Origin of the sequence: Bacteroides sp. AF32-8BH (assembly GCF_003435205.1) — a bacterium.
In the GTDB taxonomy this organism is placed as follows: Bacteria; Bacteroidota; Bacteroidia; order Bacteroidales; family Bacteroidaceae; genus Bacteroides; species Bacteroides ovatus.
Map to the genome: position 1 here is coordinate 1 of NZ_QVLZ01000038.1, position 57,671 is coordinate 57,671.

The 57,671-nt window shown below is 39.0% G+C and carries 33 protein-coding genes and 2 pseudogenes (1 of these 35 running past the window's edge); 13 read left to right on the top strand and 22 right to left on the bottom strand.

Annotation, left to right across the window (positions count from 1 at the left end):
* Positions 1–320: 320 nt before the first annotated feature.
* The 6 genes and pseudogenes from DWZ47_RS22500 to DWZ47_RS22525 all read left to right on the top strand — a co-directional run.
* A pseudogene (locus DWZ47_RS22500) lies at positions 321–827 on the top strand (DUF1837 domain-containing protein); the annotation flags it as partial.
* A complete protein-coding gene (locus tag DWZ47_RS22505; RefSeq protein WP_004296101.1) occupies positions 824–3,028 on the top strand; it encodes a DEAD/DEAH box helicase in 2,205 nt (734 codons plus the stop codon). The pseudogene DWZ47_RS22500 and the gene DWZ47_RS22505, both read left to right, overlap by 4 nt.
* A 241-nt stretch (positions 3,029–3,269) precedes the next feature.
* Positions 3,270–4,559 carry a hypothetical protein gene (locus DWZ47_RS22510; RefSeq protein WP_004296102.1) on the top strand — a complete coding sequence of 430 codons (1,290 nt, stop codon included), beginning with the start codon at positions 3,270–3,272 and terminating at the stop codon, positions 4,557–4,559.
* 126 nt (positions 4,560–4,685) lie between these two features.
* Entirely contained in the window at positions 4,686–5,597 is a 912-nt protein-coding gene (locus tag DWZ47_RS22515; protein ID WP_115484756.1) for a DUF5655 domain-containing protein, read from the top strand.
* Between the two features lie 170 nt (positions 5,598–5,767).
* Positions 5,768–6,352, top strand: coding sequence for a hypothetical protein (locus tag DWZ47_RS22520; protein WP_229065727.1), 585 nt, complete (start codon positions 5,768–5,770; stop codon positions 6,350–6,352).
* The gene (locus tag DWZ47_RS22525; protein ID WP_004306205.1) at positions 6,349–6,657 is read left to right on the top strand and encodes a nucleotidyl transferase AbiEii/AbiGii toxin family protein; all 309 of its coding nucleotides are present in this window, start codon (positions 6,349–6,351) and stop codon (positions 6,655–6,657) included. Before DWZ47_RS22520 ends, DWZ47_RS22525 begins: the two co-directional genes overlap by 4 nt.
* 8 nt (positions 6,658–6,665) lie before the next feature.
* On the opposite strand, the gene DWZ47_RS22530 is transcribed toward DWZ47_RS22525, so the two are convergent.
* A complete protein-coding gene (locus DWZ47_RS22530; protein ID WP_117514778.1) occupies positions 6,666–7,607 on the bottom strand; it encodes a hypothetical protein in 942 nt (313 codons plus the stop codon).
* Positions 7,608–7,788: 181 nt separating this feature from the next.
* Here DWZ47_RS22530 and DWZ47_RS22535 point away from each other — a divergent pair, with 181 nt between their 5' ends.
* Complete coding sequence (locus DWZ47_RS22535; protein ID WP_117514755.1) at positions 7,789–8,778, top strand: DNA-methyltransferase; 990 nt, start codon at positions 7,789–7,791, stop codon at positions 8,776–8,778.
* Positions 8,759–11,542, top strand: coding sequence for an N-6 DNA methylase (locus DWZ47_RS22540; RefSeq protein WP_004326016.1), 2,784 nt, complete (start codon positions 8,759–8,761; stop codon positions 11,540–11,542). Before DWZ47_RS22535 ends, DWZ47_RS22540 begins: the two co-directional genes overlap by 20 nt.
* Before the next feature lie 50 nt (positions 11,543–11,592).
* Here DWZ47_RS22540 and DWZ47_RS22545 read toward each other — a convergent pair whose 3' ends face one another.
* The 5 genes and pseudogenes from DWZ47_RS22545 to DWZ47_RS22565 form a co-directional block, all read right to left on the bottom strand.
* A complete protein-coding gene (locus DWZ47_RS22545; protein ID WP_117514758.1) occupies positions 11,593–13,356 on the bottom strand; it encodes a helix-turn-helix domain-containing protein in 1,764 nt (587 codons plus the stop codon).
* Between the two features lie 385 nt (positions 13,357–13,741).
* Positions 13,742–14,356, bottom strand: coding sequence for a DNA polymerase ligase N-terminal domain-containing protein (locus DWZ47_RS22550; RefSeq protein ID WP_004327293.1), 615 nt, complete (start codon positions 14,354–14,356; stop codon positions 13,742–13,744).
* Positions 14,357–14,618: 262 nt separating this feature from the next.
* Positions 14,619–15,410 carry a head GIN domain-containing protein gene (locus tag DWZ47_RS22555; protein WP_004327291.1) on the bottom strand — a complete coding sequence of 264 codons (792 nt, stop codon included), beginning with the start codon at positions 15,408–15,410 and terminating at the stop codon, positions 14,619–14,621.
* A gap of 70 nt (positions 15,411–15,480) precedes the next feature.
* Entirely contained in the window at positions 15,481–16,275 is a 795-nt protein-coding gene (locus tag DWZ47_RS22560; protein ID WP_117514760.1) for an alpha/beta hydrolase, read from the bottom strand.
* Positions 16,272–17,203: pseudogene (locus DWZ47_RS22565) on the bottom strand (quinone-dependent dihydroorotate dehydrogenase). Before DWZ47_RS22565 ends, DWZ47_RS22560 begins: the two are co-directional and overlap by 4 nt.
* A gap of 326 nt (positions 17,204–17,529) precedes the next feature.
* On the opposite strand from DWZ47_RS22565, the gene DWZ47_RS22570 reads away from it, so the two are divergent.
* The 5 genes from DWZ47_RS22570 to DWZ47_RS22590 all read left to right on the top strand — a co-directional run bounded on the left by DWZ47_RS22570 (position 17,530) and on the right by DWZ47_RS22590 (position 27,593).
* Complete coding sequence (locus DWZ47_RS22570; protein ID WP_117514762.1) at positions 17,530–19,998, top strand: glycosyl hydrolase family 95 catalytic domain-containing protein; 2,469 nt, start codon at positions 17,530–17,532, stop codon at positions 19,996–19,998.
* A gap of 13 nt (positions 19,999–20,011) precedes the next feature.
* Positions 20,012–21,214, top strand: coding sequence for a glycoside hydrolase family 105 protein (locus DWZ47_RS22575; protein WP_004327285.1), 1,203 nt, complete (start codon positions 20,012–20,014; stop codon positions 21,212–21,214).
* Between the two features lie 20 nt (positions 21,215–21,234).
* Positions 21,235–22,701, top strand: coding sequence for a glycoside hydrolase family 140 protein (locus DWZ47_RS22580; RefSeq protein WP_004306218.1), 1,467 nt, complete (start codon positions 21,235–21,237; stop codon positions 22,699–22,701).
* Positions 22,702–22,732: 31 nt separating this feature from the next.
* On the top strand, positions 22,733–26,593 hold the full coding sequence (locus DWZ47_RS22585; RefSeq protein ID WP_117514764.1) for a family 78 glycoside hydrolase catalytic domain: 3,861 nt from the start codon (positions 22,733–22,735) through the stop codon (positions 26,591–26,593).
* A gap of 112 nt (positions 26,594–26,705) precedes the next feature.
* On the top strand, positions 26,706–27,593 hold the full coding sequence (locus DWZ47_RS22590; RefSeq protein WP_004327283.1) for an SDR family NAD(P)-dependent oxidoreductase: 888 nt from the start codon (positions 26,706–26,708) through the stop codon (positions 27,591–27,593).
* 79 nt (positions 27,594–27,672) lie between these two features.
* Here the strand turns inward: DWZ47_RS22590 and DWZ47_RS22595 are convergent, their stop codons facing one another.
* The 16 genes from DWZ47_RS22595 to DWZ47_RS22670 all read right to left on the bottom strand — a co-directional run.
* The gene (locus DWZ47_RS22595; protein ID WP_004327282.1) at positions 27,673–28,464 is read right to left on the bottom strand and encodes a patatin-like phospholipase family protein; all 792 of its coding nucleotides are present in this window, start codon (positions 28,462–28,464) and stop codon (positions 27,673–27,675) included.
* A gap of 202 nt (positions 28,465–28,666) precedes the next feature.
* Positions 28,667–30,631, bottom strand: coding sequence for a DUF3826 domain-containing protein (locus DWZ47_RS22600; protein WP_004327281.1), 1,965 nt, complete (start codon positions 30,629–30,631; stop codon positions 28,667–28,669).
* 6 nt (positions 30,632–30,637) lie between these two features.
* Entirely contained in the window at positions 30,638–31,978 is a 1,341-nt protein-coding gene (locus DWZ47_RS22605; RefSeq protein ID WP_004327280.1) for a glycoside hydrolase family 28 protein, read from the bottom strand.
* A gap of 200 nt (positions 31,979–32,178) precedes the next feature.
* On the bottom strand, positions 32,179–35,013 hold the full coding sequence (locus tag DWZ47_RS22610; protein WP_158570396.1) for a glycoside hydrolase family 78 protein: 2,835 nt from the start codon (positions 35,011–35,013) through the stop codon (positions 32,179–32,181).
* Between the two features lie 153 nt (positions 35,014–35,166).
* Positions 35,167–38,487 (bottom strand): MGH1-like glycoside hydrolase domain-containing protein, encoded by a 3,321-nt coding sequence (locus DWZ47_RS22615; protein ID WP_117514766.1) that lies wholly within the window; start codon positions 38,485–38,487, stop codon positions 35,167–35,169.
* Between the two features lie 31 nt (positions 38,488–38,518).
* Positions 38,519–39,442, bottom strand: a complete 924-nt coding sequence (locus DWZ47_RS22620) for a glycoside hydrolase family 43 protein (protein WP_199488162.1) — start codon at positions 39,440–39,442, stop codon at positions 38,519–38,521.
* Between the two features lie 205 nt (positions 39,443–39,647).
* Positions 39,648–40,316 (bottom strand): DUF3826 domain-containing protein, encoded by a 669-nt coding sequence (locus tag DWZ47_RS22625; RefSeq protein ID WP_070782972.1) that lies wholly within the window; start codon positions 40,314–40,316, stop codon positions 39,648–39,650.
* Between the two features lie 2 nt (positions 40,317–40,318).
* Complete coding sequence (locus DWZ47_RS22630; RefSeq protein ID WP_070782974.1) at positions 40,319–42,058, bottom strand: thrombospondin type 3 repeat-containing protein; 1,740 nt, start codon at positions 42,056–42,058, stop codon at positions 40,319–40,321.
* A gap of 206 nt (positions 42,059–42,264) precedes the next feature.
* Positions 42,265–44,478, bottom strand: a complete 2,214-nt coding sequence (locus DWZ47_RS22635; RefSeq protein WP_117514768.1) for a RagB/SusD family nutrient uptake outer membrane protein — start codon at positions 44,476–44,478, stop codon at positions 42,265–42,267.
* A 12-nt stretch (positions 44,479–44,490) separates the two neighbouring features.
* On the bottom strand, positions 44,491–47,877 hold the full coding sequence (locus DWZ47_RS22640; protein ID WP_117514769.1) for a SusC/RagA family TonB-linked outer membrane protein: 3,387 nt from the start codon (positions 47,875–47,877) through the stop codon (positions 44,491–44,493).
* 30 nt (positions 47,878–47,907) lie between these two features.
* Positions 47,908–49,431, bottom strand: coding sequence for a DUF4992 family lipoprotein (locus DWZ47_RS22645; protein WP_004300477.1), 1,524 nt, complete (start codon positions 49,429–49,431; stop codon positions 47,908–47,910).
* A gap of 171 nt (positions 49,432–49,602) precedes the next feature.
* Complete coding sequence (locus tag DWZ47_RS22650) at positions 49,603–50,496, bottom strand: sugar phosphate isomerase/epimerase family protein (RefSeq protein WP_004300476.1); 894 nt, start codon at positions 50,494–50,496, stop codon at positions 49,603–49,605.
* A 301-nt stretch (positions 50,497–50,797) separates the two neighbouring features.
* Entirely contained in the window at positions 50,798–53,068 is a 2,271-nt protein-coding gene (locus DWZ47_RS22655) for a GH92 family glycosyl hydrolase (protein ID WP_117514771.1), read from the bottom strand.
* A 7-nt stretch (positions 53,069–53,075) separates the two neighbouring features.
* Complete coding sequence (locus DWZ47_RS22660) at positions 53,076–54,044, bottom strand: 1,4-beta-mannosyl-N-acetylglucosamine phosphorylase (RefSeq protein ID WP_004318517.1); 969 nt, start codon at positions 54,042–54,044, stop codon at positions 53,076–53,078.
* Between the two features lie 16 nt (positions 54,045–54,060).
* Positions 54,061–55,389: an MFS transporter gene (locus DWZ47_RS22665; RefSeq protein WP_004306233.1), complete on the bottom strand. Its 1,329-nt coding sequence runs from the start codon at positions 55,387–55,389 to the stop codon at positions 54,061–54,063.
* Between the two features lie 98 nt (positions 55,390–55,487).
* Positions 55,488–57,671: the 3' portion of a DUF4838 domain-containing protein gene (locus tag DWZ47_RS22670; RefSeq protein WP_117514773.1), read on the bottom strand. Its footprint extends 18 nt past the window's final position; only the last 2,184 of its 2,202 coding nucleotides appear in the window; its start codon lies off the right edge, out of view — the gene reads right to left on this strand; it ends in the stop codon at positions 55,488–55,490.

Consider the following 57,671-nt stretch of genomic DNA (forward strand, 5'->3'; position numbering starts at 1 on the left):
CAGAACTGTAAAATATAAAAGAGGTTGTGCCAACGTTTTGACACAACCTCGTTGCACACCGAGGAACACCTCGTTGGTTTTAAAGCAACGAGGAGCTCCTTAAAATCAAGAGATAAAACTATAGTAAATCTCTCAAAAAATTGAAATAGAGGAATAATCTAATCATTTTCAATGTAAAGAAATTGTATCGCTATGTGTTTGAGTGTTTTTATCTGTATAAAGAAATATACCGAGTGTCATATATGAAGAATTTTCAGATAGTAGCTATTTAACATAGTTTAAACGAGACTCTTTTATAATTCTGATTTTATTTTAAAGATTCACACAATGTACCTGCTCATGGTTTTGATGGTGTACAGGTAACTATCACTGGAGACAAGAAAAAATTATGGCTTGGTGAATCTAAATTATACAAAACAGGAGATGCTGGAGTCCGAGATTTGGCTGAAGATATAAAAAAGCATGTTAATGCAGATTATTTACGAAGAGAGTTTAGCTTAATATCTAAGAAACTCCCAGAAAGCATTCCAGAGATAGAATATTGGCGAAGTCTTATGGATGAGCATCAAAAACTAGATGTAATTTTTTCCAATATAGTAATTCCAATGGTGTGTACTTATAATAGTGATCTATTTAAAAATCATTGCGAAGAAAGTAATAAATATTTTGAGGATTTCATATCGGAATGTACAGCTCTTTGTAAGACCTTTGATAAATTGAAAGGGAATGTTTCAACAGAAGTCATATTAATGCTTCTACCTGTACAAAATAAAGATATGTTAAATACCGAATTAGATAAACGATTAAAATTAATGCAGCAAATATGACACCACAGAAAGTTCAAGATGCTATCATATATATAACAGAAACAAAAAACATTGATTATGAGCATAGTTTTTCGCTTTCGCAATTGTGTTCATCTTTATTACGTTCTAGAGAAAATAATAAATATGGTAGAGATATAATCATTAGAATACTAGATGCATGGAAGAAAGTAGATAAAAACACCTATTCCATTTGGAATGACTTAACTGCCGCTGCAGGTTTATATCCTTATGTTGATCCAAAGCAACTTTCTCAAAGCTCCCTTTTATGTTATGAATATCACAAATCCCCTCACTTAGATAATATTTATCTACATGAAGAGCAACAACATTTATCTATAGAATTACAGAGTAAACGTTCTTTGGTTGTAAGTGCACCAACAAGCTTTGGAAAGAGTTTACTTATTGAAGAAGTTATTGCCAGCAAACTATATGAACAGATAGTAATTATTCAACCAACTCTAGCTTTACTTGATGAAACCCGAAAGAAACTTTTGAAATATAAAAACTGGTACAAGATAATTGTTTCTACTAGTCAAGAGCCAACTAAAGAAAAAGGAAATATTTTTTTATTTACAGGAGAACGTGTGGTTGAATATAACCAATTTCCTGAAATAGAGTTTTTTGTCATAGATGAGTTCTATAAATTAAGTTTAGATAGAGATGATGATAGAGCTATAGCTTTGAATCAAGCATTTGCCAAACTATTGAAATTTACTAGTAAATTCTATCTATTAGGACCTATGATTAAAGATATACCTTTAAATTTCAAAAATAAATATGACTTAATTTGGTATCCTACTGAATTTGCAACAGTAGCAGTCAATGAGACTAATGTCAATATTCAAGGTAAAGCTAAAGAGAAAAAAGAATTAAAAAAGCTAGAACTCTTCAAATTACTTTCATCAACAAAAGAACAAACGATTATTTACTGTTCCTCTCCCAATAAGGCCACTAATCTAGCATTAGACTATGCTTCATATTTAAAAAATGAAAATAAATTAATGCTAGTTCCGTATGTTCAAAGAAATAAAGAAATAGGTGAATGGATTAAAGACAATATTAATTCCAAGTGGTCTTTAATAGATGCTTTGAATTGTGGTATAGGTTTTCATCATGGCGCTTTACCCCGTCATTTAGGCGGTTCAATTGTTGATTGTTTTAATGAAGGATCAATCAGGTGGCTATTTTGTACATCAACATTGATAGAGGGGGTAAACACATCTGCTAAAAATGTTATTTTATTTGATAAAGATAAAGGAGGACAACCTATAGACTTTTTTGATTATAAAAATATTGCAGGTCGATCTGGTCGTATGAGGAAACATTATATTGGTAATGTAATTAGATTTGAAAATCAGCCTGAACAAATGGAACTATTTGTTGATATACCTATTTTTAATCAAGAACAAGCCCCATTAGAAGTTTTAATTTCTATGGATGAAAAAGACATTGAAGAGAAAGCAAAAATAAGACTTGCGAAGTTTGACAATATGTCTCCCGAAATAAAAGAAGTAATTAGATCCAACAACGGTATTTCAATAGAAGGTCAATTAGCCATTATAAATAAAATTGAGTCTAACCTCCAATATTATAACTCCCAGCTAAATTGGACATCTACTCCCAAAACTTTCGACAATTTAAGTGTAGCTATCGAATTATGCTGGGATACGTTAAGTGGTGCAGGTGACAAAACATATATTGAGGGTATTGGACGTTTATCTGCTCGGTGGTTGGCTAGTTTCGCTTTTTCATATATTAACATGAAGTCTATAAATGCTGTTATTTCATATTATGTAAATGACAACTTTTGGTCTAGCAAAATTCCTAATAAACAAAAGCGGATTGATGTTGCTTCTTATGCCATTTTACATATTAGCCGACATTGGTTTGATTATAAACTACCCAAATGGTTAAATGTCATCTCCAACTTGCAGGAGTATGTATTTAAAAAATCAAATATGAAGTATGGTAATTATAGCTTTATTGCAAGTAATCTTGAAAATGGTTTTTTACATCCCAATATCGCAGCATTAATGGAATACGGTATTCCAATATCAGCAATTAGAAAATTAACAGAATATATAAACATAAATGAATCACCAGAAAATAATATACTAAAACTAAATAAGTTAGCAACAACGACATTGACAAATCTTGGTCTAATACAATATGAAATTGACAAATTGAGGAACTCTTATTAGTATTATAATCGGATAACCAAAAGAAAGGAGCACATCGTATCATTCAGGCAAAACATGATAATCGTAAATTTGAGTAAGTAACTGAATGGGGAGAATATATAATTTCTCTGACTGTTTATCTTTGTTACCAACATTAAATATTAATCAAAGTTTTATTTAATACTTCAAAAAGTAAATCCCTATATTAATACTCAATTTTATAATAAATAAACTACATTTGCTAATATCTAAGTGGCATATTATGAAAAAAAATGAATTATTAAATCTGTTATATGTAGAAAGACAAAGGCTATCAGAACAAAATAGTCATATTGGGTGGTCTATTTGGATATTAATTGGGTGTATTATAACATTATCATGGATGTTACTTGAACATTATGAAACTTCATCAATGAAATCAGACCAATTTTGCTGGTCGCAAATAGTTACTTTAATGGGAGATTTTATTACTGTTGCTTTCGCTTTATTACTTATAAAGAACTATTATAATGATAAAAAAAATAGTTTTCATTTTGATAGATTTGATAAGTCAAAACTTCCAATTTTTATCATTTTAGATACGGTTATAGCAATATTATTGTATATTTATCATAAAGTTTTCAGCAATGATAGTATCGGAATTATTCTTACGAATACAATTATATTTTATTGTGGGGTAAAGTGCTCTGAACTGTATCAAAGTTTAAAATGTAAGCAGCAAATACCATTATTATATAAACAACTTGTATATGCTTTCGCTTCTATTATAATTTTAATCGCTGCTGGATGCAAAATTGGTACACATTACAATTATTATATTATAAACACCAAATATGCGTTATTGGCTTCTGGAATAATTATTGTTCTATATATTCTATTATGGCATATATGGAATCCAATAAAAAAAAGTATTATTGCTATTGACAAGTTGATAAATGAAATGATAATAAATGAAGGTACTGATACAAAAGAGATTTACAATAATCTTATAGCAATAAAAATAGGATACAAATATAGTCAACTATACGAAAATAAGCTTCAAAAAATAGGCAGCTTACTTAAAAAACAAAATGGCTATATAACTTTAATCGAGAGAAATATAAAAAAATTGGAAATAGATCAAAATATAGAAACAGAAGAATTGAACAAAAACAGCAAGCTCTTCAATCTTATAAAAAAAAACAATGAAACAAGTTTTCACCTTATAGACAAAATCTTATCTAATATCCAGAAAGACTTAAACCATATACTAGTTAATGAAGAAAATGAAAAAGAAATCAATAAGTTACTTAGTATTATAAATAATAATCTTTCTATCTCTAAAAAGAAAAGAGAATTAATAGAGACGTTATTAAATAAATATGAAACACTACTAAACAAACAGGTTGATAAATATCAAAAAATGATTGACGAACAGAGTAAATGTCAATATTATTGTCGTTTCGCAAATAACAAATTTCTATGTTACACACATAGATGCTTATATTTTTTTACAAAGAAGTGGAATAGCATAAAAGTTTTCGTAGAACATTATAAATGGCGGCGGGGCTAGTGGGAAAAGAAAGTTTAATAAGAGTATTTCAAAAATAAAAAAATGGTGAAGGAGAATTCGGGGAAAGAAATAGTAATATCAAAAGAATCCTTACCTTTACGGCAATAAACGATTCAAAATAAAATTATGGCACTTTACAAATATAATACTTCAGGCGTCTTTTCTGAAATAAAGGAAAAGCCTTTTAAATTGGAAAGAGATATTCAACGCATGTTTGAAACCAATATGTCCGAAATCATGGGACTTGAAATGATAAAGTCCGAATTTACGATCAAAGACCGCCGTATTGATACGCTTGCCTTTGATCCTCAATCGAAGGCTTTTGTTATCATTGAATATAAGAGGGAAAGAAACTCCAGTGTCATAGATCAAGGGTTTACTTACCTAAGCCTAATGCTGCAAAATCAGGCTGATTTTATTCTGGAATATAATGAAACACAAGCAGGAAATTTGAAACGAAATGAGGTGGACTGGTCGCAGACAAAAGTCGTTTTTGTTTCACAAGGATTCACGCCTAACCAACGAGAGGCTGTCAATTTCAAAGATTTATCCATTGAGTTATGGGAAGTGAAGCGCTATGAGAATGATAGTGTATCCATCACTCCTATTCGCAAAAGTCACGCATCGGCAAGCATTAAAACAGTGATGCAAAATAGTCCGGAATTTAAAGAAGTGACAGAGAAGATTAAAGAATATTCCGAGGAAAATTTGTTAAAAGGAAAATCTGACGATGTTGTAGAATTATATGAGAGTTATAAGAATGCAATTCTTAATTTGAATACAGAAATTGAAGTTAAACCACAAAAGTGGTATATTTCATTCAAAAAGGCCAACAGCCATATTTGTGCACTTGAAATCCAGAAAAATGGAATAAAGCTTACTATAAATGTAGCTAAAGGACATTTAGAAGATAGTAAGCAATTAACAAGGGATATTTCAACTGTCGGACATTTTGGTAATGGAGATTATGAACTCAAAATCTCGGATACTAAATATTTAGAATATATCATGAGTCTTGTGAAGCAAGCGATTAAATAAATATGGCTAATTATTGTAACATAGTAAACCCCGATAATCCACTTCTGTAGATTGCTACAAAGAGCCGTTTTCTTCAAGAAAAGAGCAAAAATATATTTAAAAGAAAATATGTACAAATATACGGCACTTAGAAATAAATGCCGTATATTTGTACATATAAAAAGAATAGTATGGATGACAAATTGAAACATCTGATAGAACAGAATAAGGGATATATAACCCGCAAGCAGATCATCGGTAACCGTTATCTGTATTACCAGTTATTAGAATCGGTAAAATTGGGTGAGATTATCCGCCTGAAGCCGGGTGTGTACTGTATAGATGATGCAATGGCAGAAACTATGATTGACCTTGATAAAATAGTACCGGAAGGGGTATTGTGCCTCTACTCCTCATGGGCACACTATGGACTCACGACACAGATACCCCAAGGCTTTTATGTGGCCATACCAAGAAAAAAGAAAGTTATTTTACCTGACTATCCCCCTATCATCCTTAATTATTGGGACAATTCCATCTATACCATTGGAATTAAGCGTGAACGAATAGGCGGAATCGAGGTATCTATCTATGATATGGAAAAATCAGTCTGTGACGCCCTTCGTAACCGTAACAAAATCGGTATCGATGTCAGTTCCGAGATTTTGAGGAATTACCTGTCACGTAAAGAACGTAATATCACCCAATTAACGAGTTATGCCAAGTCCATGCGGATAGCTGGAATACTTAATAACTATCTGGAAATTCAACTATGACAAAAGAAAACAAAGACTACGGTAAATCCATAAAAGCGAAACTTCTGAATCTATCGAAAGCGGAAGGGCTTTCTTACCAGCCATTACTGATACACTACATGCAGGAACGCCTTTTATACCGACTTGCACAGAGTAAGTACAAGCACTGTTTTTACCTAAAAGGTGGCGCATTACTTTATGCCCATGAACAATTCAAGGCACGCCCGACATTGGATATAGATTTTCTGGGGAACAGTATTGCTAATGACAAAAAGATAATAGAAGAAGATTACTTAAATAATATAAGGGCCAACATTTATCAGTAAATATCTGTCTAACTGCGAGCAGCAATTACCTGAGATATTTTTTCAATAACCTTTTTGTATTCATTATCTGATTTATCGGCAGGTAATTCAAAGATAAAACTATCAGTTGCTCGCAAACTAAAGGCATTACCTTCTATTACCTCCAATTTCCATTGTTGCTCAATATATGTTTGAGTTGGGTAATAAAGAACAAAAAATAAAATACGACTATTGGATTTAGAAGCCAAATAATCTCTTAATAAGGCCAAGCGTTTATACTTGCGCCCGTCAGGACGTGGATAATAGTTTGTGAAACATTGCTCCGAGATAGGACTGGATAATGTGTGTTTCTTAAATTCAAGAATGCAAACCGCTTTATTATCTTCATTCAAAAGTAGAAGGTCTGCATCACCCGGATATAAACTATCTGTCTTAGACAAACTGCATTCTAACCTTGAGGTACCATAGATAAGTCCTTTGGAACCTATTGAAACAGGACCTCCGGAATGAGACTTTATCAGCTCTTTAAATTCTGACAAGCTATATTTTTGAGGAGAAAAGCTATAATGCCCTTCCTTGAAGAATAAAGAGACAATTAGCAACTCATTTCTGTCGTTGGACCAATCCAAATCATCATGAAACACAATAAATTGAATTTGCATATCATATTCTGTTGCGAACCGTCCTAGTCTGCATAGATAATCTTTACCAAATTCTTTTTCCATTTCAAAGTCCAACTTACCGATAAATTCATCATAAGTATAGTTAGGCAATAGTATTCTTTTAATCCAGACATAAGGAGAAATTCGATTAATCGCCCAATCAACGAAGAAATCGAAAGTCAAACCAAACGTATTAGACTTGGATAATATATCATTAGACAGCCAAGCCTCCGGTGAGCCACTCATTATATTTGTTTTAGCTAGACAAGCCCTATTGTCGCAACGTGCTAAAAATGTTTTCTGTAACATAAGCGTAGTTATCTTTATATTCAAAGTTTCAAAAATCAGACAAAGATAATCAAATCGAATATATACTCTTCGAAATATGAAATGAAAAAGATTCATTCATACCATTATTTCATATAATAAATTTGGGAGATAATCCTATTATTTCTACTTTTGACAGAAAATGACAATTTAAATATTTAATATGCAAACCATGGGTTCTACATCCAAAGATATAAAAGAGAAAGATAAACGATTGTTAGAAGGAGTCATACAAAAAAAGAAAAAACAGCAGAAAGGCATTAAACCTTTTGTAAACAAAGTCATTCAGGGCGACTGTCTGAACATATTGCCATCCATTCCTGATAAATCCATAGATATGATACTTTGTGATTTACCGTATGGTACCACACAAAATAAATGGGATTCCGTGATTGATTTGCAGGCTCTTTGGGCTGAATACGAACGTATTATTAAAGATAATGGGGCAATCGTTTTAACTGCACAAGGTATTTTTACAGCCAAATTGATTTTAAGCAGGGAGAAATTATTCAAATACAAGATTACCTGGATCAAATCAAAACCGACCAACTTTTTAAATGCCAAAAAACAACCGCTTCGTAAGCACGAAGATATTTGTATTTTCTATAAAAAACAGCCGGTGTACAATCCGCAAATGACTAAAGGGGAAGCGTATGATAAGGGGGTCAGAAAAGATCAATATACAGGAAGTTATGGGGAGTTCAAGCCACAGCATGTAAAAAGCGATGGCGAACGTTATCCCAATGATGTGGTATTCTTTGAGGAGGATCATGACGACTTTGTATATGTGAAAACGGCCGAATCGGAAGGCGAAGTTTATCATCCGACACAAAAGCCTGTTGAATTGGGTAGATATCTAATCAGAACATTCTCTAACCCGGGGGATATCATTCTGGATAATGCTTGCGGAAGCGGCAGTTTCCTGCTGTCGGCCATTCTGGAAAACAGAAAATTTATCGGAATAGAAAAGAATGAAGATGTATTATTGCACAGGATACAGCCTACTGACTATATCAAGATTTGTATGGATAGGATTTCAGAAACACTAAAAAGAGAAGAAGTGACTCCATCGACTCGCAAACTTTTCAAAAAACCAATCACAAAATATCACACCTTAAACTATTTAGAAACGGATGCCACAAATCAACTATAATGAAAGAAGTTGGGCCATTGATGTCATTAGCGAAATCAATCTTTACCTGGCTAACAAAAGTTGGCATGTAAAAAGTGCCGGAGGAGAGAATACAATCAGAAATGAAAAATCGAGTTTATTTCCGGATGTGCTTATCTTCAAAGACTCTGCTAAAAAGATAATTTTGCAGGGATGGGAACTCAAAATGCCTGATACCCCTATAACCGACACGGAATTAATAAATAACGCCAAGATAAAATCAGAGATACTGCACAATAATAGTTTTATTCTTTGGAATGTGACAAGCGCAGTTTTGTATGTTAAGAAAGGGAATACATATTCTATCTTGAAATCATGGAATAGTATCGACCTTCATTCGCGTTCAGAGGTGAAAGAAAATGAGAATCTTTGGAAAGATCTTCTACATACCATTCTGGAAGATTTAAATGATTATTTCGAGCATGGAGAAATAACTGAAAGTGGATCTTCCGAGATATTGGCAATTGATAAAATAATCGATATCGTTCTCGAAAATATAGATTCGACAGCAGAAAACATAAAAGAGAATATAAAAAGTAGTGCAGTACTCGATGCGCAAATAGATAATTGGTGGCTCTCTTCTGCAGCAGAATATGGATTTAGCTCGCAAGCCCCAAAAGACGCTAAGCATAAACTGCCCACTCTATCAAAGGTTATATTGACCGACTGGTTTTTCAAGATTATTTTTGGCAACATTATCAAACGGCATTTCAATGAGGCAAAGATTATTGAAACAATTACTTTCGATACAACTGTCAGTGAAGCCCTACAAATAATAGCCAACATCTCGGAGCACTGTAATTTTTGGAATATTTTTGGGAATAATATCGCTAATGAATTAGTATCTGATAATGCATGGAAGCAGCTAGTTCAATTAAATGTATTTCTTTCAAACCTTAATATTGAAGGGGTTGATATTCAAATCTTGCAAAACTTACTGCAATCGTCCATCGCCTATGCCAAAAGAAAAGTGGCCGGACAATTTGCGACTCCTCCTCAACTAGCCGATTTATTAACAAGGCTAACGATAGATAAAAAAGATGGAATTACCCTCGACCCTTGTTGTGGAACGGGAACTATTATTAAGCAGGCTTATTCTCTTAAAGAAGAATATGAAATTGGTCAAGAGCAAATTATTGAGAGTATCTGGGCTTCGGACAAACATTCATTTCCTATCCAGCTATCAACACTGACCTTATCCAATCCCGGCAATATTGGAAAAGTTCTGCATATCTTCAGGTCGGATGTAATTGAGTTGCACGCAGGACAAACTATTGTATTTAAAGATCCCAATAATGGAAATCAAGTAGAAAAGCAACTGCCTAAGGTAGATTATATCATATCTAATCTTCCTTTTATAAGAGAGAAAGAGATCAAAAAGCTCAATCCGAATATAAAGGAAATCAATAAATTAATCAAGGAACAGACTAAAGCGAAAAAGACACTAAGTAAAAAGAGTGATATATTTGCATATATTCCTTTCTACTTGTACGACATTATCTCAGACAATGGAAAAATTGGATTAATACTTTCTAATGCATGGCTTGGAACAGACTATGGAGAAATATTCTTAGAGTTAATTCAAAAATATTTCAATATTGACTGTGTTGTTATTTCCGGGAAAGGACGATGGTTCAATAATGCAAAGGTTGTCACCACATTATTAATAGCAACCAAGAGGGAGATTTCTGATCCGGTAAATTTAGACAGGAGAATTTCTTTCTGTACATTAAAAGAGAAACTTGAGAACATAGCAGATATTAAGAAATTAAGTAGTGAAATCATTCTTAATAAAGAGTCTGATTGGGTCAATATTCAATCTTATTCAATAAATGAAATCAAACAATTGGAAAATATCGGAATCCCATGGTCCGGATATTTTGCTAATTTGAATTGGTTGCCTACGATAGCCGAGAAGCTTATTGACTCTAAAAAGTTTTTCGATTTTATACGTGGAGAAAGAAGAGGTTGTAATCGTATGTTTTATCCTGCAAAAGGACACGGAATAGAAGATGAATATATTGAGCCTGTTCTAAAAAACTTAAAGAAAGCATCTTCATTCATTGCAACTAGTCAGACGCAGGCTTTCTGTTGTTCAAAAAGTATCGAAGAACTCGAAACTTTAAATCATACCGGGACTCTGAATTGGATAAGATCTTTTGAAAACCAAATGGATAAAACAAATAAGAAGCTATTACCTATAGCTTTACGTAAACCAAATATGTTTTGGTATGAAATGAGCACAAAAAACATGGCAGATTTTGTCGTTAATATTAATTTCGACAAAAGTTTATTTATAGCCATGCTTGATAAACGTTCTTTCTTCGATCAACGGATGATTGGCTTTTCAATAAAGGAACAGTACAAAGATGAAAACAAGATTTTCCTACTTGCATTACTGAATAATATTTTGAGTATGTTTTTCATTGAGAGTTTCGGATTTGGCAGGGGACTGGGAGCACTTGACCTTAGAGAAACTAAATTCAAGAAGGATTTCAAGATACTCAATCCGGAGTTACTGTCTGATGCGCAAAAGAAAGAAATCATAAAAGCATTTCAACCTATTTTCAATAGAGACAGATTACCTCTTGAAAAGGAATTACAACAAAAGGATAGAATCGACTTTGAGCTGATGTTATTAAAGATCTATGGATTGGACAAGTACTATGATACAATAAAGCAGACTTTATTACATCTGTATAAAACAAGATTTGCAGTCAAAGAGAAAAAACGTAAAAAGGCATAAAGAAACGAGGGTGCACTTCACTTTTGGACACCCTCGTTTTCTATACTCTTTTATCCAACAATGCTCTTTATATAATCGGACGGACATACATGATAAAAGTCTTTGAACTTCTTTCCAAAATATTTAGCATCGCAATAGCCCAGTATACTTGCAATATCCGAAATACGATACTGCTGGGAAGCCAGCAATTTAAGTGCTTTGTCCATTTTGAATGAATTGATATACTCTTCAGGAGGGTTTCCCGTAATCTCTTTTATCTTATTATAAAAAGCAGTACGGCTCATTCCTATATCAAGACTTAATTTATCTATTGTATATTTATCAGTAGAGAGATTTTTTTCCAGGATTTTATTGACTTTATCCATAAAATTCCGGTCGGCATTTTCTGTTTCTATTTCGGCTTTTGAGGGTATCATCGGAGAAATGGCATCTGACAGAAACAGCCTGATCCGTTCGCGCAAGACCATGCGGTTTTCGACAAGCATACGTATGTCTGCCCTAAGTTTACAAATACTTTCCGTACGTAATTCCAGACGGTCTGCCCCACTCTCTAAATGAGATAAATAGCTTTCGCTGTCAAAGGTTCTTAATAGAAGAATGATTGGTATGTAGCCCATCATTTTATTTTCTTTAATTTGAGTACTAAGTGTATCTCCGCTTATTCCATTCACATTGTCGTCAATAATGATCGCATCAGGATTTTGACTGATAGCTGTATTGATTAGCAGCTCCGGATTATCAAGGACTGAAATCTGAAAATAGCGTGATAAAGTTTTCTTCAAATAATCACTGAATAACTTATCTGCCATCACTAATAGGATATGAGAAGTTTCTCTCGCTTTAGTGTTTTGTTTATCGCTCTTAGGACTCTCGCAGGAATCATCTATTTGGGTCTTCGTTTTTGCAGAAGAATGTTTCAATACCGGGCATGACTGATTCTGGCAATGGCAGTCTGTCGGAATAACGATTTGGAAAGTAGCAGCTTTACCATGTCTGCATCCGGTTATTTTTCCGCCATGCAGACGGATGATTTTTCTTACCGTCCATAAATCACTATATCCATACACGGGAAATATAATAGGAATAAAGGGAAACATTTTCCCTGCTCTTTTCCCTGCTATTTCGTTATTGCTAATCTGCAACTGCCAGGAATTCATTGTGTGGGTTACGTTGATCGATATGCAACAGCCTGACTCGGAAATCAAAATCATCTTGTTGATAAGATGTTGAAGTGCTGCAGTCATTATGTTTTCGTTTATCCTGCAACTGACACAATCCGAACATTCACCAACAGTCAGCCGTATCTGGCGGGAATTGGCATGAGCCCGGCATTGATTGACAATGGAAGTAACATAAGTGGAAAGTTCCAAATTTACCGTTGACGTTTTAGGAGGAATTCTCTTATTTACTTTATTTAGAGTTGCAATATTCCGGTTACAATATATGATACATTCGGCATATCCCAATGCTTCTTCCACTTGTTGGGAAAGGGGTTCAGGAAGATTGCCTGTTTTAAGTTCTTCCAATTGATTCCGCAACAATATTAACGGTGTATGTGCAGTATGGAGCATATTCATAGCAATCTTAAATTTTTCATGTGATAACAACTGCACATTGTATTCTATTATAAGGTAGGCAAACAAAATCACAAATAGCCCAATGCCGAAACTTTCCACAGGGACCGCATATCCGAGCAACGACAAATCGGGTAAAATGATGCCAATAGTTTGTTTACTGTTTACTAAATTGGCTCCAACATCTAAAGAAAACAAAGCTCGGAAGCTTACTAAGAAATTCAGGTAACAATCATTCATACTAATATCGGATTTGATTAATATTTTACACCTTTAGTAAAACACGCCTAAGAATCTTTTAACGTGCTTAAAACCCGATGCAAGTATAAACTTTTCAATGTATACACAGGAGGTGGTTTCCGACAAAAACAATGGGTGTTTTCTATCAAAAATGGTAACAATGTCTTTTGTTACCGAAATATTAAGAGGGTATACCATCAAGCCTTCATTTTACCCAGGCAATCCTCATTAGTTAATTATTTTCATCGTAAATAACACGGTCATAATATCATAAAAGTTAATTGAATCATCAAAACAATAGAGTATATTGAATTATAAAGCTACATATATAATTAGAAAATTATATATGCAAGTGAGTATCGTTTAATCATAAGAAACATATATATCATAGAAATACCTCATCATACAATGGAATTTTCTTCGCATCGTAGACATGAGTGACTGCAAAGACATCATCTTTCTTGATTAGTAACCAGTCTCTGTCCTGGTCGTCCATATTAGTATGGATAAGAGTAAACAGGCCTTTGAGCTTATGACCATGTAATTTGAATTCAAGTATTCCGTTTTTAATGGCAGCGGATATGTTACGATTATTACCGACGTAAGCATAGGTTCCGCTATCCCATATTTCCACTGTACCTGCTCCATAGTTGCCTTCGGGTATAACTCCCTCAAAGTGTGCATAACTCAAAGGATGATCTTCTGCCTGTATAGCCAGTCTTTTATCTTTCGGATTCATGGAAGGGCCTTTAGGTACCACCCAACTTTTCAACACTCCATCCACTTCCAGACGAAAATCGAAATGAAAATGACTGGCTTCATGCTTTTGGACAACAAAAACAGGTATCCGGCTTGGAGTCTCCACGGTATCCGCCATCGGTTCCGGAGTCTCACTGAATTGTCTTTTTGCTCGGTACTCTTTGAGGTTGTTAAAAGAGGGATCTACCTGCTTTTCTACCATCTTTGTACTTTTCCCTTCATCGGGAGAATTCTTTGCCATAGTCTGTATTTTTTCAGGTGAATAAAAAAAACGAATGATTCATTGACACAACAATCAGTATATCTGTTTGTTGCCGGAATTCATCTATTTTAATAGCTTTAAAACCGTATTTACGTTTGCTTACTTATTTTTCTACTCGTTTTCACCTTTCTCCCAGAAATGTATGCCCCCAATTATCATGTATTATGTTTGTTTATAGCAAAAGCGGGTAAATATGTAACATAGTACATATTTACCCGCTTCCTGTAAGGGATCTAATTTTTTACTTGCCGGAAATTGAGTCTTTCTTGCCTTGCTTATTTACAATAGAAGGACTTCCTTTATATTCAATATCTCCACTACCACTGGCTTTTGCGTCCAACTGTTTGGAAGCGTAACAAGATATATCACCGGAACCCGAAACTGTAGCAACTACATTAGTAGCCGTCAATTTGTCGGCACTGATATCGCCGGAACCATTCACAGTCAACATAGCCGTTTGAGTGGAACCTTTCATCTTCACGTCACCAGAACCGCTAACTATCGTTTTTACAGTAGTGGCCTTCACATTCTTCACATCAATATCTCCACTACCTTTTATAAAAGCAGATAGATTGGTGTATTGTAAATTCTCGGCTTCAATATCTCCGGAACCTGTTATATTCAGATTTAAATCAGCTCCTTTGAGGGTACCTTTCAGATATACATCGGCCGAGCCTTTAATATCTACATCATCTAATGAAGGAGAAGAAGCAATCACTTTCAACCGGCGTTCTCCACTAAGAATCTTAACGCCTTTCTTTATATTTACCTGCAGCACTCCATTTACCGTAGATACTTCCAACAGGTCAACCAGGTTATCCGAACCATATATAGAAACTGTTGTTTTAGAATCACTACTCTGACGATACTCAACGTCGGGGCTACCCAGGACCCTGATTGAACTGAAATTACTCACATTATTCAGTTCTTTCGTGATATACTTCTTACTGGGAGTAATACTCTGCGCCTGCATACTTGTAATACACATGAACATCAGCATTACTAGCATAGATGTAACATTAAAATTTTTCATAACTTCTTATTATTAAATATTCTACTGACAAATATAAGAAGTATATTTCAAAGTATGGCAACTAAAAGAATTAATAAATTAATTTCTCCAACCATACATCGAGTTCCTGAAGCCATTCCTGTTTGTACACAAAGCTATCATTGTAACCAAATCCATGCCCTCCTGTAGGATATATATGCAAGGATATAGGAACACCAGATTTCTGTAATTGGGCAGCAAATTGTATTCCATTCTGGGGACTGACCACACTATCATCTGAGGCAGCCACTATAAAAGCGACGGGTGTACTTGAAGTGACATGTTCAATCGGTGAATATTGTACCATCTTATCCGGTGAATAAGAGTGACCAAACATCCGTTCACGGCAGGGAAGATGCGTTAAACGATCATCAATACTAACTACCGGGTACATTAATATCTGAAAATCAGGCTTTTCCTTATCAGATAATATCGTAGCCGAACAAGTGGCCAAATATCCACCAATAGAAGCTCCCATTACTCCTACCCGTTTGCTAAATTCCGGGAATTTTTCTCGTATAACTGCTAATGCCAACCGGATGTCCTGTCTAGGAATATCAGGATTTTCATGAGGCATTCTATATTTGAAAAGCACATAAGTCATTCCCTTTTGGGTGAACCATTCGGCGAAATCAAGACCTTCATGTTCCAAATTGGTCTTTAAGAAGCCGCCGCCGGGACACATAATAACACTGCTACCATTTGATTTTTCACTGGTAAAAACAAATAAAGTTCCTTCAGGAGCATTTTCCACTATCCCCATCAGCTCTTTATTATTCACTTCCGACAAGTTATATACCTTCATCGATAAATTATCGTACAGGCTTACACAAATTAAATTCTTCATTTCAATTCGTTTTTAAGTTTATTTCCTAACTTATGAACAATAGACGGACCGGAATAGATGAAAGCCAAATAGATTTGTATCATGTCAGCCCCTTGAGAAATCATTCCAGCTGCATCTTCGGCTGTCATGATTCCTCCTGCTCCGATAATCAGAAAGTGCCGATCGGTATGTTCGGATAAATAACGCACTACTTCCTGCGATTTCTTTCCAATACCCCGGCCACTCACCCCGCCGTTGCCAATCTTCTCCAATTGTTTTGTTTCTGCCTGATGCAATCCTGAACGATCCCTTGTAGGTCCCGTGGCTATAAAGCCCTCTATAGAGTATTTATATGCAAGCGAAATGACTGTATCCATGCTTTTTCATCTATATCTGCCGGAAGTTTAATGAAAATACTACATCTTTTGTTCGCCGCCTGACGAAATATTGTGAGCTTTTCTAAAACCATAGCAAACAGGTCGTTATCTATACTACCCCGGTTTAGGGTAAAATAATCCACACAATCATATAAATGGATGAAAGTCGACTCAAAATCTTTGACAATTTGATCTCCTGTAGAAAGCGGATTCTTATTAATATTTACTCCTAATACATAAGAATGCTTTCTATATTTCCTGATATGTTGCCGGACAGCATCTACTCCACAATTATTGAAGCCCGTACGTGAAATCAACGATTCATCATCCACCAATCTGAAAATACGTGGGGAAGGATTTCCTGATTGGCTGTCAGGAGTTACTGTACCTACTTCCAGAAAGCCGAAACCAAAGTCTGCCAACTCATCAAAAGCCTCTGCATTCTTATCAAACCCGGCAGACAGTCCAATTCGGTTCTTAAATTGCAAATGCCCATACGAAAATGGATCAGAAACTCTGCTGTAGCCTCTCACGCAAGCTCGGACCGGAAACAAATAGCGATAAAACTTCAATCAGCTTAAAAGCATCCGGTGCACTTTTTCCGGATCAATGCAAAATAATAACGGCCTAATGATTAAATTATACATATTCATATACCTGTTTAATAGTAAATACATAAGTCTATATCTGAAATTATACTTTTCAGGAGTATTTTTACAGATGCAAAGTAAGTTCTTTTTAGCCGGATATTGAAGTTCGTTTTTTTTATACCCGATAACTTTTAATTATTCCTATTTCTTATTGCTTGTGCAATGGGTACAAAAAGAACTTTCAATCGTCTCTTTTATAAAAGTATGTAAACAACAGGTTTATATAAGAATAAAAGCAATAGAAAGAAATGAATAAAAAGAGATTAATCGGATATCTGTTGGTAATAGTATCTGTAGGTTGTATTCATGCACAGGAGAAAAAGTTATCTGTACCCGAATACAAGCTATGGTATGACTGTCCCGCGCAGGTATGGACCGAGGCATTACCCCTTGGAAATGGTCGTTTGGGGGCCATGGTATATGGAACACCGGGCACAGAACAAATACAACTAAACGAAGAAACCATTTGGGCGGGACGTCCCAATAATAACGCTAATCCGAATGCACTGGAGTATATTCCCAAAGTGCGTGAACTTGTTTTTGCCGGAAAATATCTGGAAGCACAAACTCTCGCTACAGAAAAGGTGATGGCAAAGACGAATTCAGGAATGCCATATCAAAGTTTCGGAGATTTACGAATCGCTTTTCCCGGACATACACGTTATTCTAACTATTACCGGGAATTAAGTCTGGATTCCGCACGTGCAATCGTACGTTATGAAGTAGACGGAGTGCAGTATCAACGCGAAACGATTACTTCATTTACCGATCAGGTAGTAATGGTACGACTGACTGCCAATCTCCCCGGCCAAATTACTTTCAATGCACAGCTTACCTCCCCTCACCAGGATGTTATGATCGCTTCTGAAGAGGGAAACTGTGTAACACTCTCGGGAGTCTCTTCCTTGCATGAAGGATTGAAAGGAAAAGTAGAATTTCAAGGCAGATTGACTGCTAAAAATAAAGGTGGAGAAATAGCTTGCGCCGATGGAATACTTTCTGTAGAGAAAGCCGACGAAGCGATCATCTATGTATCTATTGCAACTAATTTCAATAACTATCAAGACATCACCGGTAATCAGATAGAACGGGCAAAAAACTATTTGGCAAAGGCAATGGTTCATCCGTTCATTGAATCGAAGCGGAATCACGTTGATTTCTACCGACAATATCTGACACGTGTTTCTCTTGATTTAGGAGAAGACCAATATGCAAATGTGACAACCGATAAGCGTGTGGAGAATTTCAAAAACACCAATGACACACATCTGGTTGCTACTTATTTTCAATTCGGACGTTATCTGTTGATCTGTTCTTCCCAACCGGGAGGACAACCCGCCAATTTACAAGGAATTTGGAATGATAAATTAGTTCCTTCCTGGGATAGTAAATATACTTGTAATATCAATTTGGAAATGAATTACTGGCCTTCGGAAGTAACGAATCTAAGTGAACTGAATGAACCGTTATTCCGTCTGATAAAAGAAGTGAGTGACACAGGAAAAGAGACGGCCAAGATTATGTATGGAGCCAACGGATGGGTGTTGCATCATAACACGGATATATGGCGTATTACAGGAGCAGTAGACAAAGCTCCTTCGGGTATGTGGCCCAGTGGTGGCGCATGGCTTTGCCGACATCTTTGGGAGCGTTACCTATACACCGGGGATGTGGAATTTCTGCGTTCCGTCTATCCGATACTGAAAGAGTCCGGACGTTTCTTTGATGAAATAATGGTGAAAGAACCCGTACACAACTGGTTGGTAGTCTGCCCCAGTAATTCACCGGAGAATGTACATTCGGGAAGTAATGGAAAAGCCACTACAGCTGCCGGATGCACCATGGACAACCAATTGGTATTCGATCTTTGGACAGCAATTATATCTGCCTCTCAAATACTGGATACAGACCGGGAGTTTGCCTCTCATCTGACACAACGTCTCAAAGAAATGGCTCCCATGCAGGTAGGACATTGGGGACAATTACAGGAGTGGATGTTCGACTGGGATGATCCGAAGGATGTGCACCGCCATATTTCTCATTTGTACGGACTTTTCCCCAGCAATCAGATTTCCCCTTACCGTACCCCCGAACTATTCGATGCGGCACGTACTTCTCTGATTCATCGTGGCGACCCGTCGACCGGGTGGAGCATGGGATGGAAAGTTTGCCTTTGGGCACGCCTGCTTGATGGCGACCACGCTTACAAACTGATAACTGACCAGTTGACTCTCGTACGCAACGAAAAGAAAAAAGGAGGCACCTACCCTAATCTGTTCGATGCGCATCCGCCATTTCAAATTGATGGGAACTTTGGTTGTGCCGCAGGTATTGCAGAGATGTTGATGCAAAGTTACGACGGTTTTATATATTTACTTCCTGCATTGCCTGCCGTTTGGAAAGAAGGTTCTATCAAAGGAATCATTGCCCGTGGAGGTTTCGAACTTGATTTGAGTTGGAAAAACGGGAAAGTCAGCCGCCTGGTCATAAAATCCCATAAAGGTGGCAACTGCCGCCTGCGCTCGCTTAACCCGTTGACAGGCAAAGGGCTGAAACGTGCCAAAGGGGCAAACACAAATCCTCTCTACGCTGTTCCTGCCATTCCCGAACCATTAATCAACGAAAAAGCCAACCTGAATAAAGTGGTTGTTGCAGATACCTATTTATATGACCTGCCCACCAAAGCAGGACAGGAATATATATTGACCGGAAAATAATAACTCAACCGATATGAACAGAAACTTATTAAAACTGATTGTTGCTTGCGGAGCTACTTGTTTTATCGCATGTACGGCACCTCAGAAAGCAGAGACTGAAAAATGGAGTGAACGCATGGCACGCTCCGAAATGAAACGTTTCCCCGAACCCTGGATGATTGAAAAAGCTAAAAAACCACGTTGGGGATATACCCACGGATTAGTAGTGAAATCCATGTTGGAAGAATGGAAACATACCGGGGACAGTACATATTATGAGTATGCCAAGATTTATGCGGATAGCCTGATAGATGCTGACGGGCATATCAAAACCATGAAGTATCTTTCATTCAATATTGATAATGTCAACGGCGGAAAGATCCTTTTCGATCTTTATGCACAGACCGGAGACGAACGCTACAAAATAGCTATGGATACTTTACGCAAGCAAATGGCGGAGCAACCCCGTACCAGTGAGGGAGGATTTTGGCATAAATTGAGATATCCTCATCAAATGTGGTTGGACGGAATTTTTATGGCTTCTCCTTATCTGGTTCAATATGGTGCTACTTTTGATGAACCTGCTTTATTTGACGAAGCAACGAAACAAATTCTTTTGATAAAGAGCAAGACTTATGATCCCGCAACAGGGCTTTATTATCACGGATGGGATGAAAGTCACGAACAGAAATGGTCCAATCCTGAAACGGGTTGCTCTCCTAATTTTTGGAGTCGCAGCATCGGATGGTATGGAGCAGCTATTGTGGATGTACTGGACTTCCTGCCACAGGAAACTGCCGGACGCGACAGCATTATACAGATTCTGCAGGGATTGGCTAAAGCGATTGTGAAATATCAGGATCCTTCATCCGGAACCTGGTATCAGGTAACCGATCAGGGAGCGCGTGAAGGTAATTATTTGGAATCATCTGCCACTGCCCTGTTTATCTATACGCTTGCCAAAGCTATTAATAAAGGATATATTGGCAACGAATATATCGAACCGACACAAAAAGCCTTTGACGGAATGGTAAAGACATTTACCCGTTTGGAAGAAGATGGCAGTTATACAATCACCAATTGCTGTGCTGTTGCAGGATTGGGTGGAGATTCAAAAAGATACCGTGACGGCTCATTTGAATATTATATCAGTGAACCGATCATAGAAAATGATCCGAAATCGGTAGGTTCATTTATTCTGGCTGCCATTGAGTATGAGAAAATGACAAAGAAATAAACTAAAAACGATAAAGTACAATGAGAAAATTCAAAATTCTTCCTCTTTTGTTGCTGCTATTGACAATGGCAACTTCGGTCGCAGCACAGAAGAAAACACAAAAGACGTATATCCCCTGGAACAATGGCAAGCTCGTAGTTTCCGAAGAGGGACGTTATCTGAAACACGAAAACGGCACTCCTTTCTTTTGGTTGGGAGAAACCGGTTGGCTATTGCCCGAACGCTTGAACCGGGATGAAGCCGAATATTACCTGGAACAATGTAAACGTCGCGGATATAACGTGATTCAGGTTCAAACGTTGAACAATGTTCCGTCTATGAATATCTACGGACAATATTCGATGATTGACGGATATAACTTCAAAAACATCAATCAAAAAGGTGTATACGGTTATTGGGACCACATGGATTACATCATCCGTACAGCAGCCAAGAAAGGTCAGTATATTGGTATGGTCTGTATTTGGGGAAGCCCGGTAAATCGGGGCGAAATGACTGTAGAACAGGCAAAAGCATACGGCAAGTTTTTAGCGGAGCGTTATAAGGACGAACCCAATATTATCTGGTTTATCGGTGGGGATATTCGCGGAGACGTGAAAACAGCCGAATGGGAAGCATTAGCAACCTCTATCAAGGCTATCGACAAAAATCACCTGATGACATTCCATCCACGCGGAAGGACAACCTCCGCAACTTGGTTCAATAATGCTCCCTGGTTAGATTTCAACATGTTCCAAAGCGGACACCGCCGCTACGGACAACGTTTCGGAGATGGTGACTATCCTATCGAAGAAAATACGGAAGAAGATAACTGGCGTTTTGTAGAACGCAGCATGGCCATGGAACCCATGAAACCTGTGATTGACGGCGAACCGATCTACGAAGAAATTCCTCATGGCCTGCACGATGAGAATGAACTGTTGTGGAAGGATTATGACGTACGCCGTTATGCTTACTGGTCTGTATTTGCCGGAGCTTTCGGACATACTTATGGTCATAACTCAATCATGCAATTTATCAAACCGGGTGTAGGTGGTGCTTACGGTGCAAAAAAGCCCTGGTATGATGCTTTGAATGATCCGGGCTACAATCAGATGAAGTATCTGAAAAACCTGATGCTGACTTTCCCGTTCTTCGAACGCATACCCGATCAGTCTATCATTGCAGGACAGAATGGAGAACGTTACGACCGCGCTATCGCTACACGTGGTAATGATTATCTGATGGTATACAACTATACCGGACGTCCGATGGAAGTTGATTTCAGCAAGATTAGCGGTGCGAAAAAGAATGCCTGGTGGTACACTACGAAAGATGGTAAATTGGAATACATCGGAGAATTTGATAATGGTGTGCATAAATTCCAGCACGATAGCGGTTATTGCAGCGGGAACGACCATATCCTGATTGTAGTGGACAGTAGTAAGAACTATATAGGGAAAGACTGGACAGAGTTACCGGACGCACAACAAAAATGGAATAAATAATCTTATATAAACGAATGATGAAAACATACTTATGAATAAAAGGATAGTATCATTCTTCTTTCTTCTGCTCTTTACCGGGTCCATATACGCAGCCATAGATATCACTGATCTGCGAACGGAACTGCTGAAAAGTCCGGAAGGTATCGACGTGCGCCAGCCCCGATTGAGTTGGCGCATCGAATCGGATGAACAGAATGTGATACAGACTGCGTATCACATTCTTGTCGCATCTTCCCCGGAGCTATTGGAACAAGGAAAAGGAGATATATGGGATTCAGGAAAGATTGAATCTGACGCTTCCCAATGGATCACTTATCAGGGAAAAACATTAAAACGTAATGCTTCCTACTATTGGAAAGTGAAAATCGACACCAACAAAGGTGCAACGAATTGGAGTGCTCCGGCTTTCTGGACCACAGGACTATTTAATGAAGCGGACTGGCAAGGACAATGGATCGGCCTGGATCGGGCCGCTCCCGGAGAAAGCGAAACACAATTGAGCCGTTTGGCAGCCCGTTATCTTCGAAAAGAGTTTGCGTTAAAGAAAGGCGTGAAACGTGCCACAGTACATATCGCCGGAATGGGATTATATGAGCTGTTTATCAACGGGCAACGCATCGGCAATCAAGTACTGGCACCTGCTCCTACCGACTACCGGAAAACGATTCTGTACAACACATACGATGTGACTTCACTGCTTCAGGCAGAAAATGCTATGGGAGTAACTCTCGGAAATGGCCGCTTCTATACGATGCGTCAGAACTATAAACCGTATAAGATACCGACTTTCGGTTATCCTAAGCTTCGGTTGAATCTGATTGTTGAATATGCAGACGGCAGCAAAGAAACAATTGCTACAAACACTTCATGGAAATTAACTACTGAAGGTCCTATCCGTAGCAACAATGAATATGACGGCGAAGAATACGATGCCCGTAAAGAGTTAGGAGACTGGACTCAAACCGGATATGATGACAAGGGCTGGATGCAGGCCCAACGTGTCAGTATTCCTTCGGGAACATTGCGTGCACAAATGATGCCGGGCATGAAAGTCACAGAAACCTTGAAACCCGTTTCTATTAAAAAGCTCGGTAGCAAATATATTCTGGATATCGGTCAGAATATGGCGGGATGGGTACGTTTCCGGATAAAAGGGCAAGCCGGTGACAGCATCCGTCTCCGTTTTGCAGAAAGCCTGCAAGATAATGGTGAACTTTATACAAGAAACTTCAGGGATGCCCGTTCTACAGATGTATATGTTGCCAACGGACGCGAAACAAAAGATGCTACCTGGGCGCCTCGCTTTATTTATCATGGATTCCGTTATGTAGAAGTCAGCGGTTATCCGGACGCAAAAGCAGAAGATTTCGTTGCCGAAATAGTAGAAGATGAAATGGAGCATACCGGTACTTTCAACTGTTCTGACGAAACCCTGAATAAGATTGTCCGCAATGCATTTTGGGGAATCCGAAGCAACTATAAAGGGATGCCGGTAGACTGTCCGCAACGGAATGAACGCCAACCCTGGTTGGGTGACCGTACCATGGGTTGTTGGGGAGAAAGTATGCTTTTCGATAATTACGCCATGTATACCAAATGGGCGCGTGACATTCGCGAAGCGCAACGGGAAGACGGTTGTATTCCTGATGTAGCCCCGGCATACTGGAACTACTACTCGGACAATGTGACCTGGCCTGCCGCCTTACCGATGGCCTGCGATATGCTTTTCACGAACTTTGGAGATAAACGTCCGATCGAAGAGAATTATCCGGCTATCAAGAAGTGGGTATCTCATATCCGTGAATACTACATGACAGAGGATTTTATCATCACCAAAGATAAATATGGTGACTGGTGTGTTCCACCCGAATCACTGGAGTTAATTCATAGTAAGGACCCTTCCCGCAAGACCGACGGAGCTTTGATCGCCACCGCTTATTATCTGAAAGTATTACAACTGATGCACCGCTTTGCAAGCCTGCAAGGGCTGAAAGCTGACGCAGAAGAATGGGAAGATTTGGAACATCGTATGAAAGATGCATTCAATGCCCGTTTTCTGCACATAAAAGAAGGTACTTCTCCCGTACCGGGACATACTTTATATCCCGACAGCATTTTCTATGGCAACAACACAGTTACTGCCAATATCCTGCCACTTGCTTTTGGACTGGTACCTAAGAACTACATCCATGAGGTAGCTAAAAATGCCGTCACTTCTATTATCACCACCAACAAGGGACATATAAGTACCGGAGTAATCGGTGTGCAATGGCTATTGCGCGAATTGAGCCGTCGTGGCCATGCCGATGTAGCCTACCTGTTGGCTACCAATAAAACATATCCATCTTGGGGATATATGGTTGAAAAAGGTGCTACCACTATTTGGGAGTTATGGAACGGTGATACGGCCAATCCTGAAATGAACAGCGGTAATCACGTGATGCTTTTAGGCGATTTATTACCCTGGTGTTTCAATAATTTGGCAGGTATTCGTGCAGACCGCTGGAAGTCCGGTTACAAACATATCGTTTTCCAACCGGCTTTTGAAATCCAGGAATTGAGCAATGTGGATGCCTCATACATGAGTATCTATGGGAAAATAATCAGCCGGTGGGCAAAGACTCCTACTCATCTGGAATGGGATATCGAGCTTCCTGCCAACACAACAGGTGAAGTGCACCTACCGGATGGACGGAAGGAAAAGATCGGATCGGGAAAATATCACTTCAGTGTAGACATACCCACCCGGAATACAGCTATTCTAAGTGATGAATTCCTGTACAAAAAAGCTTCTTTCCCCGAATGTCACGGAGCTACGATTGTAGAACTGAAGAACGGCGATCTCGTAGCCTCTTTCTTCGGAGGAACCAAAGAACGCAATCCGGATTGTTGCATTTGGGTATGTCGTAAGCCGAAAGGTTCCAAAGAATGGACTGCCCCTAAGCTTGCCGCTGACGGTGTGTTCTCGCTCAAAGATTCACAAGCTGCATTGGTTGGAATCGATTCAACTTGTACCCCTGTGAAAGATGAACAAGGAAAACTTATTGCCCGCAGAAAAGCTTGTTGGAATCCGGTTCTTTTCCAGATTCCCGGAGGTGACTTGATTTTGTTCTATAAAATAGGTCTGAAAGTGAGTGACTGGACAGGATGGTTAGTTCGTTCACGCGATGGAGGAAAGACCTGGAGCAAACGCGAACCGCTTCCGGAAGGTTTTCTTGGACCTATTAAGAATAAGCCGGAATATATCAATGGGCGTATCATCTGCCCTTCCAGTACGGAAGGAAGTAACGGATGGAGAGTTCATTTCGAGATTTCCGATGATAAAGGCAAGACCTGGAAGATGGTCGGACCACTGGATGCCGAGTTATCCGTCCCCACCCAAAACCGCAAAAAGGGGGATATGAATGTGGATGACCAGGAAGGCGGAGAAGCTATCAAAGGAGAAGGAGCCAAACCTGTTTATGCAATACAACCCAGTATTCTGAAACATAAAGACGGAAGATTACAGATACTCTGCCGCACACGTAACGCACAGGTAGCAACTGCGTGGAGCAGCGATAATGGTGATACGTGGAGTAAAGTAACGCTACTGGATATTCCGAATAATAATTCTGGAACGGATGCTGTGACAATGAAAGACGGTAGACATATCCTTATCTACAATAATTTCTCTACATTACCTGGAACTCCGAAAGGTCCGCGTACTCCGCTTTGTGTGGCCATATCAGAAGACGGGATCAACTGGAAGCCTGTTCTTACATTGGAAGACAGTCCGATCAGCCAGTACTCTTATCCCAGTATTATTCAGGGAAAAGATGGGAAACTGCATGCCATTTACACTTGGCGTCGCCAACGAATTAAATATGCAGAGATAGATCCGACGAAGTTTTAAATTGAATCGTCTTCTAAATAAAATCGACCGCTCCTTTGTCCGCAAAAGAGCGGTCGATTCTTTGTATTTATCCATTTTATATTTTACATTTGCCAATAAATAAAAAAGAACGATGGCAGATAATTATATAGAAAGACAACAGGAACAATATGAGGCCAGAAAGGCTGCTTGGAAACAAGCACAGAAATATGGTAAGAAGAAATCTACAACAGTTCATCCGGCAGAATCGGCTTCGTGTACTCCAATGACCTCAAAATCATCCCCCTCCAAAAGAAGAGTATTTATAACAGGAGGAGCGGAAGGTATAGGCAAGGCAATAGTAGAAGCTTTTTGCCTGTCCGGCGATCAAGTCGCTTTTTGTGATATAAATGAAATAGCGGGACAAGAGACTGCAAAAGCAACCGGATCTATATTCCATAAAGTCGATGTCAGCGATAAGGATGCGCTTGAAAGTTGCATGCAACGTATTCTTTCCGAATGGAATGATATTGATATTATTATCAACAACGTCGGTATTAGTCAATTTTCGTCTATCACCGAAACGAGCGTAGAGGATTTCGACAAAATTCTTTCTATCAACCTACGCCCTGTATTTATCACCTCCCGCCTGCTTGCCATACATCGTAAAGAGCAGTCCTCTCCTAACCCATACGGCCGGATTATCAATATCTGCTCCACACGTTACCTGATGAGTGAATCGGGAAGTGAAGGTTACGCAGCTTCGAAAGGCGGTATCTATTCTTTAACTCATGCACTGGCTTTATCGTTATCTGAATGGAATATCACCGTCAACTCTATTGCTCCGGGATGGATACAAACTCATGATTATGACCAACTCCGGCCGGAAGATCATTCACAACATCCTTCGCGACGGGTAGGCAAACCGGAAGATATTGCCCGTATGTGTCTGTTTCTCTGCGAGGAAAACAATGATTTCATCAATGGAGAAAACATCACGATTGATGGGGGAATGACGAAAAAGATGATTTATATTGAATAAAAATCTATCACTTTAATGAATACTATCGTATTTGTTAAAGTCTTTTGGGCACGATAACAAATACGATAGTATCCACTATTTATTGCATTAATATTCTTCGAGTAACTTCCACTCCTGTCTTTACAATCGAAGCTGCATGATGGAACTCCAACATATCATACGTATCGCCAGAAATCTGAATTAAGATATCCGGCTGACAACGTTCTATCTGATAACGGGTGATTTGCTGCATCATCATCCTGGAAGATTCTGTCAACAGATTATAAGGAGATACTTTCTTTTTCTTTCCAGTATCAATGGGTGCATTCACATCGACAGCTATCAGAATGTCTCCTTCAGTGCGTTGCACATGACTCAATGGAAGAGGATTCAGAATACCTCCATCAATCAATACCATACCGTCTTTTCTCAACGGACGGAAAAGCATAGGGATAGAAATAGACGCACGAATAGCTTCATGTAAGCTCCCTCTGTCAAACCTGACTTCCTGATCGCGGACAATATCCGTAGCCATCGCTACATAAGGGACAGGCAGGTCTTCGATATTCATGTCCGGAATAATTTGTTTCAGTTCTTTAATAAAACGGTCACCTTTCACTAATCCATCCCGGCTTAAGGTAAGATCCGCCAATTCCCACATTTTGCGTTTGTCCCAACTATACAGCCATTCTTTACATTCTTCCATTTTTCCTGAAGCATACATTGCTCCCACCATTGCTCCCATGGAACTTCCTGCAATGGAAGTAATCTCAAAGTTGTGACAAAGTAATTCTTCAATTACTCCTATATGTGCTATTCCACGTGCTCCCCCCATGGAAAGGACTAATGCTACTTTTTGCTTATCCATATCATATACATTTCTGTTAGCCATCTACAAAATAACACATTTTCTGCGAAAAAGATGTTTAGTAATCGTGAAGAAATAAGTGATAGCAGTGTTTTAGGGGAACTAAAGCATAGCTTTAGATATGATAAAGCTATGCTTTGTCAGTTGCAAAGCATAGCTCTATTATATTCTTCTATTACCCCGGAGATATTCCGGCTATGTAGAAGGTTAAGGGTTTACCTTCATTTTATTTCTTTCCTTGAGCCTTCTTTTCTGCGTTTCGCTTATTCACATAATCTTTGAACATCTGACGCCAGTTGCGACCATGCTCATTGAAATACTGCTCACATTTGGTTTTATAAATTTCGAAGATAGCAGAAATCTGCTTCATATTCTTGTAGTCAATAGCCTGTTCGCGAGCCAGTTTCAACTGTTCCAGAACGAAAGCCGTTTCCTCCTCCGTCATATTGGGTACAATGGCCTGATAACCTTTTAAGGTAAAAGCAACCTTACCTACCGTGTATTTATCCAGGATTTGTTCAATCTGTTCTTCCGTCAATACTCTGCGTAAATCTTTCATTAGCCTTTCATGCACTTCTTTCGGCATAGCGGAATCTGCAATCATTTCACGGTCGAGCTTGGAAAGCGGTTTGCCTGTCAGAGGATTGATACCCCCGGGGATTGTCGTATAAGGGTGCTCATTGTGCCAGTCACGTACTTTACGAAGATGATTATAAATGGCAGTTACTGCAAAACCTGCCTTTTTATCATCGTTCAACTCTAAAGAAGCTACCCAGTCGATGGCTTTCTTTTCGAGAGAAGCATCTGATTTTAAGTTAGCATAAGCCTTCTTGTCAAAATAAGCAGCTACCTTGTCAAAAGAACGGATGGCGCCTTCAGGAAGCAAAGCTCCTTTTTCACCAAAACTATACATAGCGGATTCCGGTTCAGTGGTGACCTTGCTTTCATCCAACATCTTTTTATCCAATTTGAATACTTCTGCGAAGAAGTCATAAACAGCATTCCGCTTATTCGGACCAAAGTCATGTTTCTCTTTGGGAAGATGTACATTCGTTACTTTATCTTTTGCTTGGTAGAATCCGTAGATTCGTTGCAGATAAGGAAATTCAAGAGTAGGAACACTGGCCGTCCAGTCGCCGCCATCCGATACGATCAGTTGTGGACGAGGAGCAAAAGTAGCGGCTAATTCCGCATTGCAGGTTCCTCCTGCAGATAGTTGAATGGACATTCCGCTTTCGCAGGGACAGCCACCGTCGAAGTGAGAAGCCAGGCTCACTACCGGAGCTGAAGCGGTGAAACGATCATCCAATACGCTCAATAATACAGTATGGGTACCTCCACCCGAACCGCCATTCGTACCAATACGGCTGGTATCAATGTCCTTACGGGAAGCAAGCATGTAGTCAAGAATCAGTAAGCCGTTCATTGCCTGTATAGTGTGCGCCGCACTGCTACGGTGTGCCGCACTGCCAACTTGCAAAGCCGACTCTCCCCATCCAAACAAATCATAGTCTACACAAACAGCTCCCATACGTGCCAAAGTTCCCATACGTTGTTGTTGGTCTTCCCGATAACGTCCGCCACCAAAATGTCCGTTAGGGCAGATTATCAACGCATGTTTCCCTTTCGATTGGGGCGTATAGATAGAACCGCAAATGTATAATCCGGGAAGTGTTTCAAGCGCGAAATTCTGCACGGTATAGCCATCAAACTTACGTATCTTTGAAAGAATAGGTTTGGATTTGACACATTGAGCCAGCAAAGTATCGATACCTAAACGCTGACGTACCTCTTTTTTCAGAGAATCGGCACGAAGTTGAAAAGACTGTCGGTCTGTATAGAGTGTATTCAGATAAGCCAACATCTTCTCTCCATCTGCATCTGTACGACGTGGATACTCGTATGCTTTCAGCTTATACATATTTCCTTTCTGCTTGACAAATTTATAATCGAAAGGTGCCAATACATTCGTCAAGGACTCTTCCACGGAATAAGGACGAATACGGAAATCGGCATAAGGCAGCACTTTTCCCACCGTATCAATGTCATATTTCAAACGGACTCCGAAACGGTTCTGTATATCCGTCAGTACTTCATTCAAGGGACGGGCAAATTCTGTCTCGTATGTTTGCGTCTGGGCTTCGGCCGAAAGAGATGCGGCAAGAAGCATAGTAAAAAGGATTCGTTTCATTTATTTTTAATTTATGCTAGTTGTTTTTTCACCATTGACGATTACGTCATCCATCGTGATACGTTCACAATTTTCGAAGATACATTTCTGTTTCCCTCCCTGAATATGAATATCACGCAAAACGATGTCAGATATCGGCGCTTCTTCCAAGCCCACTATTTTGATCGGAGTCTTTACGTTTGTCACAGTCATTCCACTGATATGTACGTTACGGAATATCGGAGTGCGTTCACTCTTAGGTTCGGCAGGCATTTTACTGTATTTCAAATTCAATACAACAGCTTCCTGTTTAATGTTGCTCATTACGACGTTGCTGACACGAATATCTTCAACGACTCCTCCCCTTCCACGGGTCGACTTAATACGGATTCCACGATCTGTTCCGTCAAACACGCAATTGGAAATAGTAACTTTACGCACACTCCCACTCATCTCGCTGCCGATAACAACGCCTCCATGACCGGAAAGCATGGTGCAGTTGGTGATAGTGATATTCTCGCAAGGTACTCCCAAACGACGGGCCTGCGCATCTCTTCCCGACTTGATTGTGATGCAATCGTCTCCTACTGATATATGGCAGTCGCTGATATGTACGTTGCGGCAGGATTCCGGATTCACTCCGTCCGTATTTGGTGAGGGTGCATTATCTATGGTGATCCCCTTTATGGTTACATTGTCACAAAACTCCGGATTGACCGTCCAGAAGGGAGAATTTATGATTTTCACTCCTTCAATCTTTACTTTCTTACAACGAACGGGCTGAATGAACGGAGGACGGAAAAAGCGACGTTGCAATGTATTTACATAATCCTTGTTCGTTTCAGCATAAATCGCTGTCGTATCGTTTGCCGCATCCCATAGGGGCTGATATTTATTCACATCACGCATGCCATTGTCTTTCAAATCAATCATGACACGAAAGAACTCCATCCACCATTTCTTTCCTTGTCCGTCTAAAGTTCCTTCTCCTTTGATCGTAATATTCTCGGCATCTACCGCATAAATCAAAGGCTGGAAACTTTTCATCATCACTCCTTCGTGGCGAACCTCGACAAAAGGAAGATAGTCATCAAAGTTGTCAGAAAAGAGCAAGGTAGCTCCGGCTTCCAACTCCAGTGTAATATTACTTTTCAGATGGATACTCCCCGTCAGATAAGTCCCGGCAGGAAAGAAAAGAGTACCTCCGCCCCCACGGTTCAGACGGTCAATCGTTGAATTGATTAGTTTTGTATTAAGAGTCTTGCCATTTGCTTTTGCACCTGCCTTCAGCATATCTACACGCTCGGCACGAAGAACTGTGGTTGCACAGAAGCAAAGAAAGACGATAAGAGTTGTTCGTAAATTCATAATCGATATTATTAAAGTATAATTTCATTGTTACCTTCTAAAAAATCATGCTAATAGAATCTTTTTTTCTTCCCAATGTTTGAAGACAATCATTGAGATGTTTTTTTCAAACATGCTACATGATTAAAATAAAGATGCTGCATGATTTTTTATACGAATACATTGTTTTTCATTCTACAAATATATATAAAATGTCTCTTTCATTTTGCACAAACCAATTGATATGTTCCGCTCTGTATCTCTTTCGGTTCTTTTTCGCCCGGGAGGTAAACGACAGCGGTAGTATTCACCGGAACAGACACGTTTAAAGTGAAAGTCCCATTCTCACAAGTCCAGTCCACATTAATGGTACCGTATAAAGTATCATACGACGCTTTGACATATTTCAAATCTCCCACAGGTTGGGGAGCGATGATGAACTTCTGATAACCTTGTTTTGGAGTGGTAGAAGGACGAATACCGACCAGTGAATTAAAGAACCATTCATCAATCTGTCCCATCATAAAGTGATTCCAGGAAGAACCTTGACGGGGGTCCCACTGCTCGGTCAAAGTTGTAGCGCCGAATTTTAACAGGAAACCATATCCGGGAGCTTCTTCATGATTGAACATTTTATAAATAAGTTCATGTTCTCCATTACGCGCCAATGTCTGAATCAGATAACGGTTGCCCACATCACCGGTAGTCAAACGGTTGCCATGTGCTTCCACATCTTTTATCAGATTCGTGAATACTTTCTCATGCAAATCTGCATCCGGTCGGTAGTTACCTTGTTCATCTGCATCCTGCGTCATTTGGAGGAACAACGGAAGCGCATTACTGCATTGGCTTCCTGTACCATATTGTGCAGTATCTTTATGAAGAAAATATTTATTAAATGCAGCCATTATATCCTGTGCCAACGAAGTATAATAACGAGTGTCAAAGTCATTACCCACCATTTTCGCGGCTTGTACCAAATACATGACTGTCATGTAATAATGCGCAGTAGCCACCAAAGGAACGGGTGTATTCCGTGAGAATCCCGCACGAAAATCTCCGTAATCATACCAGTCTCCCAATCCGAAAGACAGAATACCTTTATCTGCACGAGTCTTGAGATAATCCACGTAACGACGCATATTCGGATAATATTTCTTAATCAATGAATCGTCTCCATAAGTCTCATAGTACACAAAAGGGAAAATAACCAAAGAACCACCCCACTCCGGAGATTCGGCAAAAGCATCCATACCCGGACCTTCAAAAATCACGTATTCCGGAGCAGTTGTCGGCATGGCTCCGTTGGAATGTTGTGCATCTACCATATTCTGCATAATCTGCGGAGCGTATGCTGTCAAATCATAGTTATACAACAAACCCGGACCATTCAGATGTACCTGTTCCAGCCACCCAAGTTTCTCACGATGCGGACAATCCGTAAACACAGACTGCATATTGCTGCGAACCGCTTTCTCGATCAATCGATGGGCAGCATTAAATATCCGGTTGGATGATTCGAAAGTGGAAACTTTCTTGGCTGAATTATATACGAAACAGGATTGAATATTCTTTAATACAGGTAACTTCTGCGGATTCTTCTGTCCTTTTAAGACAGCACCCTCTACCTGGATATATCTAAAACCGTAATAAGAGAAACGAGGGTGCCAGGTTTCATCACCTTCCCCTTTCAGAGTGTATTCGTAATAGTGCTGACGCCCTGTCTGACGCTGATTGCAAGCACCTTCATCCGTTAATGCTTCGGCTACAATCAAAGTCACTTTCTGTCCACGTTTACCACGTACTGTTATTTCCGGAAAGCCAGCCAGATTCTGTCCCATATCCAATACAAAAGCAGAAGGATCGACTGTTCTTTTGGTCGATATGGAAGCCGATGCTATTTGTTCCGCATTTAGTTTAGTTACCTTTTGAATATCATAACGTTCCATGATTTTCACCGGAGCCGCCATCTGTGGACGAAGTATTCCTTTAGGAGCTTCCTGTACGACTACCGGACGCCAGTGACTGTCATCAAAGCCAATCTGATTCCATCCTTTCTGTTCACGACGCGCATCATAATCTTCCCCTCCATATATGCAATTGAAGGTTACCGGACTAAAATCATATTTCCAGTCATTATCTGAATGAACTGTCGTACATGTTCCATCTTCGTAGTTAATAACCAGCTCAAATAAAAGTGTGGGAGGACCAAAACTGATCTGTAATTTGCGATAACGCCCCCCCTGCACATTATAGAATCCATTCCCCAATAAGATTCCTACGACATTTTCACCACGCCGCAATTGTTCCGTCACATCGTATGTGTTATAGTAAACAGTTTTATCATAATCACTCCACAATGGAGCAAACTCACTGTTACCTACCTTTTTGCCATTCAAAGAAAACTCATAGAATCCCAGACCACAAACGTATGCCGTTGCTTCCACTATTTTCTTACCCGGTTTTCGGTTTGCCGCCCCTTCTGTCGCATCTCCTACCTGGAATGTTCTTCTCAAACAAATACTTTTCTTTGCCAAAGTGTCTACTGCTTCCCAAGCTGCTTTCACTTCCGGTTTCTTCAACTCTCCACCGTGGAACTTACGCCCTTCCGGTAAATGAGCATTTTGTCGGGTAATAGCTCCAATCCACTGCCCCGAAGATAACCTTTCGGGTACTGCCCGGAATTTCGCTTCACTGCTCCACTCGGAAGGTGTATCTGTTTCATCCCAAACACGAACGCGCCAACTATAATTAAATGAGTTATCAGGACGTATATCTGCCCCCTTTGTAGAAACTAACTGACTCTGCGAAGAATAAACCTTCCCACTATTCCAAACGGAACGCCCTGTAAAAGCCTCCCGAATGTCAATCTCATAGGCAGATTGTCGTGTCCCATTTTCCGGCGATTCCATCACCCAGCCCAAACGGGGTGAACCTTCGACCACTACCAGTCCCTCCTGCATCTCACAGGTAAGACGACTGATGGTTATATTCTTCGCCTGTACAAAACAAGACAAACAAGTTAGCAATGAAAGAAGAATCTTTTTGAATTTCATTTTTCAAGTATCTTTTATTTGTTCGATAAATGGGAATCTAATTCAGACAGAAGAACATAAGAACAAAAAATAAAATAGCAGTTCAATAAGCAATAGAAATAATTTCAAAGCGCAGCATTTATGTTCTTTTGTTCTTATGTCTAAAAATAAAGATTATTTGAGTACATTTTCACAAACAATTCTAGTCAATGTATCTGTATGTCCTACTTCCTTACCATCTACAAAAATGCGTAATCCTTTTCCGCAATGATAACGATCACCATTCTTATCCCAAAGAATCGTCAGATTATGACCGTGATATAATACATTATCCAAACAGAACCAATCCCATTTGTCGGCAGGAATTAAGGGGTTCACTTCAATCGTATTATCCAAACGTGGACGAAGTCCGATCAGTCCTGTAATTATCAAGTCGTTGAAAGTGGAATGGTTATAATAACGGCTACGTTCCTGATCTCCTTTCAGCCAATAACCGGTCACCTCATCTAAATATTCACCAATATAGGGACGACCACGATGGTACTGTGATTCCACATACAATTCCATCTGACGGAAATATACACTGTCAGACAATACAGTCTGCGGATAATTATTCATAAAGTTAGCCATTGCTGTCAATGTCTGTGCGGAAGCAAACGGCCAGATAGCACCGTCCCACTCACACTTGCCTACTCCACGTGTACGGAATTCCGGATGACGACGTTCTGCAGTTGTCAGTCCATAAGGAGCAGAAAAGCCTTTTGCATCCATAATTTCCTTCCAGGCAATTTCATACTTTTGGGCGGTATCCGGCAGGTTGAAATACCAGGGAATATATCCGATTGCTTCACGCACATTCGCAGAAGAGTCCGTACGCATCGTTTCAAAAAACTGATGACGTGTATTCCACAATTCATTTTCTACCAGATTTTTCAAAGTATCTGCTTTCATGCCATATTTCATAGCCATCCCCTCATCACCGGAAAGAATTCCTATACATGAAAGTGCTTTAGCATTGCCATACATATAGCTATTGATTGTCGGCCGGGCATATTTCTTCTTCCGTCCTCCACTGATTGATTCTTCCATACCATCCTGTACATCACCCTGCCAATACAATCCATTTTTCAAACGGTTCGTACGTTCCCAACGCTGATATTCGGTTTCCAGATCTTTCTTCATATCCAGCAGATAGTCCTTATCACCATCTACCATGTAACGAGCCAAAACAGCATCTGCATTCCATGAGCTGAACTTATCCATTTTCTTCATCGGACCGCCATCATTGCCACGATACCATGTATGAATAATCTGATCCAAATATTTCGGATCACGCAACCAACGGCTTTCATAAATGTGATGTCCAATTGCACAAGCAATCAAATTATATTTATCTGAATAAGAACGCTGAACGAGAAACTCGGTCATGCCATAGCCTACAGGAGTCTCCTTGATATGCTTACGGATTGACCACCAACGATAATAATACATTTCTTCAAAGTTATGTTGCGGACACTCGAACAAAGGAATATTTTCCTCCATCCATTCCGAAGCCTTTGCATTGGAAATTGCCTGAACAATATTTTCGTCTTCCATACCGTTGAAATAGTCTGCATAATGACTGAAGTCAGCATACTTTAAAAAAGCAGAAGACGCATCCTTATCTGTAGAAGATGTTTTCACATTGGCAATGCCATATTCAGCCAATGGATCTTGTGCACCTGCATTCGGCAAATCATAAGTCTGGTCGGCAGGAGTATCTACAGTCGGGAATGTACGAGGTACGCCAGTACGGAATACGATTCGCTCCACAGCAGCCACGGGCGCATAGAACATACGCACCCCTACTCTCTTACCATCTACATATACTTGAATATTACGATCAACAGTAGAAAGGACTGCTTCTACATGATAAACCTTTCCTGCTTCATATTTCATCATATTTGCAAACCGGGAGCCGCCTTTCAATCGGAAAATGCCATCATCAGTAAGTTCCATACGAGAACAGGCTATTCCATTCTCATCCAGAAATTCAATCTGGAGTGTGCCTTTATTATTCTGGCCGGCTTTCAAATCAAATGATACTTTCAATTCTTTAGAAGCCGGAATTTTACGTTCCACTTTGGCATAATCAAACGGATCTTTATCCTGCAACTTCAACCATTGATCCTCCAAAGAAACAGGAGCCCAAACCGGAGAATAAATATTCCAGTCAGTCAGTTCCGCAATTGATTTATTTTTTGAGAAATCATCATCCGCATGTGCTGAAGCATTTATTTCCACCGGGACAGGAATACGGGAAATCCACATATCTTCCTTGTTCACACTGTAAGAAACCCACAAATCACCATCATCAGGCACTCCATTGCCTTCCTGAATACCACGCGGATATTGAGGACCGTATGATTTATAATTTCCTCCATAACGCATGGGAGTGATTTCGCCATGTACCAAATTCAATGTCGTATATTCCAATCCATCTTTACTCAAAGATATAGCCAGCGGCCAACGAAATTCCGACGGATTATATACAGTAGCGTATGTACCATCACTTAAACGCTGTCCCCAAATTTTCGCGTTGCTGTTGACGAAACCTTTTGCACGAAGCACAGGCTCTGCCCAGGTATGTCCGCCATCCTCACTGATAGAGGTAAGCGCATGTTTCCAAAGACTGGCAATACGTCCATCCGGCAATGTATAACAATTGAATGCTTTGTATCCTTTCTTCAGCGGGAGAATAGGATCTTCACGGTCGGCTTCTTCCACCCACTGCATCATATACAGCGGATTGTCGAGAATTTCCTGGCAAGCCTTCACAAACTCACGATCCTTGCTTTTCTTAAAATACGGATAATCAGTATTCTTTTCATTAAATCCATGATTATAATAAATGAAATAGATCGGTCCGTAAGGACCGTCTTTCTTTATTTCACGAACCACCCGACCAATACCGTTTCCATCATTGGGATCATCCTTTTTATCCAAAGCAACTCCGTAATTTCCCATTGTAATCAGCTTGCCGGATTTAGAGACATAGAATCCGACACGCTGGTGCATAATGGCAATCAGATCTTTGGCCTGTACACCCGGACGAGATTCTTTGGTGTATCCATCGGGAACTTTATAAGGAGGAAACACTATTTCCGGATTTGTCCAGCGATATCCATCCTTCGAAGTCATCAGAAAAGTCTGTGAAGGCGGTACGTGTTCGTCAGAAGGGTCTGCCAGGTATTGATAGAAAAACTGCCCATTCCAATAAGCCAGCATCGGCTGATGATTATACGTCCATCCATTACCGTTCGAAGCATCGGGATGTTCACGATTCGCACGCACCAACTGAATGTTATGTACTCCGACTACCGGAGACAGTTGTCCGTCGTGACAAGCAGGGTTCGATAATTCTTTTCCTGTATAATGAATTCTATCTTGTGCAAAGGCTGTAGTAGTCAACCAACCGACAGCCAGTACAAAAAGAATTTTAGCAGAGTTGTTCATGATTTATTCTGATTTAAAATTGTTTCCGGATTTATTTCTTTTCTTCCAATAATGCTTTTACGACTGATTCCGGAGCCGTAAATATGGTCCCATGCTTATGCCCTACAGGGATGCTTACCTCTTCTGTTACATCTGTAAAGTTCCGGAAATCCTTCGTACGCATAGCGCCATATATTTTTTTCTTATATACATCAAAATAGATTAGATAATCGTCTCCCACTTTCTCTACAGACGGTCCTTCTACAAAGGATTCTGTGAAAGGCTGGGATGCGGGCGAATAAGGACCGGTCATAGAATCGGAAAAAGCGATTTTCAGATTACGTTCCGGACGGGTGTTATCCTTGAGTACCATTACATAGTCATTCTTTGCCCGTTTCACGATAACGGCATCAATGGTGCTGAATCCTGGATCATACAAAAGTTTTGCTTTCGAAACGGTTTTAAAATCTTTTGTAGTGATATAGTATAAACGATGATTATTATTCTCTTCTTCTATTCCCTTTTTGAAACGCCCGGGGACACAGGAGGCCCATACTACCATAAACTGATCGTTCTCGTCGTCATAGAAAATTTCCGGAGCCCATACATTAATGGTAGTCGGTTCGTCTGCCATTACAGGAATCATCTGTTGTTCCGACCAATGGATCAGATCTTTGGAATGTGCGTAGCCAAACCCTAAATCACCTTTCCAACTTGTAGTCCAGACCAAATGATAGGTTCCATCCGGAGTACGTACCATCGAGGGGTCCCGCATGAGCTGGTGCTGTCCCAGTTCCGGCTTTAGCCAAACTCCCGGAATACTGTCCCAGTGAATTCCGTCCTCACTGTATAAGTATCTCAACCCCTCATCAGCCGGTTCATGAAACGAAGTGAACATGTAGTAGTCTTTGTTCCCCCCACAAGAAGCCAGAAACAGAAGACTTATTGCGGCTAATGTATTTCTTAACTTTTTCATTTGTATATTCTATATTTGTATCTTTTATACAGAGGAGACGATGGAAAGCGCCATTTGTACTCAAATATACTAGAAGAATCAGTAGATTCAAAATTTATATACGATAAAAGGGCGACTCTCCGAGCCACCCTTTCCACCATCAAACAAACTAACCATTTACAATGGGAAAGAATTTCACTTCTTTTTATAGTATCTTATTTTTTAATTATATAGAACCTCCACGGGCTTTTATACGTTTATACCATTCCTCTCGTTCTTTCTTCAGGTCATATCCACGTTTAGCCAGATAGTTGTTGATACGTCCTTTGTATTTTCCGAAAGCAGCGTGTTTCTTATTCGAATTTTCTGCATCCAACGCAAATTCACGGGCCTCTATCAACCAAGCATAGATTTGAGCTTTTTCTTCTTCTTTCAAAGTAGGAATCATGTCTAGATGTGAGTCATAAGTCACTTTTACTACTCCATAAGTCATGCCATCTTTAACAGCTTCTATTTGCTTTTCATCAAGAAAGAGAGATAAATTGGCAGGAAAAGCGAAATGTGAACGATATAGTGCCGCATCTTTTTCATTTTCCGCAGCTTTCAAAGCTTCATTTTTAGCCTCACCAGTCAACCCGGATTCTTTTACTTTCTTGACTTTCGCATCCCGCACCTCATAAATATCATTTAATTCGAAGTAACGATTGGCTATGACATTGCGAACATCTTCGGCTATTTTCGCATCTGTAAGTCCGAGTTTATCAACGATCTTTTGTGACCGGCTGACAATAGACTTTACATATTCAGGATCACGATTCTCTTTATTTAAGTCGACTGCCTGTGCAGACATCCAACCGGAAATAAAAAGCAATGATAGTATCAGTATCTTTTTCATAATTACATTAATTTTCCTTTTTCAGCCAATGTATCGTAGTTGTTCTTCATATCTCTCCAATCTACTTTATGCTTTGTACTGATACCGTTGATGTATTTTTCAATATTAGTATATCCGTCACCAGTACAGTCCTTATTGGCATCACTCGGATCATTCGGATTTAGTCCGTTAGCAATTTCCCATTCGTCCGGCATACCATCTTTGTCTGTATCAACATAAGGAGTACCTTTGTATTCAGGATAACCACCCATCTGGCGAATATCAGTAATAATACCCTGCTTATAAGAATCTTTCGGTAAACGACGATACTTGAACTGTCCATCTTCTCCCATTGACTTAGGAGACAAACCTGTTAAGTCACCATAAGCATCTTTAGGAAGTTTCTTTTCATAATAAGGAATACCTGTTCTTACTTCTTCAATCACACGTTCGTCAACAATATCACGACAAGGAATATTCGCGCCTACATGTTTCAATACATAATCATAAGCATCTTTAGCCCCCATGATATTGATATACGGCATCTCAAACGGCTGATAGCTACGCATGTATTCAGTATATCCGTCAGTGTTCGGTTGAGTTTCAATCTGAATACCGCCATTCCAGTTGTCTTTAGTTATTTCAGGATAGCCTTCCATTATATTTCCATCGGCATATACTCGTCCATATTCTTTATGATCCAGCTTACTACGTCCTGCTTCCGGTTTCAAGATACGATGTCCTACATTGGAATCCTTAGGAGTAGCAGGTCCCGGTTTATAGTAGTTGTTAATCATATTGAACATCGCGGTATAATCACCACCATCGGAAGAACGGTGCACCCAATTGAATACTACATTATTAACGAAATTGAATATGCCATTCCAACCGATAGAAGGATTACGTCCGGAGTTACTAGCCCAGAGGTTACGGGCAAATGCACAGTTCTCACCACCTAACGTACTACCGAACGCATGATTGTATGTATCCAACGCTTTTGCAGAGATCGTGTTTTGAATAGTTACGTTTACAGTAGGAAGTTTCAAATCTTTGCTTTCATACTGTCCTTCACTCGGGTCGTACATGTGGCGATAGAAAGAAATGTTTTCATCCAATCCCCATGTACAGGAACAGTGGTCGATCATTATATTACCAACAGGGTTACCTCCGAAAGAGTCATCACGATGCCATACTTTCGTTTCTCCACGACGGAAACGCATATGACGTACAACCACATCATGTGTATCTACCCAAAATGATTCTCCAGCAATACAAACACCGTCTCCCGGAGCTGTTTGTCCGGCAATGGTTACGTAAGGAGCACGGACGATAATCGGAGATTCCAGACGGATGATACCAGCAACATTAAAAACGATAATACGTGCACCACCAGTTTCACATGCTTCACGGAAAGAACCCGGTCCACGATCATTCAGATTTGTGACAGTTATCACTTTACCTCCACGACCACCGAAACTGTACATACCACCACCTTCAGCACCTGGGAATGAAGGGATATCAGCCTGTGGCAAATCGTACGGACGACCAGCCCAAGGAATATATGGACGTCCTTCTCTAGCTTCTTTTTGTACTATCGGCAACGCTTTTGCCCATGCTTCATCAGAGCGTTTCCGCTCTTCAGTCATCATTTTTGTATAGTTTTCTTTGGCTTCGCCAGATATTTGTGGGTATTGCGCCCATGCAACGGTCGGAGTCAACATTGTTGCAGCAAAAACTGCTAAAAGTACCTGTTTCTTCTTCATTTTTATTTGGTTTTGTGAAGTTGTTAATTCAAAAATACAATAATAAGACGAAAGAAGAAAAGATTTGTAATCAGTAGAACAGAATTTATTATCCTAAATATGTTTTTTCCCTCAGAACCCATATTCCTATCAAAAAAATAACGTCTCCAATCCTCTCATTCAAGAGATATTAGAGACGTTATCAAGATAAATCAGATATTATAAATTTATTCTGCTAATGGATCGAAAGTACCGTTAGCACCACCATTATTATAATCTGCCCAACCAATAGTCTGTGGCAATGTCTGATTAGCCTTTTGAGCTCCTTCCGCAAAACCTAGGAAGTAATATCTAGGAAGAAAATTCATATATTTAGGTGTATGATCAGTAGTATATGCATCACCTTTCTTCATTTTACGCGTCAAATAAGTATTATAAAACTCAACTAACTTATTCTGTTGACTGGAAATATCCGCTTGTCTCAAATCTAATGCATCCGGACGTGTTACATCTTTTAGAGGATCTGGATTTACTCCATTTATTTCCCACGAAGTACCACCAAGCCCTTTACTCTCATGAGTACTACTAACACGGAATTCAAGATTATCACGGCGTTGTCCATTGAGTTGTTTAAAACCTAAATAAGTGCAAGTGTTTCCATTCCAACCAGACGGAACCCATGTGTCAGGAGCACCTTCTGCTCTTTCTGCACCACCATCAAACAACATCCAACGGCGTAAGTCATCAAAACGTTTTCCTTCATAAGCCAATTCAATCTGACGTTCGTACAAGATGGCAGCAAAACATGCAGCTTGGTCACCTGACAAGTTGGTCTGTAAACCGAAATTATTTGCAGATGTATATCCTACACGAGCACGTATCTTCTTCAATTGTTCAACAGCTACTCCCATTTCACCAGCACCACATGCAGCTTCTGCATAATTCAACAACACTTCAGCATAACGAATCTCCAAATATGGGCTACCACTAAATTTAAAACCATTTGCTTGAGTAAATTTATATCTGGCATTCGAATTCACATCTAAATCATCCGAACGTTTACGTATATAGAAACCTTTAGCATTTGTCAACAAGTTATCCGCACCATAAGTATTAGAGCTACTAGCCTCTTCATTATCTCTATCACTCTCATTAGCATACCAAACATAGTTCCACAAATTATACTTATCCCCTGTATAAGGATTATTATTGCTTGCATTCTTAGGATCACCACTGAAAGCCCAGCGTACTCCGGGGAAAGCAAATGTCCGATAAAAACGAGGATCACGATTGGCAAATGGAACATTCTTATCATAAGCAACAGAAGATTGCTCTAGTGTAGTATAAGTATTGCACATAGAAGGTCTTTTTCCATCAGCCATAGGAAACATATCAACCATCATAGCAGAAGGAGTTTTGCCACCACCTCCCATGGCATTTGATGGCCGAATACCATGTTCCCATGAGTTATTTTTACTAAAATCAGGTACTCCACCAGTGGCTATATCATTATATAGTGTTACAAACACAGCTTCTGTATTGCCATCAACCATTGAAAAAACATTCGCCCAACCTGAAGCATTAGTTCCGGCATTACCTTCATTAACTAAACCATATCCACAAGCATTTATTCGGGGTAAATCAGCAGTGATTTCATTATAAGCTTTCCTCCAACGTTCCACATCATTTTTACGGTTAAACAACGGACTTGCATATAACAAAAGAGTTCGTCCTTTCAATGCTAGTGCTGTACCGGAAGTAACACGTCCAAAATCACTTGAAGGCCATCCTCCATTTTCAGTAAACGGAGCAAGCAACTGCGCTGAACGCTCTAAATCCTCACAAATAAAATTAACACACGCTTTTGTTGTAGAACGAGGAGTGATAGCCCCTGCCACTGGTTCTTGTACTTCCGTAATTATAGGCACTCCACCATACCACTTCACCAAGTTGTAGTAACACCATGCACGAAAGAAATAAACCTGTCCGAGTAACTCATTCTTTTCTTCTTCTGAAAGAGTACTATTCTCTATACCATAAATAACATCATTGCAATTACGAATACGTCCCCAAACACTTGCCTGAATATTATTACCACTATTATGAAAATAATCAGGAACCGTATTGTTTCCACTCTGACTGGTCATCGGAGCGTCAGGATCTACGAATGATCCGAATCCACTATACTCTTCTGTAGACTTAGACTGTAAATCAGCTGCTCCGGTACTATTGTATTTCCAACTTGGTTCGGAACTCGCATTAGGCAAGCACCAAGCATATATATCATCTACACGTGCTTTTGCACCACTGAATGTATTATATGTACTTGCGTCAACATAGTCGTAATTTTTTTTATCTTGTAGAAACTCATCACTACATGAAGTGAAAGCACCTATCGCCATTAAAGCAACACTGAAAGCTATTATATTTTTTCTTTTCATCGTTATTTCTTTTTAGAATGTCACATTTACACCAATAGTAAACTTACGCAAAGTAGGATAACTACCATAAGAAGTCATAGGATCTATAAAATTATCAGGATAAGGATTATAGAAACTAAATAAGTTCTGTCCTGTTACATTGAAACGACAACTTTCAATACCGATCAATCTTGTAAACTTCGATGGTATGGCATATGCTAATGTTAAGCGATTCATGCTAACGCGAGTTCCACTCACTCTCCAATATGTTGAATTCACACTATTAACACTACCCCATCTTAAGTTAGGATATTTTGCATTGCGATTAGCTTTTACAACCACATTACCTGACGCATCAACTACATCATTATAAACAAACATATTATCTGTATTCCAGAAGGATGGCATATTGGTATATTCCAGATCTGTATACGAACCCGATCCTGAACCAACCATGTTACCGATCTTAAGTGCCGATGTTGGGACAAAACTATATCCTCCCCAACTTGCGCTTATCTGTGCAGACAAAGAAATACCTTTCCATTCTGCACTCAAATTTGTAGTGAAACCATAAGGATTACTTCGGTTTGACAAACGGACTTGATCATTTTCATAACTTACAACTCCATCTGGTCCAGCATAGGTTCCGTCGGTCTGTTCTGCACCACGAATATCTTTATATATTAACATACCAGGTTTTACATTATCCTTAGTCATACCCATATATGATGTAATATTATATTTGGTGAAATATTCATCTATATCTTGATAACTACGGAACATACCAAGACACTGCATTCCCCATGTTCCCATATCGGTACGACTGCCCTCATGAATCTTCATATAACGCTGGTTGGTTTCCCAGTCCATCATGAGCACCTTATTATCCGTATATCCGGTATTCACAGACACTTTATATTTAAAATCTTTTCCTATTTTATCTCTCCAAGTCACAGATAACTCCATGCCATATGTGTCCAACTCTCCATAATTAAAATTCGCAGACTGTGTTCCTACTGTACCTGGAATAGAAGCTGAATATGGGAGTAACATTTCGCGATTCCACTCATAATAACCATCAATATTGAATGATAAACGGTTATTCAACACATTGAAATCCAAACCAAAGTTTGCTTTATATGACTTATCCCAGTGTGCATCACGGTTTACAGCGGATATTTCTTTATTAATAGTTATATGATTACCAGCGTTTGTTGATGTATTAACACCAAATATAGGTCCTTTATCTTTATCAACCGCATAGTTCTGCATCCATTGCCATGCTTTCGTATTATCCCGACCTGTTAAACCAAACGAAGCTCGTACTTTCAAATAATCAACCCATTTCACACTCTTTTTAAACCATTCTTCTTGTGATATAATCCAACCAGCAGAAACTGAAGGAAAAACTCCCCAATAATTTTCAGGAGCAAACTTGGTTGATGCATCCGAGCGAAGCAGGAACTCAAACAAGTACTTATCAGCATATGCATAGTTCACACGACCAATATATGATAATGTACCAGACTCTGCACGTTTAAATTCTGTAGTAGATGCACTATTATATTGAACTAGATTCGATTGTCCATTGGTAAATTCATAAGGATTAGTAACCTGTCCCACTAAATATTCACTTTCAGCCTCTGATTTTTCAATAGAAAACAAAGCACCTATATGATGACTACCAAAATCACGGTTATAAGTTGCAGTGAAGTTCATCTGATAATTATCAGCACGGCTCATTGTACGAGACAAATAAGGATCCCCACTGGCATTGTTTATAGCAGAACCATTATTAGCTAGTAAGAAATTGTTTTCTGCCAGCAACTCTTCATAAAGAGATTCCTGCCCTTGGATAGGTGTATACAAGTGATTTCCACTTCCAGCACGTTTGGACATATAATAAAGCTCATATGACGAACCATATTGATTGTTTTTTGTAGAATTGATACTCTTTGAATAAGAGAATTTTAGTTTTAACCCTTTCAACCATTTATTCCATCCAAAATCATATTCCAGCCCCGCATTAATGTTCATATTCGATGTTTCTGTTCTATTATAATCCCCTGCGTTTTGAAGCAGAGAAAATGAATAGTTTTGCGAAGAACTTACCTGTGAATTGCTAATACCATAAGGCACGATTGGAATACCATTCACTTCTTCAGGAATATAATATGGACGAACTAACAGAAGATTATAGTCTTTCTCGTCATTACTACCTCCAACCTTCACATTCGGTTTGTTTTTCTTTCCATAGTCACCTGAAACCTGAAGACTTGCTTTTAACCATTTACTAATCTTCACATCAACACCAGCACGATAGTTCCAACGGTTATAATCCAGATTACCAAGATTACCATCTTGATCAAAATAAGATATTCCTCCAAAATAATTAGCTCTTTCTGAACCACCGGTCATATTGATACTATGTTTTTGTGTCAATGCCGCTTTCCAGTATTTGTCCAACAAGTCATAATTCAAACCTTTCATTGCATTCAACTCGTCTGCCTGAAACAAATCATTTTGCAAATTAATAGATACGTCAGTCGGATCAGCCGCACGTACAGCATTCCAAAGTTGACCATATTGGTAAGCATTCAACATCTTAGCACGCGAAACCTCATCCACAACGCCAAAAGTTCCACTATATGAGATCTTAGGTGCACCTTGTTTACCTCTCTTAGTAGTAACCAATATAACACCATTGGCAGCACGAGCACCGTATACAGCAGCCGCAGCATCTTTCAAAACCGAAATACTTTCAATTACAGACGGATCCAAATTATTAAATGCAGTTGCTCCTAAGTTTTCTGTAACATCACCAATTTTCACTTCTACAGGATAAATATACCCATCAATAACATATAATGGTTCTGAAGCAGTACCACCAATATCTGATAAAACATCATTTTGACGAATATTAATCCGAGCATTCTCACCTGGTCGTGCATCTCCACCACTAACGCTAAGTCCATTTACCATACCACTCAACGTACTTGCCAGGTTACCGGAAGCAAGATCCTGAATATCATCCATAGGTACAGTAGCAATAGCTCCTGTTAGATGCGCTTTTTTCTGCGTACCATAACCTACCACTACAACCTCATCTAACTGCTGCGTATCTTCTTTCAGTTCAATCTTAGTCTGCTTAAAATCTGATAATACCTGTGTTATATACCCTATATAAGATATTTCAACCTGTTTTCCAGATGGAACAACAACCATAAATTTACCATCCAAATCAGTTATAGTCCCAGTAGTTGTACCTACCACCTTCACAGAAGCACCAATAATAGGTTCCCCCGTCGTATCTACCACTACACCTTTGAATGTCTGTGTTTTCTGGGCAATAGCAGGCAAAGCCATTGTGAAAGCCAGAAATATGCCAAGGCACAATTTAATTATATTATTATGTTTCATTATTATAGCATTATAATTTATACTTTATATTTATTTATACCAACGAGGGTCACCACCTTTATTTTTTACAGCTTCTGCACCTTTAGGTTCAAAATCAACACCACCGTTAGTTTTTAATAAGTCAAGTTCCTGCAAGAAAGGACCTACGAACGCAGGGTCTTCAAGTGTAGCAAACGGATTACCATTATCATCTTTTCGTCCTCCTGTATCATTGCCATTAGGAGTTCCACCATCAACTCCCCAAATAGTATTGCCAACAGTTGATTTCTTATTATTACTTTGAAGATACTGATATAAACGATATACATCATAGAATATATTGTATTCAACTTTTTGTGTCATTGAGGTCTTATCATTAGGTATATTATTGCCAAAGTCTTTATTTGAAAAAGTCTTACAGAATGTGTTATTGGATATAATGTGAGTTGAAGTATTATCACTCTTGCCAAAATATTTCCAAGGTTGTGAGTTATTTTGATAACGAATAAAATAAGCAGAACTATTTTTCACTAAATTATAAAATGTACTATTCTTAATAGTCATATCTTTAATTGTACCCGTAGCACCATATAAATTAATAACCCCATTAGAGCCAGCATTATTCATCTGTACGATGCAATCTGTAATACGGAAATCACGTAAAGTCCATGGTTTTTTATTACCATAAAGCAAGCTATTCTGCAGATTTTTGATATTACATTCCTGAATAATTACAGGCTTATTGATGATATAACCATCTTGATTAGCTTCATCTTTATCATAGCCTAAACTCTTTATTGATATTGTTTCACTAGGTTCTCCACTTAGAGTTAAAAAACCAGCACCAGTCATTTCTGAACAATCAAAATTAATGAATTTAATTTTCAATCCAGCTTGCGTCATAAATCCTCCGCTAGCTCCAACTTTTACCGTTGGACGATTATCTTTATCAGTACTACGAAGTGTAATCACATTCAATCTAAAATCAACAATACCATTCAGAACATAAGACTTACCTGCTTCCAAAGCAAAAGCTTGTTCTTTATCACTATCTTTCAATTGATTATTAATATATTCAGCTATATCTTCACCTACAGGAATTGTTGTAGCAGGCACCAATGCAACATATTTAAAATCAGTACTCTCTTGTGCTTCCTTATTGTTCAGTTTTTCATTGCCAAGTGTCTTTATTTTTATTTTATAGGTAGCATCTTCTGTTTTCGTAAATACAACAGATGAACCATCTACAACACTATCTTGCATCACAACAACAGGATTCTCTGTAGTAACTGTAGGGTCTGCCGGATCTTCTATAAGATCTACATTAAGCAAATATCCTCCAGCTCCCATAACTACCGGCCACGTTATCTTTACACTTTCTGTACCATCAGAGTTTGTTAAGGTTGAAAAGCTATTATCGTCGATAACCGGCGATTCCAACTGTGCATTTGTCACACCTCCAGAAAAGGTTTCATTATCATCAAAACCTTTAGCACAAGAAACGAATAAAAGAATTGCTGACAAGCCCCATAACTTTCCGGCAATCTTCATTTTAATCTTCATTTTACTCTTCATAGATTAAATTTTAATTTAAACAAAAATAATATATTATATCTTCAAAATCTAAAAGATCTTTTAAGGAAAGACGTACAATCAAAAAATATGTAATCACTTAAAAGAATAAAAAAAATAGATTTTGCATTTTTTTCTCTCTCTTTGTAATATTAACTATATCATAATATCCTCCTATCTCTGTTGAAACACCTCTTTCAAATACTTAATATTCGTACTATAATTCTTTTTCACGTTCCGCACGTCATCCTTATCGCGCGAACGTTCTACTACCAGCCATCCAATCCATCCCATCTTATCCAGCGTCTTTTTCACCTTATTCATGTCCAATCGTTCATTATAAGGTAAAGTCACTCCATCTGTGTCCGTACAGTGAATCTGGCAAATCCTCTTTTTCCCCAGAATTTTCAGCTCCTTGCACAAATCCCTTCCATTCTCCAATGCATTTTGAAATTTAAAATAGATCTTGATTCCGGGAGAATTAATTTCTTTCAGTAGTTTCACATCTCCTTTTGCATCCAGTTGAGTTTCAATACCAATCACCACTCCTTCAGAAGCTGCCATATCTCCTACCTCCTTCAAGCGTTTTACAACTTCTGTCCGTAGTGCCGGAATCTTTTCCCATCCGGCTTTGATTCCTCCCAAAGGAAGAAAGGCTACTTTGGCATTCATCACTTTCATGGCATGAAGGCAATCCTGAACTAAATCTTTATAGTTAGCTCGTTCCAGAAAAGACTGTCCATAGAAACCGGACATAGCAATAGAAGAAACTTCTAATTGATATTTTTGAGCAGTTTCACGAAATAACTGCTGGAAATGGGGCTCGCGCAATTTATTATCAAACATTTCCCTCTTGCCAAGACCACCCATATCCAATTCTACACCGTCACCATTCAATTCATGTACCAATTGGAATGAACCGATTTTCTGACGTTTCAGAATCATCCAGTCACATACGGCTATTTTATAACGTTGTTCCTTTTGCTGCGATCCGGCAATTGCCAATAGAGGAAAACACTCTGCAAGTATCAATATCCAAAGGATATGTTTAAATAAATTTCTTCTCATTTTTTATTTTATTGCATACGATTTACATAGTAGACGTATGGAATAGATTTTTGTAATCACCTATAAAACAGAGAATAACTAAAAATACTACGGAGTATAATTTAATAAAAGTAAGATAGTGACGGTATATGCCCGGGATAGTGACGCTATCTTGGTCCGATACCGTCACTATCCCGGGCATATACCGTCACTATTTTCGAAGAAGTAATAACAGAAGTAAATGTAAAAAAATGGGCTGCCGGACTATAAAAAGTCCGACAGCCCTGTCAACCCAAAAACGATACCTATGAAACACTGTGTGTTATTTCAAATCAAACTTTAAATATTTGCCGTGAACAAGTTCATCATGTGTGATATGATATTTATTGAACTTCTTGCCATCCAATAGTACCTTATCAATATATAAAGTTCCTGGTTGAGTACGATTGGTTTCAATCACCAATTCGTTCTCTTTATACCATTTCGGATCTAACCGGATCGTTACCTTATTAAAGACCGGAGTCGTCAATGTATATTCGGGCAGTCCGGGACAATCCGGATAAAAACCGATCATATTGAAAATAGCCCAGGAAGACATCGTTCCCGTATCATCATTTCCTGGAATACCATCAGGTTTTGTTGTAAAGTACTTATCTAATAAACGCTGCGTCTCTTTCTGCGTACGCCATTCTTCACCTTTAAAGTATGAGAATAAATGAGCATAAGCAATATCCGGTTCATTTGCCGGGTCGTAAAGTCCTTCATCAAAAACCATTTGTAGTTTATCAATAAAAGGTTTCTTTCCCCCCATTAATTTCGCCAAGCCATATACATCATGTGGTACATAGAACGTATAATTCCAGGAACTACCTTCATGGAAACCGGGATTCGGTTCAAAGTTCTCTCCTTGTCTCGGATTAAACGGGCTATAAAACGTTCCATCGGGGAGAATCGGACGGAAAGTACCAAATTCTTTACTATAATAATGTTTGTATCCTAAAGAACGTTTATAGAACATCTCTGCATCTTTCTTTTTACCTAAAGCAGCTGCAAAACGAGACAATGCAAAATCGGCAATATAATATTCCAATGCATGAGAGACGGAATTGTCATACTGTTCACGAAGGGGTACATATCCTTTAGACATATAATCATCATTATCAGGACGCATCAAGTTTTCCGCCCCCGGTAACGTAGCAGATTTGTACATTGCCTCATAAGCCAAATCAACATCAAAGTCACGCAAACCTTTCATCCAGGTATCTACAATTACCGGAATACTCGGATCACCTTCCATTGTCAATGTTTCTCTGCCATATAATTCCCACTTAGGCAACCATCCATGTTCACGATACATATCAAGCATTGTGCGCACCATTTCCATCTGACGTTCCGGATAAACCAAGGTCAGCAATTGATGAACATTGCGGTAGGTATCCCAAAGAGAAAATACGGTATAGCGATCACCTTTGGTTGTCAGGATCTTATCACTTTCCATTGCCGGATATTCTCCGTTTACATCCTGCAAAATATTAGGATGAATCAGCAAATGATAAAGCGCTGTATAAAACACAGTCTTTTGGGCATCTGTACCACCTTCCACTGTTATGCGTGACAAGTCATCATTCCATTTGGAACGTGCTTCCGCATGAATCTTCTCAAAATCCTTTCCAGCCTGTTCACGATCCAGATTCAAACGGGCATTTTCTATGCTTACAAAAGAAACTCCCATTTGTACTTCTACTTGTTCACCTTCTTCTGTATCGAAGGAGAAATAAGTACCAATGTCATCTCCTGCTATTTCTTTTCCGTAGCGAGTATAAAGTTTATACTTTCCCTGATCCTTATCCCATTCAGCCTCAACCCCCATCATCGGACGTTGTTTCTTCCAATACCCTGTTGCAGAAGGATTCTTTTTAACCCGCAATACAAAGTAAATAGGGAATACAGCTTGAGGATTATAACAAAATGTACCAAGTAGTTTGACTCCTTCCACTTCGCTATCGCTTACACGACGAAGCATAGCGCCACTCTCATTCGTTAACCCCTCACCCAAATTCAGCAGGATGTGGCTTTTCCCTTTTGGGAAAGTAAACCGGGCAATACCGCTACGCGGAGTAGCCGAAACTTCTGTTTTTACATTATATTTAGTCAGATAATTAGAATAATAGCCCGGTGAGGCCTGTTCATCCTTATACTTACTACCATATTCTTTATAATCCACATTCAGTTCTCCGGTAGTAGGCATCAATAATAAAGAACCTAATTCCGGACAACCGACTCCACTCAAATTCACATGAGCATATCCGGTAAAGAAACAATTTGTATATTCATAAGGCGTAGACCACCATCGGGCATCTTTATCGTATGTGTTTTCGGAAGATCCCATCACATTGAAAGGAACCACAGACATCATACCATTGGGGCAAATCGCTCCCGGATTGGTCGTTCCGAAATTTGTAGTTCCGATAAAAGGATCCACATAATCTATCAAAAGACTTTTATCCGTATTAAGGGGAGGGCTCCCCCCTTCCCCCGCATAGGCGGAAAGAAGGGAAAAAGCAAGTGTGTAAGTTAATATAATACGTTTCATATCTTTATTAAATGATACTCGTTCGTTTCGTAAAATCGATAATCTCTTTTATATATCCGAAGGCCATACCTACCACAGTATCTGCCGCACCATAATAAACAGCAACACGTTCACCATCTTGCAAAGCAGCACAGGGGAATACTACATTAGGAACGTCACCCTGAAGTTCGTAAGGAGCAGCCGGACCTATCAGATATTCACGTGTACGGTAAAGAACTTTTTCCGGATGATCTTTATCCAATATGGCAGCTCCCATAGCGTAACGGAAACCATTACAAGTAGTGATTACACCGTGATAGAACAGCAACCAGCCTTCATCTGTAAGGAAAGGAACCGAACCTGCACCAATCTTTGTACACTGCCAAGCGCTTTCCGGGAAAGGAGTCACTTTCATTACACAACGGTGTTCACCCCAATATTTCATATCCGGGCTATAGCTGATGTATATATCGCCAAACGGAGTATGTCCATTATCACTTGGACGACTCAACATCGCATACTTGCCATCGATCTTCTGCGGGAAAAGTACACCATTACGATTGAAAGGCAAGAAAGCATTCTCGCACTGGAAAAACTCCTTAAAGTCAAAAGTATAGGCAATACCAATCGTAGGGCCATGATAGCCATTACACCAAGTCACCCAATAACGGTCTTCAATCCATGTAACACGAGGGTCGTATTTATATTCCGACTCAATCATTTCCGTGTTACCTGCTTTAAACTGAATAGGTTCATGATTGATATCCCAATGAATTCCGTCCTTACTAAAACCTGCAAAGATATTCATCTGTACAGCTTTGTTATCACAACGGAATACGCCTGCAAAACCATCCTCAAAAGGAACAACAGCACTATTGAAAATACTATTAGATGAAGGAATATGATAACGTCCGATAACTGGATTTTGTGAGTAACGCCACATAACGTCCGTACATCCGACAGGACGATCTTCCCAAGGAATTTGAATTTTATTCATAATCGTTGATTTTATATTATTTATTTTTTGAGTCATCATACGTGAAAGGTATGAAATAAGTAATCAGAAAAGCTGGAATAGTTGCGATTAACACATAGATAAAGAAATTACGATATCCTAATAAGTCACTAAGATAACCACTAACCATTCCCGGAAGCATCACTCCCAGATTCATGATTCCTGAAGCAAATGCGTAATGTGACATTTGATGTTTGCCTGGAGCAATCTGTTGCATCATAAACAACGTCAATCCGACAAAACCAAAGCCATAACCAAAATATTCCATTGTTATACAAGTTCCGATCAGATATACATTAGTAGGCTGTGCAACTGCCAAAAAGGTATAGGCTACAAACGGAAGATTAAAAATACAGCAGAGAGTAAATAGTGTCTTTTTCAATCCGAACTTAGAGACATAAATACCTGCTAACAATGAGCCTAAAACGAAAGCAGCGGAACCAAAGATACCATTTAGCGTGCCGATCTCTGTTAACGACAGTCCTAAGCCGCCTACATCCCTTGAAGCACGCAAAAACAGCGGAGCTATTTTCATGATAAAGCCTTCTGCCAAACGATATAAAATAATAAAACAGATGTAATAAAGAATATGCTTTTTAGTAAAGAAGTTAGCAATTACTGCTACCAATTCGTGTCCAACCTCCGATGCAGTTTTCTTTGTTGTTGACGGAACCTGTGTAGAAGGTAACATTTTTATATGATAAATACCGATCAGTACCATTATTGCCGCAATTACGCCGAAAATAATCATCCATGCAGATGAATACGCTCCTTTGTTAGCATCTATCGAAGCACCTTCTATTGCTCCGAAGTGCTCTGCCAATGCTCCTGCCATAGCAACTAATCCTCCATTAGCAACCAATTTGGCTACATTATAAAAAGCCCCTTGAACTCCGATATATTTTGCCTGATCTTCCTTGTTCAATTCAGCCATATATACACCATCACAAGCAATATCGTGCGTTGCTCCACTAAAGGCAATCACTGCCATCGTAGAGATACTTATAGCGAAAAAGTAATCGAAAAACAAAGAAAAGGCTACTACTCCAAACAATACACCACTCAATAATTCTGTAATCAATACGAAGAATTTTTTCGTCCGATACATTTCAAGAAAAGGGCTCCACAAAAATTTCAGTGTCCAAGGCATCATAATCAGAGAAGTCCAGAATGCAATTTGCGTATCCGAAATTCCAAGATCCTTAAACATGAAAACAGAAACCAGATTAATAGCAATAAAGGGAAGTCCCATTGCAAAATAAGCAGTAGGTACCCAGCAAGCCGGGTTAATAGTTTTTCGTTGAGAAGCAGTTTTATTCTGTTGCATAAATCATAGTATATAGATGAAAAAAAACATTTTTCTGACCCATCTATATATAATACAACTAAAAGGGGGAAACTACTAACGTCTCCCCCCTACTTTTTTTATTTTATTATCACTTCGTCTATAAAGAACCACGAAGGATGGCCTACACCATAATGCCAAGTCGGACATTCTTTCGTTCCGGTGACTTCTACTTTCACATAACGAGTTTTTATCGGTTCGGCTGATTCAGCCTTGACTCCACGGAATTTTACCTCACCGGTACGTTCTTCCGGTAAATCAATCGTTTTCCAATGTGTATAATGCTCACCGTCTTCAGCATATGAATAAACCACCTTTAGAGGAAAAAGAATCCAGGCCCCTATTTGATGAAGAAAATCTGTTTCCACACTTTGTATCTCTTTTGTTTCGCCCAAATCTATAACAAATGCACCATCGGTTCCTTCCCAACCAATCCAGCTATCAACAAAGGTTGCTCCACCAAACAAACCGTCAACCAATGCGTTCTTTCCTAATGCCGCATATTTTCCGGTAGGAGGAATTAGATAAGTAACTTTTGCACCCAAAGCTAAACTTCTTTCTTTCTGCGGCATGTAACGTTCGCGATACAATTTGCAATAGTCTACCGGTGAATTGGAACGCTCATTCAATGTAGGAACTTGAAACTCTTTCACGCGTTCCTCAAAAAGGTCTAACTTCTTATTAATATCTACCAAATCTTTTTCTGTCTCTGTTCGTGCAATCTCCAGTTCTGAATACTGAATTGGCAGACGTGCCCGTTGAACTCGTTTTAAGAAATCGGGTTCTGCTGCAACAGCCTTTTCAGCCAAATCAAATAAATGATTATAACGACGCATCAAAGCAGGCTTTAACATGCCATATTTATGTGATACAGGTGAATCATATATCCACAACCTCTGTCCACTACCAATTAATGCGCCTTCCATTATCTTTATGTACTGATAAAGATATGGCGCTGCTTCCCCATAATATCCATGCAGAAAATGTTGCATCAATGAGTCTACATTAACTTCTGGATTCCACATTAACTTTGACACTAAATAAGCGCGAAGTTCTGCAAAATCTCCTCCCCTGCTCCCTGCTATTTGAGAGAAATGCATGGTGGCATGATTCTTTTTGAAAAGACGGATATTGTCCTGTAAAATATGGAAATTAGGAAATGGAGCCAGATAATTATCAAAGTTAATACCGTAATCCCACACGAAAATATTATTGGTAATCTTAGACCATCCTTCCATGGCTTTCACAAACTTTTTTCCCGAAGCATTCTCCGTCAAAGTTACTTCACGGTCACAGTCAATATCACATAACATAATATTCACATTCGGCAAAGGTTTCACATGTTTCGGAGGATTCATCGTATATAGATAAGCCAATGTGGAAAATTCTTTATCCGGAAAACGGGCAGCCAACTTATTCAGAAAAGTGATGATACTTCCTGATAATGCTCCTTCATAATCATCAATTGCCTTACAAGCATCACACGTACAATTTGTATAATTACCATCATTCTGACTTACAGACATGATATGTTTATCTGGATTTGCTTTGAAAATAGAATCAACACGTTGAGCAACAATCTCAAAAACCTCCGGATTACTCAAACACCACTGACTGGCCTTTCCCGGGTGGCGTTTTCCTTTGAAGTAAGAATAATATTCCGGATGTTCTTTCCCATAAATGGATGAAGGCAGAAGCTTATCAAAAGTATGCACCCAATAACCGGCAGCAAACACTTCATTCGGTTCCTCTAAACGATTCCACCACTTATAAATAGAGTCTGTATGGATAGCATAACATTGTGTCTGACGATAACGAAAGCCCGGGTTTTCGACTTTATTAATGAAGGGTAAGTTCACCGTTTTTGAAGGGGTAAGAGAATATTCATTCTCTCCCCAATAATCGATACCCAAATATTGCTCCAATAAAGTAACAACTCCATATACAACACCGTTTTCTTTACCAGATATTTTTAGAATACCATCTTGAGTAGAAATAGAGAATCCATCCTCTGTTACTTCCGCTGGAGATTGACCACCAATGAGAATATCTCCTTTTCGAGGAGTTTGACTTATAACAACAGGCAGCTTACAACTGGTTACTTTTTGAATAAATGTTTGTAACAAATTTGCAGCTGTCCACGATATTTGATTATTCTCTTTCAAAATGATCCTAGAACTTGTATTCCCATTAGTTACTAACATAGTTTGAGAGAGAGACGGAAACGCCATACTAATTCCCATAAACCATAAACAGAACCGTAG

What these genes read in the sequence shown, in the direction of transcription:
- DWZ47_RS22560 (WP_117514760.1), bottom strand. Translation starts at nt 16,275, where the DNA reads ATGAAGAATTTAATTTGTGTAAGCCTGTACGATAATTTATCGATGAAG.
- DWZ47_RS22540 (WP_004326016.1), top strand. Translation starts at nt 8,759, where the DNA reads ATGCCACAAATCAACTATAATGAAAGAAGTTGGGCCATTGATGTCATT.
- DWZ47_RS22505 (WP_004296101.1), top strand. Translation starts at nt 824, where the DNA reads ATGACACCACAGAAAGTTCAAGATGCTATCATATATATAACAGAAACA.
- DWZ47_RS22515 (WP_115484756.1), top strand. Translation starts at nt 4,686, where the DNA reads ATGGCACTTTACAAATATAATACTTCAGGCGTCTTTTCTGAAATAAAG.
- DWZ47_RS22625 (WP_070782972.1), bottom strand. Translation starts at nt 40,316, where the DNA reads ATGAAAAAGATACTGATACTATCATTGCTTTTTATTTCCGGTTGGATG.
- DWZ47_RS22575 (WP_004327285.1), top strand. Translation starts at nt 20,012, where the DNA reads ATGAACAGAAACTTATTAAAACTGATTGTTGCTTGCGGAGCTACTTGT.
- DWZ47_RS22550 (WP_004327293.1), bottom strand. Translation starts at nt 14,356, where the DNA reads ATGGCAAAGAATTCTCCCGATGAAGGGAAAAGTACAAAGATGGTAGAA.
- DWZ47_RS22510 (WP_004296102.1), top strand. Translation starts at nt 3,270, where the DNA reads ATGAAAAAAAATGAATTATTAAATCTGTTATATGTAGAAAGACAAAGG.
- DWZ47_RS22535 (WP_117514755.1), top strand. Translation starts at nt 7,789, where the DNA reads ATGCAAACCATGGGTTCTACATCCAAAGATATAAAAGAGAAAGATAAA.
- DWZ47_RS22665 (WP_004306233.1), bottom strand. Translation starts at nt 55,389, where the DNA reads ATGCAACAGAATAAAACTGCTTCTCAACGAAAAACTATTAACCCGGCT.
- DWZ47_RS22545 (WP_117514758.1), bottom strand. Translation starts at nt 13,356, where the DNA reads ATGAATGATTGTTACCTGAATTTCTTAGTAAGCTTCCGAGCTTTGTTT.
- DWZ47_RS22585 (WP_117514764.1), top strand. Translation starts at nt 22,733, where the DNA reads ATGAATAAAAGGATAGTATCATTCTTCTTTCTTCTGCTCTTTACCGGG.
- DWZ47_RS22580 (WP_004306218.1), top strand. Translation starts at nt 21,235, where the DNA reads ATGAGAAAATTCAAAATTCTTCCTCTTTTGTTGCTGCTATTGACAATG.
- DWZ47_RS22590 (WP_004327283.1), top strand. Translation starts at nt 26,706, where the DNA reads ATGGCAGATAATTATATAGAAAGACAACAGGAACAATATGAGGCCAGA.
- DWZ47_RS22630 (WP_070782974.1), bottom strand. Translation starts at nt 42,058, where the DNA reads ATGAAGAAGAAACAGGTACTTTTAGCAGTTTTTGCTGCAACAATGTTG.
- DWZ47_RS22555 (WP_004327291.1), bottom strand. Translation starts at nt 15,410, where the DNA reads ATGAAAAATTTTAATGTTACATCTATGCTAGTAATGCTGATGTTCATG.
- DWZ47_RS22530 (WP_117514778.1), bottom strand. Translation starts at nt 7,607, where the DNA reads ATGTTACAGAAAACATTTTTAGCACGTTGCGACAATAGGGCTTGTCTA.
- DWZ47_RS22600 (WP_004327281.1), bottom strand. Translation starts at nt 30,631, where the DNA reads ATGAAACGAATCCTTTTTACTATGCTTCTTGCCGCATCTCTTTCGGCC.
- DWZ47_RS22640 (WP_117514769.1), bottom strand. Translation starts at nt 47,877, where the DNA reads ATGAAACATAATAATATAATTAAATTGTGCCTTGGCATATTTCTGGCT.
- DWZ47_RS22635 (WP_117514768.1), bottom strand. Translation starts at nt 44,478, where the DNA reads ATGAAAAGAAAAAATATAATAGCTTTCAGTGTTGCTTTAATGGCGATA.
- DWZ47_RS22595 (WP_004327282.1), bottom strand. Translation starts at nt 28,464, where the DNA reads ATGGCTAACAGAAATGTATATGATATGGATAAGCAAAAAGTAGCATTA.
- DWZ47_RS22660 (WP_004318517.1), bottom strand. Translation starts at nt 54,044, where the DNA reads ATGAATAAAATTCAAATTCCTTGGGAAGATCGTCCTGTCGGATGTACG.
- DWZ47_RS22620 (WP_199488162.1), bottom strand. Translation starts at nt 39,442, where the DNA reads ATGAAAAAGTTAAGAAATACATTAGCCGCAATAAGTCTTCTGTTTCTG.
- DWZ47_RS22525 (WP_004306205.1), top strand. Translation starts at nt 6,349, where the DNA reads ATGACAAAAGAAAACAAAGACTACGGTAAATCCATAAAAGCGAAACTT.
- DWZ47_RS22610 (WP_158570396.1), bottom strand. Translation starts at nt 35,013, where the DNA reads ATGAAATTCAAAAAGATTCTTCTTTCATTGCTAACTTGTTTGTCTTGT.
- DWZ47_RS22650 (WP_004300476.1), bottom strand. Translation starts at nt 50,496, where the DNA reads ATGAGAAGAAATTTATTTAAACATATCCTTTGGATATTGATACTTGCA.
- DWZ47_RS22615 (WP_117514766.1), bottom strand. Translation starts at nt 38,487, where the DNA reads ATGAACAACTCTGCTAAAATTCTTTTTGTACTGGCTGTCGGTTGGTTG.
- DWZ47_RS22645 (WP_004300477.1), bottom strand. Translation starts at nt 49,431, where the DNA reads ATGAAGAGTAAAATGAAGATTAAAATGAAGATTGCCGGAAAGTTATGG.
- DWZ47_RS22605 (WP_004327280.1), bottom strand. Translation starts at nt 31,978, where the DNA reads ATGAATTTACGAACAACTCTTATCGTCTTTCTTTGCTTCTGTGCAACC.
- DWZ47_RS22655 (WP_117514771.1), bottom strand. Translation starts at nt 53,068, where the DNA reads ATGAAACGTATTATATTAACTTACACACTTGCTTTTTCCCTTCTTTCC.
- DWZ47_RS22570 (WP_117514762.1), top strand. Translation starts at nt 17,530, where the DNA reads ATGAATAAAAAGAGATTAATCGGATATCTGTTGGTAATAGTATCTGTA.
- DWZ47_RS22520 (WP_229065727.1), top strand. Translation starts at nt 5,768, where the DNA reads ATGGATGACAAATTGAAACATCTGATAGAACAGAATAAGGGATATATA.